This is a genomic window from Actinomadura chibensis NBRC 106107, assembly GCF_001552135.1.
Lineage (GTDB): Bacteria > Actinomycetota > Actinomycetes > Streptosporangiales > Streptosporangiaceae > Spirillospora > Spirillospora chibensis.
The window spans coordinates 1-55,126 of record NZ_BCQP01000025.1; the positions used below are offsets into that span (position 1 = coordinate 1).

The 55,126-nt window shown below is 72.9% G+C and carries 56 protein-coding genes (1 of these 56 cut by a window edge); 29 read left to right on the plus strand and 27 right to left on the minus strand.

Annotated features, from left to right (window positions below):
• The 4 genes from ACH01S_RS14595 to ACH01S_RS14610 all read right to left on the minus strand — a co-directional run.
• The coding region (locus ACH01S_RS14595) for an SAV_2336 N-terminal domain-related protein (protein WP_303621468.1) at nucleotides 1–1,472 on the minus strand (1,472 nt) is incomplete at its 3' end.
• On the minus strand, nucleotides 1,462–2,436 hold the full coding sequence (locus tag ACH01S_RS14600; protein ID WP_067890938.1) for an AAA family ATPase: 975 nt from the start codon (nucleotides 2,434–2,436) through the stop codon (nucleotides 1,462–1,464). The genes ACH01S_RS14600 and ACH01S_RS14595, both read right to left, overlap by 11 nt.
• Complete coding sequence (locus ACH01S_RS14605) at nucleotides 2,437–4,101, minus strand: VMAP-C domain-containing protein (RefSeq protein WP_067890941.1); 1,665 nt, start codon at nucleotides 4,099–4,101, stop codon at nucleotides 2,437–2,439.
• A gap of 7 nt (nucleotides 4,102–4,108) precedes the next feature.
• The gene (locus ACH01S_RS14610; protein ID WP_067890944.1) at nucleotides 4,109–4,459 is read right to left on the minus strand and encodes a CU044_2847 family protein; all 351 of its coding nucleotides are present in this window, start codon (nucleotides 4,457–4,459) and stop codon (nucleotides 4,109–4,111) included.
• Between the two features lie 165 nt (nucleotides 4,460–4,624).
• Between ACH01S_RS14610 and ACH01S_RS14615 the strand changes: the two genes are divergently transcribed.
• Nucleotides 4,625–4,969: an MmcQ/YjbR family DNA-binding protein gene (locus tag ACH01S_RS14615; RefSeq protein ID WP_246236628.1), complete on the plus strand. Its 345-nt coding sequence runs from the start codon at nucleotides 4,625–4,627 to the stop codon at nucleotides 4,967–4,969.
• A 61-nt stretch (nucleotides 4,970–5,030) separates the two neighbouring features.
• Here the strand turns inward: ACH01S_RS14615 and ACH01S_RS14620 are convergent, their stop codons facing one another.
• The 3 genes from ACH01S_RS14620 to ACH01S_RS14630 all read right to left on the minus strand — a co-directional run bounded on the left by ACH01S_RS14620 (nucleotide 5,031) and on the right by ACH01S_RS14630 (nucleotide 8,028).
• Complete coding sequence (locus tag ACH01S_RS14620; RefSeq protein WP_067890947.1) at nucleotides 5,031–6,509, minus strand: hypothetical protein; 1,479 nt, start codon at nucleotides 6,507–6,509, stop codon at nucleotides 5,031–5,033.
• Between the two features lie 131 nt (nucleotides 6,510–6,640).
• Entirely contained in the window at nucleotides 6,641–7,408 is a 768-nt protein-coding gene (locus ACH01S_RS14625; protein ID WP_148344321.1) for a hypothetical protein, read from the minus strand.
• Between the two features lie 23 nt (nucleotides 7,409–7,431).
• On the minus strand, nucleotides 7,432–8,028 hold the full coding sequence (locus tag ACH01S_RS14630) for a hypothetical protein (RefSeq protein WP_148344322.1): 597 nt from the start codon (nucleotides 8,026–8,028) through the stop codon (nucleotides 7,432–7,434).
• Nucleotides 8,029–8,185: 157 nt separating this feature from the next.
• Between ACH01S_RS14630 and ACH01S_RS14635 the strand changes: the two genes are divergently transcribed.
• Nucleotides 8,186–9,142 carry a zinc-binding dehydrogenase gene (locus tag ACH01S_RS14635; RefSeq protein ID WP_067890956.1) on the plus strand — a complete coding sequence of 319 codons (957 nt, stop codon included), beginning with the start codon at nucleotides 8,186–8,188 and terminating at the stop codon, nucleotides 9,140–9,142.
• Here ACH01S_RS14635 and ACH01S_RS45960 read toward each other — a convergent pair.
• A complete protein-coding gene (locus ACH01S_RS45960) occupies nucleotides 9,126–10,313 on the minus strand; it encodes an alpha/beta hydrolase family protein (RefSeq protein WP_083980691.1) in 1,188 nt (395 codons plus the stop codon). The two genes, ACH01S_RS14635 and ACH01S_RS45960, sit on opposite strands and share 17 nt — an antisense overlap.
• A 137-nt stretch (nucleotides 10,314–10,450) precedes the next feature.
• On the opposite strand from ACH01S_RS45960, the gene ACH01S_RS14645 reads away from it, so the two are divergent.
• Nucleotides 10,451–12,394 (plus strand): TNT domain-containing protein, encoded by a 1,944-nt coding sequence (locus ACH01S_RS14645; RefSeq protein WP_246236629.1) that lies wholly within the window; start codon nucleotides 10,451–10,453, stop codon nucleotides 12,392–12,394.
• On the opposite strand, the gene ACH01S_RS14650 is transcribed toward ACH01S_RS14645, so the two are convergent.
• A complete protein-coding gene (locus ACH01S_RS14650) occupies nucleotides 12,395–13,069 on the minus strand; it encodes a hypothetical protein (protein WP_067890959.1) in 675 nt (224 codons plus the stop codon).
• Nucleotides 13,070–13,099: 30 nt separating this feature from the next.
• Nucleotides 13,100–13,909 (minus strand): class I SAM-dependent methyltransferase, encoded by an 810-nt coding sequence (locus tag ACH01S_RS14655; protein ID WP_067890962.1) that lies wholly within the window; start codon nucleotides 13,907–13,909, stop codon nucleotides 13,100–13,102.
• A gap of 99 nt (nucleotides 13,910–14,008) precedes the next feature.
• Between ACH01S_RS14655 and ACH01S_RS14660 the strand changes: the two genes are divergently transcribed.
• The 3 genes from ACH01S_RS14660 (at nucleotide 14,009) to ACH01S_RS14670 (ending at nucleotide 17,000) form a co-directional block, all read left to right on the plus strand.
• Nucleotides 14,009–14,884, plus strand: coding sequence for a crotonase/enoyl-CoA hydratase family protein (locus ACH01S_RS14660; RefSeq protein ID WP_067890965.1), 876 nt, complete (start codon nucleotides 14,009–14,011; stop codon nucleotides 14,882–14,884).
• Nucleotides 14,885–14,951: 67 nt separating this feature from the next.
• A complete protein-coding gene (locus tag ACH01S_RS14665) occupies nucleotides 14,952–15,770 on the plus strand; it encodes a polysaccharide deacetylase family protein (protein WP_067890968.1) in 819 nt (272 codons plus the stop codon).
• Between the two features lie 111 nt (nucleotides 15,771–15,881).
• Nucleotides 15,882–17,000 (plus strand): hypothetical protein, encoded by a 1,119-nt coding sequence (locus tag ACH01S_RS14670; protein ID WP_067890971.1) that lies wholly within the window; start codon nucleotides 15,882–15,884, stop codon nucleotides 16,998–17,000.
• A gap of 23 nt (nucleotides 17,001–17,023) precedes the next feature.
• Here ACH01S_RS14670 and ACH01S_RS14675 read toward each other — a convergent pair whose 3' ends face one another.
• Nucleotides 17,024–17,281, minus strand: coding sequence for a putative acetyltransferase (locus ACH01S_RS14675; protein WP_174564877.1), 258 nt, complete (start codon nucleotides 17,279–17,281; stop codon nucleotides 17,024–17,026).
• A 109-nt stretch (nucleotides 17,282–17,390) separates the two neighbouring features.
• Here ACH01S_RS14675 and fdxA point away from each other — a divergent pair, with 109 nt between their 5' ends.
• From fdxA to ACH01S_RS14710, 7 genes are all read left to right on the plus strand, one after another.
• A complete protein-coding gene (gene fdxA, locus ACH01S_RS14680) occupies nucleotides 17,391–17,717 on the plus strand; it encodes a ferredoxin (protein WP_067890974.1) in 327 nt (108 codons plus the stop codon).
• A gap of 143 nt (nucleotides 17,718–17,860) precedes the next feature.
• Nucleotides 17,861–18,946: a succinyldiaminopimelate transaminase gene (gene dapC / locus ACH01S_RS14685; RefSeq protein WP_067890976.1), complete on the plus strand. Its 1,086-nt coding sequence runs from the start codon at nucleotides 17,861–17,863 to the stop codon at nucleotides 18,944–18,946.
• Between the two features lie 148 nt (nucleotides 18,947–19,094).
• Complete coding sequence (locus ACH01S_RS14690; RefSeq protein ID WP_067890979.1) at nucleotides 19,095–19,721, plus strand: DUF4178 domain-containing protein; 627 nt, start codon at nucleotides 19,095–19,097, stop codon at nucleotides 19,719–19,721.
• Between the two features lie 2 nt (nucleotides 19,722–19,723).
• The gene (locus ACH01S_RS14695; RefSeq protein WP_067890982.1) at nucleotides 19,724–20,290 is read left to right on the plus strand and encodes a DUF2617 family protein; all 567 of its coding nucleotides are present in this window, start codon (nucleotides 19,724–19,726) and stop codon (nucleotides 20,288–20,290) included.
• Entirely contained in the window at nucleotides 20,280–20,714 is a 435-nt protein-coding gene (locus ACH01S_RS14700; protein WP_148344324.1) for a DUF4247 domain-containing protein, read from the plus strand. The genes ACH01S_RS14695 and ACH01S_RS14700 overlap by 11 nt, the downstream gene beginning before the upstream one ends.
• A 10-nt stretch (nucleotides 20,715–20,724) precedes the next feature.
• Entirely contained in the window at nucleotides 20,725–21,162 is a 438-nt protein-coding gene (locus ACH01S_RS14705) for a DUF350 domain-containing protein (RefSeq protein WP_067890989.1), read from the plus strand.
• Between the two features lie 128 nt (nucleotides 21,163–21,290).
• Nucleotides 21,291–22,793, plus strand: a complete 1,503-nt coding sequence (locus ACH01S_RS14710; RefSeq protein WP_370671570.1) for a polyamine aminopropyltransferase — start codon at nucleotides 21,291–21,293, stop codon at nucleotides 22,791–22,793.
• 14 nt (nucleotides 22,794–22,807) lie between these two features.
• On the opposite strand, the gene ACH01S_RS14715 is transcribed toward ACH01S_RS14710, so the two are convergent.
• Entirely contained in the window at nucleotides 22,808–23,509 is a 702-nt protein-coding gene (locus ACH01S_RS14715) for a MerR family transcriptional regulator (RefSeq protein ID WP_067890995.1), read from the minus strand.
• A gap of 77 nt (nucleotides 23,510–23,586) precedes the next feature.
• On the opposite strand from ACH01S_RS14715, the gene ACH01S_RS14720 reads away from it, so the two are divergent.
• Nucleotides 23,587–24,729 carry an acyl-CoA dehydrogenase family protein gene (locus ACH01S_RS14720; protein WP_067890998.1) on the plus strand — a complete coding sequence of 381 codons (1,143 nt, stop codon included), beginning with the start codon at nucleotides 23,587–23,589 and terminating at the stop codon, nucleotides 24,727–24,729.
• A gap of 22 nt (nucleotides 24,730–24,751) precedes the next feature.
• Here ACH01S_RS14720 and ACH01S_RS14725 read toward each other — a convergent pair whose 3' ends face one another.
• The 4 genes from ACH01S_RS14725 to ACH01S_RS14740 form a co-directional block, all read right to left on the minus strand.
• On the minus strand, nucleotides 24,752–25,249 hold the full coding sequence (locus ACH01S_RS14725) for a hypothetical protein (protein ID WP_067891001.1): 498 nt from the start codon (nucleotides 25,247–25,249) through the stop codon (nucleotides 24,752–24,754).
• Nucleotides 25,246–25,704, minus strand: coding sequence for a hypothetical protein (locus ACH01S_RS14730; RefSeq protein WP_067891003.1), 459 nt, complete (start codon nucleotides 25,702–25,704; stop codon nucleotides 25,246–25,248). Before ACH01S_RS14730 ends, ACH01S_RS14725 begins: the two co-directional genes overlap by 4 nt.
• Nucleotides 25,685–26,737, minus strand: coding sequence for a hypothetical protein (locus ACH01S_RS43520; protein ID WP_148344325.1), 1,053 nt, complete (start codon nucleotides 26,735–26,737; stop codon nucleotides 25,685–25,687). Before ACH01S_RS43520 ends, ACH01S_RS14730 begins: the two co-directional genes overlap by 20 nt.
• Before the next feature lie 333 nt (nucleotides 26,738–27,070).
• Entirely contained in the window at nucleotides 27,071–28,018 is a 948-nt protein-coding gene (locus tag ACH01S_RS14740) for a helix-turn-helix transcriptional regulator (protein ID WP_067891352.1), read from the minus strand.
• 85 nt (nucleotides 28,019–28,103) lie between these two features.
• Here ACH01S_RS14740 and ACH01S_RS14745 point away from each other — a divergent pair, with 85 nt between their 5' ends.
• The 4 genes from ACH01S_RS14745 to ACH01S_RS14760 all read left to right on the plus strand — a co-directional run bounded on the left by ACH01S_RS14745 (nucleotide 28,104) and on the right by ACH01S_RS14760 (nucleotide 32,979).
• Nucleotides 28,104–28,802, plus strand: a complete 699-nt coding sequence (locus ACH01S_RS14745; protein ID WP_067891010.1) for an alpha/beta fold hydrolase — start codon at nucleotides 28,104–28,106, stop codon at nucleotides 28,800–28,802.
• Nucleotides 28,799–29,866 carry an epoxide hydrolase family protein gene (locus ACH01S_RS14750; RefSeq protein WP_067891012.1) on the plus strand — a complete coding sequence of 356 codons (1,068 nt, stop codon included), beginning with the start codon at nucleotides 28,799–28,801 and terminating at the stop codon, nucleotides 29,864–29,866. Before ACH01S_RS14745 ends, ACH01S_RS14750 begins: the two co-directional genes overlap by 4 nt.
• 66 nt (nucleotides 29,867–29,932) lie before the next feature.
• Complete coding sequence (locus ACH01S_RS14755) at nucleotides 29,933–30,649, plus strand: ABC transporter ATP-binding protein (protein ID WP_067891015.1); 717 nt, start codon at nucleotides 29,933–29,935, stop codon at nucleotides 30,647–30,649.
• Nucleotides 30,646–32,979, plus strand: a complete 2,334-nt coding sequence (locus ACH01S_RS14760) for an ABC transporter permease (RefSeq protein WP_148344327.1) — start codon at nucleotides 30,646–30,648, stop codon at nucleotides 32,977–32,979. The genes ACH01S_RS14755 and ACH01S_RS14760 overlap by 4 nt, the downstream gene beginning before the upstream one ends.
• Nucleotides 32,980–33,022: 43 nt before the next feature.
• Here the strand turns inward: ACH01S_RS14760 and ACH01S_RS14765 are convergent, their stop codons facing one another.
• Genes ACH01S_RS14765 through ACH01S_RS14775 form a run of 3 tightly spaced genes read right to left on the minus strand, consistent with a single transcriptional unit; the run spans nucleotide 33,023 to nucleotide 35,351 of the window.
• Nucleotides 33,023–34,288 carry a sensor histidine kinase gene (locus ACH01S_RS14765; protein ID WP_246236630.1) on the minus strand — a complete coding sequence of 422 codons (1,266 nt, stop codon included), beginning with the start codon at nucleotides 34,286–34,288 and terminating at the stop codon, nucleotides 33,023–33,025.
• On the minus strand, nucleotides 34,285–34,938 hold the full coding sequence (locus ACH01S_RS14770) for a response regulator transcription factor (protein WP_067891021.1): 654 nt from the start codon (nucleotides 34,936–34,938) through the stop codon (nucleotides 34,285–34,287). Before ACH01S_RS14770 ends, ACH01S_RS14765 begins: the two co-directional genes overlap by 4 nt.
• 47 nt (nucleotides 34,939–34,985) lie before the next feature.
• Nucleotides 34,986–35,351 carry a glyoxalase superfamily protein gene (locus ACH01S_RS14775; RefSeq protein WP_067891023.1) on the minus strand — a complete coding sequence of 122 codons (366 nt, stop codon included), beginning with the start codon at nucleotides 35,349–35,351 and terminating at the stop codon, nucleotides 34,986–34,988.
• 375 nt (nucleotides 35,352–35,726) lie between these two features.
• Here ACH01S_RS14775 and ACH01S_RS14780 point away from each other — a divergent pair, with 375 nt between their 5' ends.
• Genes ACH01S_RS14780 through ACH01S_RS14790 form a run of 3 tightly spaced genes read left to right on the plus strand, consistent with a single transcriptional unit; the run spans nucleotide 35,727 to nucleotide 37,381 of the window.
• On the plus strand, nucleotides 35,727–35,921 hold the full coding sequence (locus ACH01S_RS14780; protein ID WP_067891358.1) for a hypothetical protein: 195 nt from the start codon (nucleotides 35,727–35,729) through the stop codon (nucleotides 35,919–35,921).
• 54 nt (nucleotides 35,922–35,975) lie between these two features.
• Nucleotides 35,976–36,575 carry a DUF6879 family protein gene (locus tag ACH01S_RS44420; RefSeq protein WP_067891026.1) on the plus strand — a complete coding sequence of 200 codons (600 nt, stop codon included), beginning with the start codon at nucleotides 35,976–35,978 and terminating at the stop codon, nucleotides 36,573–36,575.
• Nucleotides 36,545–37,381, plus strand: coding sequence for a phytanoyl-CoA dioxygenase family protein (locus ACH01S_RS14790; protein ID WP_067891029.1), 837 nt, complete (start codon nucleotides 36,545–36,547; stop codon nucleotides 37,379–37,381). The genes ACH01S_RS44420 and ACH01S_RS14790 overlap by 31 nt, the downstream gene beginning before the upstream one ends.
• 34 nt (nucleotides 37,382–37,415) lie before the next feature.
• Here ACH01S_RS14790 and ACH01S_RS14795 read toward each other — a convergent pair whose 3' ends face one another.
• Complete coding sequence (locus ACH01S_RS14795; protein WP_218010263.1) at nucleotides 37,416–39,653, minus strand: ATP-binding protein; 2,238 nt, start codon at nucleotides 39,651–39,653, stop codon at nucleotides 37,416–37,418.
• 508 nt (nucleotides 39,654–40,161) lie between these two features.
• Here ACH01S_RS14795 and ACH01S_RS14800 point away from each other — a divergent pair.
• Nucleotides 40,162–40,656: a hypothetical protein gene (locus ACH01S_RS14800; RefSeq protein WP_067891035.1), complete on the plus strand. Its 495-nt coding sequence runs from the start codon at nucleotides 40,162–40,164 to the stop codon at nucleotides 40,654–40,656.
• 302 nt (nucleotides 40,657–40,958) lie between these two features.
• Here the strand turns inward: ACH01S_RS14800 and ACH01S_RS14805 are convergent, their stop codons facing one another.
• The 3 genes from ACH01S_RS14805 to ACH01S_RS14815 form a co-directional block, all read right to left on the minus strand.
• Nucleotides 40,959–42,248, minus strand: a complete 1,290-nt coding sequence (locus ACH01S_RS14805) for an MFS transporter (protein ID WP_067891038.1) — start codon at nucleotides 42,246–42,248, stop codon at nucleotides 40,959–40,961.
• Nucleotides 42,227–43,408 carry a glycosyltransferase family 4 protein gene (locus tag ACH01S_RS14810; protein WP_218010264.1) on the minus strand — a complete coding sequence of 394 codons (1,182 nt, stop codon included), beginning with the start codon at nucleotides 43,406–43,408 and terminating at the stop codon, nucleotides 42,227–42,229. Before ACH01S_RS14810 ends, ACH01S_RS14805 begins: the two co-directional genes overlap by 22 nt.
• Nucleotides 43,409–43,509: 101 nt before the next feature.
• On the minus strand, nucleotides 43,510–45,123 hold the full coding sequence (locus tag ACH01S_RS14815; RefSeq protein ID WP_067891040.1) for a GMC oxidoreductase: 1,614 nt from the start codon (nucleotides 45,121–45,123) through the stop codon (nucleotides 43,510–43,512).
• Between the two features lie 149 nt (nucleotides 45,124–45,272).
• Here ACH01S_RS14815 and ACH01S_RS14820 point away from each other — a divergent pair, with 149 nt between their 5' ends.
• Both ACH01S_RS14820 and ACH01S_RS14825 read left to right on the plus strand, forming a co-directional pair.
• On the plus strand, nucleotides 45,273–46,352 hold the full coding sequence (locus ACH01S_RS14820) for an NAD(P)H-dependent amine dehydrogenase family protein (protein WP_067891043.1): 1,080 nt from the start codon (nucleotides 45,273–45,275) through the stop codon (nucleotides 46,350–46,352).
• On the plus strand, nucleotides 46,349–46,831 hold the full coding sequence (locus ACH01S_RS14825) for a carboxymuconolactone decarboxylase family protein (protein ID WP_067891046.1): 483 nt from the start codon (nucleotides 46,349–46,351) through the stop codon (nucleotides 46,829–46,831). The genes ACH01S_RS14820 and ACH01S_RS14825 overlap by 4 nt, the downstream gene beginning before the upstream one ends.
• Nucleotides 46,832–46,900: 69 nt before the next feature.
• On the opposite strand, the gene ACH01S_RS14830 is transcribed toward ACH01S_RS14825, so the two are convergent.
• Entirely contained in the window at nucleotides 46,901–47,803 is a 903-nt protein-coding gene (locus ACH01S_RS14830) for a TauD/TfdA dioxygenase family protein (RefSeq protein ID WP_067891049.1), read from the minus strand.
• A gap of 167 nt (nucleotides 47,804–47,970) precedes the next feature.
• Here ACH01S_RS14830 and ACH01S_RS14835 point away from each other — a divergent pair, with 167 nt between their 5' ends.
• Genes ACH01S_RS14835 through ACH01S_RS14845 form a run of 3 tightly spaced genes read left to right on the plus strand, consistent with a single transcriptional unit; the run spans nucleotide 47,971 to nucleotide 50,659 of the window.
• Nucleotides 47,971–49,014 carry an ABC transporter substrate-binding protein gene (locus tag ACH01S_RS14835; protein WP_067891052.1) on the plus strand — a complete coding sequence of 348 codons (1,044 nt, stop codon included), beginning with the start codon at nucleotides 47,971–47,973 and terminating at the stop codon, nucleotides 49,012–49,014.
• Nucleotides 49,011–49,820, plus strand: a complete 810-nt coding sequence (locus ACH01S_RS14840) for an ABC transporter ATP-binding protein (protein WP_067891055.1) — start codon at nucleotides 49,011–49,013, stop codon at nucleotides 49,818–49,820. The genes ACH01S_RS14835 and ACH01S_RS14840 overlap by 4 nt, the downstream gene beginning before the upstream one ends.
• Nucleotides 49,817–50,659, plus strand: coding sequence for an ABC transporter permease (locus ACH01S_RS14845; protein ID WP_083980695.1), 843 nt, complete (start codon nucleotides 49,817–49,819; stop codon nucleotides 50,657–50,659). The genes ACH01S_RS14840 and ACH01S_RS14845 overlap by 4 nt, the downstream gene beginning before the upstream one ends.
• A 6-nt stretch (nucleotides 50,660–50,665) precedes the next feature.
• Here the strand turns inward: ACH01S_RS14845 and sigJ are convergent, their stop codons facing one another.
• The gene (sigJ, locus tag ACH01S_RS14850; RefSeq protein ID WP_067891058.1) at nucleotides 50,666–51,574 is read right to left on the minus strand and encodes an RNA polymerase sigma factor SigJ; all 909 of its coding nucleotides are present in this window, start codon (nucleotides 51,572–51,574) and stop codon (nucleotides 50,666–50,668) included.
• Nucleotides 51,575–51,743: 169 nt separating this feature from the next.
• Here sigJ and ACH01S_RS14855 point away from each other — a divergent pair, with 169 nt between their 5' ends.
• Nucleotides 51,744–53,210 carry a DHA2 family efflux MFS transporter permease subunit gene (locus ACH01S_RS14855; RefSeq protein WP_067891062.1) on the plus strand — a complete coding sequence of 489 codons (1,467 nt, stop codon included), beginning with the start codon at nucleotides 51,744–51,746 and terminating at the stop codon, nucleotides 53,208–53,210.
• Nucleotides 53,211–53,255: 45 nt separating this feature from the next.
• Here the strand turns inward: ACH01S_RS14855 and ACH01S_RS14860 are convergent, their stop codons facing one another.
• Together ACH01S_RS14860 and ACH01S_RS14865 are read right to left on the minus strand one after the other, a co-directional pair.
• Nucleotides 53,256–53,618 carry a hypothetical protein gene (locus tag ACH01S_RS14860; protein WP_067891065.1) on the minus strand — a complete coding sequence of 121 codons (363 nt, stop codon included), beginning with the start codon at nucleotides 53,616–53,618 and terminating at the stop codon, nucleotides 53,256–53,258.
• Between the two features lie 147 nt (nucleotides 53,619–53,765).
• Entirely contained in the window at nucleotides 53,766–54,683 is a 918-nt protein-coding gene (locus ACH01S_RS14865; protein ID WP_246236631.1) for a hypothetical protein, read from the minus strand.
• A gap of 44 nt (nucleotides 54,684–54,727) precedes the next feature.
• On the opposite strand from ACH01S_RS14865, the gene ACH01S_RS14870 reads away from it, so the two are divergent.
• Nucleotides 54,728–55,126, plus strand: partial view of a 2,3,4,5-tetrahydropyridine-2,6-dicarboxylate N-succinyltransferase gene (locus ACH01S_RS14870; RefSeq protein ID WP_067891068.1) — the beginning only. 438 nt of this gene lie beyond the right edge of the window; 399 of the gene's 837 nt are visible here — the first part of the coding sequence; its start codon is at nucleotides 54,728–54,730; its stop codon lies beyond the right edge, outside the window.

Sequence of the window (55,126 nt, forward strand, 5' to 3'; positions counted from 1 at the left end):
TCGGGGGTGAGGAGGGCGAAGTGGTCGGTGTCGGCCGTGAGCTTCACCGGGCCGCCGTCGGTGGGGAGGAGGGCGCGGAAGCGTTCGCCGGACGTTCCGGCGCGGCGTTCGATCTCGGCGGAGACCGCCTCCAGGACGTGCCGCGTGTGCAGCCCCTCCGGGCGCGGGAGCGTGTCGAGCAGCGCCTCCCGGGCGCCCGGCACGAACTCGTAGCGCACCCCGCCGACCGGGCGCAGCAGCCCGCTCAGCAGCACCTCGGCGAGCTGCCCCGGGCCTGAGCCGCCGAGGATCCGGTGCTGGATCAGCCGCATCACCGGCAGGGACGGGACGGAGACCGCGACGTGCGCGGCGAGTTCGGCCGCGTCCGCGGACGCCGTGGCGAGGAACCGGCGGACGCGCTCGCCGACCGGCAGTTCGCGTTCGCGCCGCACGGGCGCCGCGGCGGCGGGCGGCCGGGCGGGCAGCGTCGCGACGGCGGCGGGCTGCGGGTCGGAGCCGGAGACGAGCCGGGCCCACGCGCCGAACCAGCGCGGCGCCACCTCCAGGACGGGCACGGGCACGCCCGCCTTCGCGTCCCCGTCGTACGGGACGAACCGCAGGTCCGTGTTCGGCGCGCCCGGACGGGGCAGGACCGCGACCCCCGGCACGGCCGGGGCGGCGGTGCGCCGCCAGAGGCGCTCGGCGAGCGGCTGGAGGAGCGCGGTCGGCCCGGCCCGCGCCCAGCGCCGGACGGCCCGCGCGGCGCGTCCGTCCCACCAGTGCGGGCCCGAGCAGTCCGACAGGACGAGCACGGCGCGGCGGCCGGACGCGTCGAGCAGCGTGCCGGGGTCCTGGCACGGCGCGCCGGGGGTGGCGGCGACGCCTCCGGTGGTGTCGAGGTAGGCGACGTGGACGTCCCGGAACGCGCCCTGGCGCAGCAGCGTCTCGGTCAGCTCGCGGGCGAGCGGCCGCCACAGCCGCATCGTCGGACCGGTGTCGACGACGAAGGTGAGCGACAGCCAGCGCTCGGGTTCGGGGACGAGCACCGGCGTCCACACCCCGGTGTCGGCGACGCGGGCGGCCGTCGCGTCCTCGTCCAGCCCGAACCGGTGCCGCGACGGGACGCGCCGCTTCAGCGGGCGCAGCGCCCGCTGCACGCCGAGCGGGTCCGCGAGCATCGGCGCGGTCGGGACGAGCACCTCCGCCGCCTCCCCGCCCCGCTCGGGCACGGCCGCGGGCCCTTCGCGCGCCTCTGGCGCGGCGCGGGGATGGAGCGGGGACAGCGCCTCGGGCGCGGGACGCGGGCCGGGCGCGGCGTCCGGACGCGGAGGCGGCTCCTCGGCCACCCGTGGAACCGCCGGGAGCGGCTCCGGCGAGGGCTCGTCGTCGGGCGGGGTGATGTGGCAGGCGAGCCACAGGATCTCGCTCAGCTCAAGGGCGTCGGGCGGGGGGCCGGTGGCCGACAGCGCGTCCCGGAGCCGGTCAATCGTCATCGACGGGCCCCGCGAGGTTCGGCATGACGCGGTCGGCGAGGGCCCGGCGGTCCTCGGCGTCGGCGTGGCGGCACAGGTAGACGGCGTTGAGGAGCTGGTCGGTCGCCAGCGTCCCGGACGCGGCCCGTTCGAGGAACCGCCGGACGAGGTCGTCGCTGCGGTCGGCGAGCGGCCCGAGGTGCTCGCGGACGATCGCCGCCAGCTCCGCCTCCCCGGACGGCTGCCGCAGCTCGACCGTGACGCACCGGCGCAGGAACGCGGGCGGGAACTCGCGCTCGCCGTTGCTGGTCAGCACGACCAGCGGGAACGCGCGGCAGCGGACGGTCCCGGCGGTGACGGTGACGCGGGCGCCCGGCCCGTCGGCCGTCATCACCTCGGCGGACGGGTCGGCGCGGCGGGACAGCTCCGGCAGCTCGTACTCGCCCTTCTCGAAGGTCGTGAGGAGGTCGTTGGGCAGGTCGATGTCGCTCTTGTCGATCTCGTCCACGAGCAGGACGCGGGGCCGCCGGTAGGGCAGCAGCGCCGTGCCGAGGGGGCCGAGGCGGATGAAGCGGCCGATGTCCTCGTCGGCCGCCGGGGACGTGTCGCGTCCGGCCGCGTACAGGCGGGTGAGGGGGTCGTACTGGTAGAGGCCGTCGCGCAGCGTCGTCCGGCTGGTGATGGGCCAGTGCAGGACGGGCCCGAGCCCCAGTTCGTGGGCCACCGCGTATGCGAGCGTCGACTTCCCCGTACCGGGCGGACCCGTCACCAACAGCGGACGGCGCAGATACAAGGCGGCGTTGACCTGCTGTACGGCGTCGTCCGACGGGCGGTACGTCGTCGCCTGGTGCGTGTTGCCCGAACCGCCCTCCGGGTGCGGCAGCACCGGCCCGCCGTCGAACGCGCGCCAGGGCGGCGGCGGAGGCAGCCGGTCGATCCCGTCGTGCGGGCGACGGCTCCCGGTGTAGAGCAGCCAGTCGGGCACCTATACCTCCATGGCGAGGGGCGGGTCGGGGAGGCGGGACGGGTCGTCCCAGAGCAGGGTGAGGGCGCGTCCGCAGTGCGGCTCGCCGTCCGGCGCGACGAGCGCCTCCTTGCGCAGCGCGAGCGCGATGCGCGGCAGTTCGGCGGGCGCCTTGCCGCCGACCGCTGCGGTCAGCTCGTCCAGGACGCGGTGCCCCCGGCAGTCGTCGTGGGTGGGCGCGCCGCACTGCTCGCGCGTCCACAGCATGACGGGGATGCCGTTGTTCAGCGCCGCCTTCAGCCACGTCTTCATCGGACGCGACCCGTAGACGAGCACGGAGAAGTCGACGTGCGCCTCAAGCCAGCGCTCGAAGTCGCCGCCCCGGCGCGGCGCGTCGCAGGCGACCCGGTGCGGCTCGCTGCGGCCCCGCTCGGTCAGCAGCCGCCAGCGGTGGTGGGCCTGGTCGCGGCGGATCGAGCCGGGGCGCAGGCGCTCCACGTCCCGCACCACCACCGGGTACCGGCGCATCGGGATCCGGTTGCGCGCGTCGACGTACCACTGCTCGAACGGCCTGCCGAGCCAGCTCTCCGGCACCGCGAACTCGATCATCCAGTCGCGGCCGATCAGCGCGGGCGCGACCGCCGCGACGCCCTCCTCGACGACCGCCCGCACCCTGCGCTCCGGCACCCGCTCGACCGGGCGCGACGGGCCCTCCGCCCCGTCGATCCACGTCTGCACGGCGACGTCGAAGGCGTTGTCGAACGTCACCCGCTCCAGCCGGACGATCACCGACGCGGGATCGGCGCGCTCCGGCGCGGGCGCGGCGCCCGGCAGGTGCCGGGCGGACCAGGCGGTGAGCCGCTGCCGCCGCGCCTCCGGCAGGTGCCGTCCGAGCGCCGCCAGGTACCGGACGAGCCGCTCCTCCGCCAGCCCCTCCGCCACGTACCGCACCGACGCCCACGCGGACCGGAAGCCGCCGACCGCGGGGCGGCCGACCGTCCCCGCGAGGGCGGCGGCGAGCGGGTCGGTGAAGCGGACGCCGTCCAGCAGCTCGCGCAGCTCGCGGCGCGCCTCCGGGGACGCCCAGCGCAGCGGGAGCAGGTCGTCGAGCGGCTCCCAGTGCGCGCGGAGGCTGGCGAGCGGCAGCATCCAGCCGAGGTCGGCGCGGTCGCCGCCGTGCCGCAGCTCCGCGTTCGTCACCATCCCGATGACCTCGCCCGTCTCCGTGTCGTACACGGCGGACCCGCTGTAGCCCTCCTCCAGCCAGTCGCCCGGACCGGTCTTCAGCTCCCACCACTCCTGCCGCATGCCGCGGTGCGGGGACGTCGTCACGGTCGCGTGCCGCTCGTTCCCGTCGTGCCGCCGGGGGAAGCCCCACACGCCGAACGTCCGCCCGGCGACGCGCGGGTCGTCGGGCGCGGCGAGCCGCGCGGGCGCGTACGGGACGGGCTCGCGCAGTTCGAGCACCGCGACGTCGCCGAGGTCGCCCGCGCGGCGCCAGCCGCCGACGTGCGTCACCCGGACGGGCAGGTCCTCGCGCAGGCCGGGGAAGCCGACCCGCGCCTCCGCCAGGCCGCGGACGGAGTGCGCGCAGGTCAGCAGCCGGTCCGCGGTGACGAGGAAGGCCGCGCCGACCTTGCCGCCGCCGGGCGGGCCGACCCAGGCGCGCCACTGCCAGTCGTCCACGATGCGGCTACGCCCCCTCCTCGCCGGTCCCGGCGGCCCCGGCGGGCGGGCGGCCCCAGGTCAGCTTGACCTTGAGCTGCCCCTCGACGGAGGTCTTGGCGATCACCGCCCCGGCCGCCGCGTTGAGCTTCACGCCGAACTCCAGCTCGACCCCGTCCGGGTCGGCGGCGCCGCCGCGCAGCGCCGCGAGCGCGGAGTCGGCCGCGTCCCTGATGCTCTGGAACGCCTCCTCGAAGGAGGCCGCCGCGTCGTGGATCATGTCGCCCGCGCGGGACACCGACTGGAACCCCGGCTCCCGGTCGTCGGTCTCCACGACGACCGCCCCGCGCTCCGTCCGCCACCGCACCAGTTCGTCCACCGAGCCCTGCCTTCCTGGGGGGCGACCCCCAGACCCCCGGAGGGGTCGTCATGATCCTCGCTCCGCTCCGGTCATAACGCCTCCCCGACCCCGAAATCTATCAAGATCATGCGATTCGGGATGGTTGGCTGGAGACACCCGGCGGGGGCACGGCCACAGGAGGACATGATGATCACAGTGGAGCAGGTGCGGGCGCTCGCGCTGACGCTGCCGCGCACGTCCGAGCACCTCATCAGGGACCGGGTGAAGTTCCGCGTCGGCGCGATCGTCTACGTCGCCTTCTCGCGGGACGAGACCGTCATGGGCTTCGCGTTCCCGAAGGAGGAGCGCGCCGCGCTGGTCGCGTCGGAACCGGCGAAGTTCCACCTCCCCGGCGAGTCGGACATGCGCTTCAACTGGGTGCACGCGTGGACGTCCGCCCTCGACGAGCCCGAGATGCGCGAACTGGTCGTGGAGGCGTGGCGGATGGTCGTCCCGAAGAAGGTGGCCGCCGCCCGCCTCGGCCTCTAGCGCGAGAGGCCCCAGGGCGGGGACGCGGCCGAACGTCCCGGACAGGGACGGCCTGACCGGCTCAGGGGGTGGCGGCGGGCTGGGGTTCCTTCTCGTCCGGGGTCTCCTTCGGCGGGGCCTTCGGCCGCCCGGACGGCACCCGCCGCCCCCACGCGGCCGCCGCCGCGAAACACGCGAACGGCAGGGCGGGCAGCAGGTAGCGGTAGTCGAAGTCCACCGTGGCGGGCGGGATCGCCAGGAGCATCACCGCCGACGTCCAGAACAGGGCCGTTCGTGCGCGCGCGCGCCGCCACACGATCCCCGCCGCGCCCGCGAGCAGGACGAGCCCGAGCACCGTCCCCGGAACGCTGACCCGTTCCTGGTAGTCGCGCATGAGGCCCGCGTAGGGCTCGACGATGTGGGTGCGTCCGGTGCCGTGCGAGTACTCGTACACGACCGTCCGCCTGGTGCCGCCGCCGTAGACCGGCAGTTCGGGCTTGCGCGCGGTCGGCTTCGTCGGGAAGTGGTAGCGCGCCTCGGTGCCCACGGTCGGGTACCGGCTGCGGTGCCACGCGAACGTCCGGACGAAGAAGTCGTACGAGGCGACCTTCACGTAGTCGAACGGCTGGTTCCGGATCGCCCAGAACGCGAACCGCTGCGCCCGCGCGTTGGTGCCCGGGTCGAACGCGCCCCCGTCGGTCCACCCGGTCGGCGAGCCCTCCTCCCAGATCTGGTGGGACGAGGCGGGCCGGTCGCCCTTCGGCCCGTGCGGGCACAGGCTCGCCAGGTCGGCGGGCGGGGTGTGGGCGTCGCAGTCGGCGAACGCCGCCGTCCGGCCCCAGAGGAAGATGCCGTCGACGCCGGTCATCCCGAACCGGCCGTGCTCCTGCTGGTACCACGTCGCGTACGCGCCGACCGGCAGCGCGAACGTCACCGCGAGCGCCGCGTACGCGGGCCAGCGCGTCCGCCTGACCGCCAGGTACACCAGCGCGATCAGGAACAGCGGGACCCCGACCGTGCGGGTGACGGCCGCGACGCCGAGGAGCGTCCCGACGAGCGCGGCCCGCCGCCACCCCGTCGCGCCCGGCTTCGCGAGCACCAGCGTGGCCCCGAGCGCGAGGACGGTGAACAGCGTGTCCGACAGCAGGAGGTGTTCGAGTTCGAGCTGGTAGGCGTCAAGGAGCAGCGGCGCGACGGCCACCGCCGCCCACGCCCGCCGCACGTCGAAGTCGCGGACGAGCATCCGGTACCCGGCCGCCGCCAGCCCGACGACCGCCGCGTGCTGCAGCGCCGTGACCAGCGCCAGGCTGTGGAACGGCTTGAGCGTCCAGAGGAAGATCCCGTAGCCGGACGGGCGCAGCGGATGCGGGAACGGGTCGTCGGCGATCCGGACGAAGTCGTAGCTGTCGTTGAACCACAGGACCCCGCGGAACCCGAGCATCGCGACGACGCGCAGCACCACGCCCGCGACCAGCACCGCGGTGAACAGCCGGTTCCCCTTGACGGCGGCCAGCACGGCCCGGGCCGTGGGACGGCGGACGGCCAGCGGGAAGAACGACACCGGGGACCCTAACTGTGGACGTGCGGGCGGACGGGATCCTGCGCCGACCTGGGATCGGCCGCGTCACGCCGGGGCGGGGAGCGGTCACTCCCACCGCCCACGCATCGGCCGCGATCCTACCAGCGCCCCGATCACTGTCCGGTGTTCGTCTGTATCTCGCTCACGACGAGCGGCGAGGGAGCCGAGGTCATCGTCTGGCCGTCGAGGGTGCCCCCGGCCGCGTCGCAGGCCGCGCCGTCGCACGTCCAGGCGACGGACCAGGTGATGGTCGCGGTGATCTGGTACTTGCCGTCCGGCTGCCCGGCCGACGACCGGGTGTAGGCGTAGTGGCAGGTCCTGCCGTCCTCGGTGCCGCCGTCCTCGCACTTGATCTGCTTCTCGCCCAGGTCCCAGACCACTCCCTGGACCGTCCCCTTCAACTGGACGGTCTGCCCGCCCTCCGAGATCGGCTCGGTCTCCACGTCGTGGTAGCCGTCCACCCACAGGGACGTCTTCAGGGCGACGTAGGTCTTGTCCTTGGGGGCGGTGTGCACGACGGGCACGGGGAACTCGGTCGCCGCGCGGGCGCGGAGGACGAGGTCGGCCGTGGTGGTGGGCGCCGCCTGGAGCGGCGCGGGACCGCCGGGCGCGGGCACGAAGCCCTGGGCCTCGTCGGGGGTCAGGCCCTCCGGCGGAGGGGGCAGCACGGGGCCGCCGCCGCCCGAGCCGCCACCGGTCCCGCCGCCACCGCCGCCGTGCGAGCCGGGCACGCGGACGACCACGTTGCAGGTTCCGCCGGTGCCCGTCTTGTGGCAGGGCGCGGCCTGCGCGGGAACGGCGGTCGACAAGGGGATGGCCAGCGCGGTCGCCGTGATGGTGGCGGCGGCCGCGCGGCGCCGGGTGCGGGGGTGCGGAGGCATCGCGTGTCCTTCCCTGCCGGTCGTCAGCATGGACGGTCCTTGACGTTCGCGGCGACCTTCCAGACGCCGGAGTCGTACTGGACGGTGGCCCGGTAGGCGTAGGTGCCGCCCGGGAGCTCGCCCGTCCGTTTGCCGGTCGTCGCGGAGAAGCGGTAGGCGGCGAGGGTGCGGACGCAGTCGATGACGTAGACCTTCGTGTTGTCCGTGGCGCGCGCGTACACGCGCGGGTTGAGCGTGTTGGTGAAGCGCCAGATCTCGCCCTTGGCCTTCGTGGCCTCGACGTCCCGGGTGACCTCGCTGAGGAGGGGGTCCATGGCGACGGCGGAGAGGGCGGTGGGGTCGTTGGTCTCGTAGGCCTTCTTGTAGGCGGCCTGGAACTCGCGGTAGCGCTTCAGGGCGGTCTTGAAGAGGCGCTCCGTCGGGATCGCGGACGGCGCCGCGGCGGCCTGGGACGGCGCCGCGCCCGTGTCGAAGGAGCCGTTCGGGGCGAGTTCGCCGCCGGACCCCGAGTGCGACGAGCCACAGCCCGCGACCGCGAGGGCGCAGAGGGCGAGGACGGCGGGCAGCCGGTCGGCGCGGTGGGATCCCAGTCGAGGGGGGAGAACCAACCGGGCGCGCATCGCCATCCCTGAGCGGCAGCCGACAACGGGGCGGAATACGCGCGAAAGCTTACAGAGGTGCGTGTGACGAGAAAAGGGATTCGTTGGGAACGGCTTGACCTCGACCGGGCTTGAGGTAACACGCTGCCCTTGGAAAGCGTGATCGAAGGGGTTGCTGATGCGGGCTGTGTGGTTGCGGGAGTTCGGCGGGCCGGAGGTGCTGGAGGCGGGCGACGCGCCCGATCCGGAGCCTGGGGAGGGGCAGGTGCTGGTGGCGGTCGAGTTCGCCAACATCACGTTTGTGGAGACGCAGGTGCGGTCGGGGACGAGCCCGATACCGATCCGGTGGGAGCCGCCCGTCGTCCCGGGCAACGGGGTCGGCGGCGTCGTCACGGCGGTCGGGCCGGGCGTGGCCGAGGGGCTTGTCGGACGCCGGGTCGTGACGTCCACCGGCGGCACGGGCGGGTACGCGGAGCTGGCCGCCGTCGACGCGGCCGAGGTGTTCGACGTGCCGGACGGCCTGCCCCTCGACGACGCGGTGGCGCTGCTCGCGGACGGCCGGACGGCGACGATGATGCTGCGCGCCGCCCGGCCGAAGGCCGGGGAGCGGGTGCTGGTGGAGGCCGCCGCGGGCGGGGTCGGGTCGCTGCTCGTCCAGTTGGCGAAGGCGGCGGGCGCGACGGTCGTCGCGGCGGCCGGTGGTCCGGGCAAGGCGGAGGCGGCGGCGCGGCTGGGCGCCGACGAGACCGTCGACTACCGCGAGCCGGGCTGGGCCGGGAAGGCTGGCCCGGTGGACGTGGTGTTCGACGGCGTCGGCGGGGACGTGGCGCGCGAGGCGTTCACGCTGCTCCGGCGCGGCGGCCGGATGGTCAGCTTCGGGTTGGCGAGCGGCGAGTGGGCGGACGTCAAGGACGAGGACGCGGCGGAGCGCGGGGTGACGCTGGTCCGTCCGGCGGCCACGCCCGAGGAGTTGCGGGAGTTCACGCGGAGCGCGCTCGCCGAGGCCGCCGCCGGACGGCTCAGGCCGGTGATCGGGCAGCGCTTCCCGCTGGAGGACGCGGCCGCCGCGCACGCCGCCATCGAGGCGCGGACGACCGTCGGCAAGACGCTGCTGGAGGTCACCCGGCCGTCGTGACGGCCGTCCTGAGGAAGGCCGTGAGGGCGCGTTCGTAGGCGGCGGGGTCGACGTTCCACGCCTCGGTGTGGCCGCCGTCCGCCTTGACGTGGGTGACCGTGCCGGGCGGCGCCGTCCTGGCGAAGGCGAAGGCGGGGCCGTTGGCGACGGTCCCGTCGTCCTTCGCGGTGTAGAGCAGGACGGGCGTCCGCAGCCTCGGCGCGTAACGGCGCTGGTCGTAGTCCGACAGGTCGATCCCGATCCGCCATTGCAGGACCTGTTTTGCTACGTCCGTGATGAACGGCGGCAGGCTGCGCGCGGAGCCCTGCTTGTCGAGGGTGGCGCTCCAGTCCATGACGGGGGAGTCCAGGACGACGCCGCGCACGAACGACGGGTCGTCGCGCAGGGCCGTCATGACCATCGCGCCGCCCATCGACCACCCGTACAGGACGACACCGGTCGCGCCGTGTGCGCGCGCGTAGGCCATCGCGGAGACGACCTCGTTCCATTCCGTGTCGCCGAGATGGTTCTTGCGGTCGGGGGACGGCGGCGCGCCCACGTCGTTCCGGTACGCGATGGACAGCATGGGGAGCCCGAGCGCGTGCACGGCGCGCATGGCACGCATCGTCTCGATCTTGTCCGCGTTCCGTCCGTGGACGCCGATGACCCACGTGCTCTCCGGCGACCGGCCCGGCACCAGCCACGCGGGCATCGGGCCGACCTTCGACGGATAGGCGACGTCCTGGAAATCGAGGCCGAGCGACTTCTTGGGGTCGTCGCCGTACACCCAGTGGTCGATGGTCGCGCGCGTCCCCTTGGCCAAGGTCCCCTGGACCACCGAGTCGACCTTGCGGACGACATGGTCGCCGTCCCGCCGGATGACGGGGCCGAGGAGGGCGCGGCCGCCCTTCCAGGCGAGCGCCCACGTCCCCGGGCGTTCGGTCGACGCCTCGCGCGGCAGCGTGACGGTGCCGTTCGCGACGTCCGCCACGGTGAGCGGATACTCCTCGGAATGGTCCACCTGGGTCGCGACGCCCGCGAAGTACCAGCCGATCCCCCCGACGGCCGCGCACAGCAGCACCGCGACCGCGGCGGCGGCCGCGACCAGCGTGCGCGCGCGGCGGCGGCGCCGCGCCGGGGACGGCGGTTCGGGGGTCGCGGGGGCGGGTGACTCTGAGACTGCGGTCGGCACGACACGACGTTAACCTCCGCTGAACGTTGTCAACGCCCCGGTCCCTCCGCCAAGTGTGGATTCGTGCGGCTAATCTGCCCGGCAGGCGCCATCGGACGGGACGAACGGGGGACGCACGGCGTGACGGGGCACAGCGCGTGACGGGCCAGAGCGAGCGGATCGCTGACGCGGAGGGCCGGGTCGTCGAGTTCGCGCGGCGGACCGCGCCGCCCGGCTGGCGGCGGATCGACCTGCACTGCATCGCGACCGTCGCCGTCAACGACGTCGCCCTGACCGTGCTCACCGGGGAGGGCGAGACGGTGACGGCGGAGACCGTCCCGCAGGAACTGACCGCCCTGCTGATGGACCTCCGCCGGGCGCACTACCTGTCCGAGCAGGGGACGTGGTTCTCGATGGTGGCCATCATCGAGCCCGACTCAGCGTGCGCTCTCTACAACTACGACTTCGACCCGATGTGGGACCCGCCCATCCCGGCGGACTGCTGGCGGCGCGACCAGATCGTCCTGCCTCGGGACGGCGCGAACATGCCGCCCTGGCTCCGCGACCGGCTGGACGGGCGCGCGCCCACGGAACGTCCCGCGCCCGACCCGGGGCCGATGAACCCGGTAGAGCAGATGGAGCTGCTGTCCAACCAGGTCACGCTCGTGGTCGCCGACCATGCGCCGCCGCTGTGGCGGAAGGTGTTCGGCTACTACCAGGCGGTCGGCGGGCACGTGGAGTTCCCCGCGATGATGTGCAGCCGGGCGGACGGCACCATGACGACCTGGACGCCCCCCGCCGCCGCCGGGACCCTCCTCGACCGGCTCCGCGCGGGCACCCACGCCTTCCAGGGGGCCACCTGGTTCCGCATCGACTTCGAGGTCGTGTACGAGGACGGGGCCGTCAGGTGCAGGGCGAGTTTCACCAACGACGACGAGCCGCGCTGGAACTCGGAGCCGACGCCGGACGACGTCCGCCGGGAGCTCGACCGGTTCCCGCGCGCCGACGTCCCGGAATGGATGACGCGGCGGCTCGGCGGCCCGCCGCCGCACACCATCGCCGACCGGCCGCCGCCGCCCGCCGCGACCGCGCGGCCGCGCACCGACCCCGGCACCGGCCTTCGGCGCGCGCGGATCTTCGACCACACGGCCCCGGACGGCGGACGTCCCGCCGTGTCGCGCCCGCCCGTCCCGCCGGACGAGGTCGAGCGCGTCACCGAGTACCTGCGCCGGGCTCCGGTCGTCATGGCGGCGCGGTCGAAGGCGCCCGACAGGCTGGATCCGGCCAGGGGCGACGCCGTCCCGCTGACCTTCCACACGGACGGGACGTGGGTCTGGTCAGGCGCGGTCGCCTATTACCTGAAGGAACACGACATCCCGCCAGAGGCCGAATTGGTGGCGCACATACGCGCCAACGGGTTCGAGGTGCCCGCCGTCGACGACGACACCATGGACACCGCGAACGCCGCCGTGACGGGACGGTCCGTCCCAGAGCGCGTCCGGACGGAGGTAGAGCCCGACTGGACGCACACCCTTCAGCACCGTCTCGACCAGCTCCGCGTGGACCGCGCCACGTACCGCATCAAGGAGACGGCAGAAGGAGTGTGGTGCCTCGTCCCAGACGGCGGACGGTGGGCGGTGTTCCAGATGCGCGACGGCGAACGCCGCAAGGAGGTCGCGTTCGACGACACCGAGCAGGCCGCCGCCCATCTCCTGGGACGCCTCCTCCTCGACCCGCGCCACACCGTGGAGGACGGTCCGTTCGAGCCGCTCCAGGGCGAACCCCCGCTCTCCCTCCTGCGCGACCGCCACGTCGTGGAACTCCCCGCGGGGACGGAGGTCGACCGCTACGGGGGATCGGACGGCAACGTCACCTACGCGGCCCGCACCCCGTACCCGCACCGGTCGCTGCCGGCCGAATGGCAGGACCGTCCGTACCGCGTCTACCGGCTGCTGCGCCCGATGGAGACGCTGACCGGGACGGCCGTCCCGTGGTTCGGCCAGCCCGGCGGCGGGACGGCCCACGTGTTCCGCCGTCCGATCACCGACCTGCTCGCCGAGGGCGCCCTCGCCGACGTCACCGGCAACCAGACCGGCGCCTGATCAGGCGCTTCCGATCGCGGACACGAGGCCCAGCGCGAGCAGCAGGTCGACGTGGATGAACGTCTCCAGCTTCGCGCCCGGCGGCACCTCCGGGTCGGCGGCGAGCCGGTCGAGGACGGCGAGTGCGCCCGGCGCGTCCAGGTCGTCCGCCAGCGCGGCCTCCGCCTCGGTCGCGTACGCGCGGTTCATCGGACGTCCCGGCGACGTCGCCCACTCGGCGACCTGCCCGCGCCACCGGTCCAGCCGCTCGGCGGCCCGCGCCGCCCGCGCCCCGGTCAGCTCCAGCGGCTCCCGGTAGGGGACCTCCAGGATCGCCAGCCGCACCGCCAGCGCGTCATCGGAAGGCACGCCGCCAGCCGTCTCCGGTGGCACGTCAAGCCACAGCCCCGCACCCTCGGGGCCGCCAGAGCCGCCCACGTAGACGTCGGCGTCCGGGAGCGGCGCGTCCGCCACTTCGAACGGCGCGATGCCGTGGTCGGCCCACGCGTCCGAGGCGGGCGACGGGACGCTCACCACCCGGACGCCGCGGCGCCCGCCCCGTTCCGCCACCCGGCGCAGCAGGTCGGCCACCACCGGGGCGCGGAGCCCGCCGCCGTCCAGCACCTGGACGCGCAGCCCGGGGCCGCCGGGCGGCGGCCCGGCCAGCCCGGTGCGCGCGTCATGCAGCCGCAGCATGCCTCAAACCCTAGGCGGCGTCCGCGGCGGTCAGAGCGGCGGGTGGTCGGACGGCAGCGCGCCGATCGGCAGCACCGCCGGCCCGTCCGGCTTGCGGACGGCCGCGAACCGCAGCCGCACGTAGTCGGCGACCCAGCCGGACTCGCGGCGCAGCGCCGGGGCGGCCAGGTCGTTCACCCGGGCGAGCAGCGGGTCGACGAGCTCCGGCGGGACGTCCGCGAGCGCCCGCGCCGCGTACGCGCGGACCCAGTCGGCGGCGCCGTTCGGCCCCTCGGTCATCCGGGTCGGACGGTCCGCGTGCTCAAGCAGGCGCAGCGTGAACCCGGCGTCCTCCAGCTTCGTCGCGTACTCGGCCGGGCTCGGGAAGTACCAGGGCAGCTCGGGCTCGCCGAGGCCGAACACGCGCCAGGCGGTCTGCATCGCGACGACCAGCTCCGCGCAGTTGCCCGCGCCGCCGAGCTCGCCGACGAACCGCCCGCCGGGGCGCAGCGCGGCGTGCACGCGTCCGATCACCGCGTCGGGGTCGCGGGTCATCCAGTGCAGGGCCGCGTTCGAGGCGACCGCGTCGAACGAGTCACCGACGATGAAGTCGTGGGCGTCCCCGACGACGAACGACAGCCCGGGGTGCAGCGCGGTCGCCTGCGCCACCATCTCGGCGCTGCCGTCGATGCCCAGTACCTCGGCGCCCCGCTCGGCTATCTCCGCGCTGAACGCCCCGGTGCCGCACCCGAGGTCGATCACCCGTTCGCCGGGCTGCGGATCGAGCAGGTCGACCAGGGGGGCGCCGTGCGCGGAGACGTACCCGAAGGCGGAGTCGTACGTCGTCACGGCCCAGTTCACTGTCACAATTTATCGGACATCTCCCTAACCCCGGCGGGCTTCCCCCGTCACTCCGCGTTCTAGAATCAAATTCCGTCCCGGTGCGAGGAGGGCCCGCGAGTGCCGTACGCAGAGATCGAGTACCAGGTCCGGGACGGGATCGCGACCGTCACCCTGAACCGTCCGCGCAAGCTGAACGCCTACACCTACGCCATGCGGGACGAGCTGCTCGACGCGTTCGGCCGGGTCGACGCCGACGACGAGGTGCGCGCGGTCGTCGTCACCGGCGCCGGACGCGCGTTCTGCGCGGGCGCCGACCTCGGGCGCGGCGGCGACACCTTCGACAAGGGCAAGTCCAAGGACATGTTCGCGGGCGACAACGTCCTCGCGGACGGCACGCCGCGCGACGGCGGCGGCACGGTCGCGCTGCGCGTCGCCCGCTGCCTGAAGCCCGTCATCGGCGCGATCAACGGCCCGGCCGTCGGCGTCGGCGTGACGATGACGCTGCCGATGGACGTCCGGCTCGCGAGCGCGGACGCCCGGTTCGGCTTCGTCTTCGCCCGCCGCGGGATCGTCGCCGAGGCCGCGTCGAGCTGGTTCCTGCCGCGCATCGTCGGGATCTCCCAGGCCATGGAATGGACCGTGACAGGACGCGTCTTCGACGCGGCCGAGGCGCTCGCCGGACGCCTCGTCTCGCGCGTCCACCCGCCCGCCGACCTGCTCCCCGCCGCCTACGCCCTCGCCCGCGAGATCGCCGACAACACCTCGGCGGTGTCGGTCGCCGCGATCCGCCGCCTGATGTGGTCGGGCCTGTCGGCGCCCTCGCCCTGGGACGCCCACGTCGCCGACTCCCGCCTGATGTCCGTCCTCGGCGCCGCGCCCGACGCCCGCGAGGGCGTGTCGTCGTTCCTGGAGAAGCGCGACGCCGCCTTCCCGATGCGGGTGAGCGAGGACCTTCCCCCCGAGGTGCCCGACTGGCCGCCAACCGGACCATGACGACGTGTGTCACCACTGTTACGCAGGGTAGGAAGCCGCCCGAGGCAACACGTTTCGGGGGTGCGTGGTGCGAAACAGGAAATTCATCATCATCGGTGCGGGACTCCTCCTCATCGCGGGTTGCGGCCACGCGGACAAGAAGCAGGCGCGGACGGCGGGCCAGCAAGCGGAGCTGAAACACCGGAGACCGGCGGCGCCGGCCCCGCCGCCGCCCCGCAAGATCGACTGCCTGCGGACCAGGTGCGTCTCGCTGACGTTCGACGACGGCCCGGGCCCGTACACGGCGCGGCTGCTCGACACGCTGAAGGGACGCGGCGTCCGCGCGACGTTCTTCATGCTGGGCGAGAACGTGGGCGCCCACCCGGACGTGGTACGGCGGATGTCGCTGGAGGGCCACGAGCTGGCGAACCACAGCTGGTCCCATCCCGACCTGACCTCGGTGCCGGCCGGGGAGCTGCGGACGCAGATCCAGCGGACGCAGGCGGCGATCAAGGGCGCGTCCGGGGTGACGCCGACGCTGATGCGGCCCCCGTACGGGGCGACGAACAAGAAGGTCGGACGCGCCATCGGCATGCCGCTGATCCTCTGGAGCGTGGACACGCTCGACTGGCGGTACCGCAGCGTCGCCCGCGACACCAGGGTCGGGATCAAGGAGCCCGCGAGCGGCGGCATCGTCCTCTTCCACGACATCCACAAGCCGAGCGTCGACTCCATCCCGAAGGTCGTGGACGGCCTGAAGAAGCGCGGCTTCACGTTCGTCACCGTGTCCGAGATGTTCCAGGGGCAGCCGCTCCAGCCCGGCCAGACCTACACCCAGCGGACCCAGCCCGCCAAGGCCGTGACGGCGTCGCCGCCGGCCTCGCCCGCCGCTTCGGCGAGCCCGTGACGTGACGGGCCGGATCCGACCGCCGTACGCCTGAACCGCGCTTTCCGGTGGAGCGTCCCAGGGGCTTTGCGCGAACCTGGCTCCCTGGCTCCCGACCCCCTGGAGACGCATATGGCAGTCCCGCCCGCCGACCGCAGTACGACCGAGGACGAGACCGGCGACGAGACGGGCGGGGCGGCGCGCCGGCCGCTGGCGCTGCGGCCGTCGCGCCGCCCGCTGGTGTGGGCCGTCCCGCTGCTGGTCCCCGCCGCCTACATCGAGGTGCGGGTGTTCGGCGAGTTCCGCCTGTTCTTCCTCAACAACGCCCTGATCGTGGGGCTCGTCTTCCTGGTGGCGATGGTGCTCAAGCTGCTGCGCGGCCGCACGGACGCCGACGCGGTCGGCGTCCGGAACCGGCTCGTGGGGAGGACGAAGCGCATGGCGTGGTCGGAGATCAGCGAGCTGACCGTGACGCCGACCCTGTTCGGACGCGTCGTGACGGTGCGCGGCCAAGCCGTGAGGCGGACCATGCTGGCCGCGCCGCGCGAGGGTCTCCTCGGCCGCGACCCGGACTTCGACGAGACGCTGCGCGCCATGCGCGCCCTCGCCGGGGCCCGCGGCCCGCGGGTGACCGACAACGTGCACCGCTCCGCCCGCATCACGTACTGGGCGATGATCGCGGTGTTCCTCGGCGCGGGCGTGTTCCTGTGGCGGCCCTGGCTGGAGACGTGGTGGCCGGGCGTCGACGAGGCGACCGAGCTCCCGCGCGCCTGCGCCGTCGCCGACCCCGCGACCGCGGCGCGGCTGCTGCCCGCGCCCGGGCGGCCCGCCGCCCGCGAGCGCGACATGAGGTACTCCGAATCGTCCGACTGCCGCTACCGGGACGCCGACGACCGCGTCCTCGCGCTTCAGCTCGACCTGGACCAGCGCACCAACTCCTCCGGCGGGGCGGCGCAGATCCGCGACGACTACGCCACGGCGCTGCGGATCGAGGCCGACGCCGCCCGGTCGCGCGCCGCGCACCCCGACGAGTGGACGGTCACCACCGGCGGCGTCCCCGGACTCGGCGACGAGGCGTGGCGGAGCGTCTCGGTCGGACGGAGCGACGGCGAGGCCGAGGTGCGCCTCGTGGCGCGCCGCGCCAACGTGGTGGTCCAGGTCAGGTACGACGCGAAACGCCCGGCGGACCAGGCCGCGTCCGAGGCCGCCGCGCTCGCCCGCAGGGCGCTCGACCGGATCGAGTTCCGGTGAGGATCCGGGGCCCGCGCGCCCGGTCAGCCGTCGTCGCGCGGGCGGCGGCGCGGCGGCGGCCGGGGCGGCACGACCTTCGCCGCGACCATGATCGTCTCCGGGACGTCGACGACCTCGCCGTCCCGCCGCCGGACGCGCAGCGTCCCGCCGGACCACGATTCGAGGACGCCGACGACGTCGCTGTACTCTCCCGTTGGCAGCCGGCGGCGCAGCGAGATCCGCTGACCCACGTCCGCGACGCTGATCGACACGACCAGTCGTGCGGCGAAGCGCCCGGACAAGTGACCCCCATGTCGAATCGACGACGCCGTGGCCGCCATACTATTCACAGCGAGCTTGCGGTGAGCCGTGACGTGCGGCGGGGCCGGAAATCCGAGAGGAGTCACCGACGTGACCTACGTCATCGCGCAGCCCTGCGTGGACCTGCTCGACAAGGCATGCATCGAGGAGTGCCCGGTCGACTGCATCTACGAGGGCAAGCGCATGCTCTACATCCACCCGGACGAGTGCGTCGACTGCGGTGCGTGCGAGCCGGTCTGCCCCGTGGAGGCGATCTACTACGAGGACGACACGCCTGACCAGTGGAAGGACTTCTACAAGGCCAACGTGGAGTTCTTCGACGACCTGGGCTCGCCGGGCGGCGCCTCCAAGGTCGGCAAGATCGACAAGGACCACCCGATCGTCGCCGCGCTCCCGCCGCAGAGCCAGGACGACTGACCGGCGGGCCTCCGGGCCTGGAGCGTCCCACGGGGCGCGTCCGTAGGGCGAAGTGCGTCGAATCCGGGCCGTGGTCTCCGCGTGGAGCCACGGCCCGGCGGGTTTCTCCGGAAGCCCGGTTCCTGGACGAAAAGGTGAGGTCTTTGTTTACGCTGCCGGACTTTCCGTGGGATCGGCTCGCCCCGTACAAGGAGCGGGCGCTCGCGCACCCGGACGGCATCGTCGACCTCTCGGTCGGGACGCCCGTCGACCCGACGCCCGAGCCGATCCGCGCGGCCCTCGCCGGGGCCGCCGACGCGCCCGGCTACCCGCAGACCTACGGGACGCCCGCGCTGCGGGAGTCGGTCGCGGGCTGGCTGCGCCGCCGCGCCGGGGTGACCGGCGCCGACCCGGACGCGGTGCTCCCCGTCATCGGCACGAAGGAACTGGTCGCCCTGCTGCCGACGCTGCTCGGCGCGGGCCCCGGCGACACCGTCGTGTTCCCCGAGCTGGCCTACCCGACGTACGACGTGGGCGCCCGGCTGTCCGGCGCCACGCCCGTCGCGACCGACGGCCTGCTCTCCCTCGGCCCCGTCTCGCCCAAGATCGTGTGGGTGAACTCGCCGTCCAACCCGACGGGCAAGGTGCTGCCCGCCGAGCACCTGCGCAAGGTCGTCGCGTGGGCGCGCGGGCGCGGCGCGCTCGTCGTCAGCGACGAGTGCTACCTGGAGTTCGGCTGGGACGACGAGCGCCCGCCCGTCTCGATCCTGCACCCGGACGTCTGCGAGGGCTCCCACGAGGGCCTGCTCGCGGTGAACTCGCTGTCCAAGCGGTCGAACATGGCGGGCTACCGCGCCGGGTTCGTCACCGGCGACCTCGCGCTCGTCAAGCGGCTGCTTGAGGTCCGCAAGCACGCCGGGATGATCGTCCCGGCCCCGGTGCAGGCGGCGATGGCGGTGGCGTTCGCCGACGACGCGCACGTCGACGAGCAGCGCGCCCGGTACGCGCGGCGGCGCGCCGTCCTGCGCGAGGCGTTCGAGCGGCACGGGTTCCGCGTCGACCACTCCGAGGCGTCCCTGTACCTGTGGGCCACCCGGGACGAGCCGTGCTGGGACACCGTCGCCCACCTCGCGTCCCTCGGCGTGCTCGTCGGGCCCGGCGAGTTCTACGGACCGGCCGGGGCGCGGCACGTCCGGATCGCCTTCACCGCCACGGACGAGCGCGTCGACGCCGCGTCCGCGCGGCTCTGACCCGTCCCGGCCGGGCGTCGGTCCGATTTCGGTTCCGTCGTTTTCGCGTGAAACCGGTGTGCCTTTTGGTACGTCTGAACGCGGTATGGGCTTAAGAGACCACAGTCGGTAGGATCCGCAGGTCTGTGCCCGTGTCATGGACGATTCGATGGAGGTGCCCGTGGGCGGAACCGCGATCGTGATCCTGCTCGCGCTGATCCTGGTCGCCCTGGTCGTGCTGATCGTCGTCCTGCTGCGGCGCCGTTCGGGACCGGCGCCGGCCCCGCCCGCTCCGCCCCGCGACCCGTTCGCGGCCGAGGACCAGGCGGCGGGCGACCCGCGGACGCTCAAGGCGGGCGACATGGTCGAGTACCTCGGCACCCGCTACTTCGTGCGCGGCTCGCTGCGGCTCCGCGAGGGCGGCTTCACCTGGAGCGAGCACCTCCTCGACGCCGACACCACCGAGGGCACGAAGGTGTGGGTCTCCGTCGAGGAGGACCCCGACCTCGAAGTCGTCTGGTGGACGGAGTACGACATCGGCGACCTCACCCCCGGCGAGCGGACGATCGTCGTCGAGGGCGTCGAGTACCGCCGCGACGAGCACGGCACCGCCGACTACACGAGCGAGGGGACGACCGGCGTCGGCGTCCAGGGCCGCGTCGAGTACGTCGACTACGAGGGCCCGCGCGGGAAGTACCTGTCGTTCGAGCAGTACGGCGGCGGGCAGTGGGAGGCGGGGCTCGGCGAGCGCGTCCCCGCCGGGTCGATGACGATCTACCCCGGCAGCGGTGGCTGACGTTGCGCGCGACGCTCGACGCCCCCTACGCCGACGCCCGCGCCGACGCGCTGTCGTTCGCGCTCGGCCTGCCGCCGCTGGACGCCCTCGCCGTGCTGCCGGTCGAGCACGCCGGGCTGACCGTGGAGCTGCGCCTGCTCGGCGCGTCCCACCAGGTCATCGCCGGTCCGCTGAGCGAGACGGTGGCGTGCCTGCCGGGCGCCGCCGACCCGCTGCCCGGCCGCGCGAGCACCGACCTGCCCGGCTGGGCCTACGACTTCGCCGCGACGACCGCCGCGCACAGCGACGCGACGGCGTTCGGCCGCGCGGTGGAGGCGGTGTGCGCGCGGCTCGACGGCCGCGGCGACGCGCTGACCGGGGACTTCCCCGGCTCCCGGCACGCCGTGACGGCGCTCGCGCTGGAGCACCCGCCGGTACGGAGCGCGGGCGCCGCGAAACCCGCGCGCGACCCCGCACGGGACCCCGCGGTGGAGGAGGCCGGGATCGGCTGGCGGACATGGCACGCCTACCCGCAGACCCGGGAGATCGTGATGACGCGGAGCCGGCTGGTGAGACAACGTGAACAGTAGACACCGGATGATCGGCGGCGCGGCGGCCGCCGCGCTGACCGTCCTGGCGCTCGGCGGCTGCGGCCAATCGCAGTCGTCCTGGATCGCCGACAAGTACACCAGGGCCGGGGTGGACACCTACCGGTCCCCGAAGTCCCCGCCGATCGTCGCCGGGGAGATCAACCGGAAGTTCAAGTCGATCGACCGGGTGGACGACCTGGCGCTGCGCGGGTCCGCGGGCGGCATCTTCCTGCGCTACCCGAAGCTCGTCGTCGGTGTCCTGCCGGACGGGACGGGCAGCCGCATCACGGTCGACCGTCCGCGCGGCGGCTACAACCGCTACTACTCCCACGTCAGCGGACGCTGGGCCAGCCCCGGCACCAACGGCTGGACCAGCGGAGGCGTCGCGTCCTTCCGCGGCGGCGGGCCAGGGTCGGGCAAATAAGGAGCAACGGATGGACGGCCTCTTGGACGAGATCGGCGGCACCCTCGCCTACGGCGCGGTCGGCATCGCGCTGATGGCGCTCGGCTACCTGGTGGTGGAGGTGACGACCCCCGGCCGCCTCGGCAAGCAGATCTGGACGGACGGCAACCGCGGCGCGGCGCTGCTCCTGTCGGTGAAGCTCCTCGGCATCGGCGCGATCGTCACGACGGCGATCGTCACGAGCGACAGCGACCTCGGCGACGGCCTGGTCGACACGGCGGTGTTCGGCGGCATCGGCGTCCTGCTGATGGTCGTCGCGTTCTTCCTGCTGGACGTGATCACGCCGGGCAGGCTCGGCGCGACGCTGGTCGACGCGGAGGGGAGCGGGACGCGCATCCACCCGGCGGGCTGGGTGGTCGCCGCCGCCGACCTCGGCGTCGCCGCGATCGTGGCCGGGGCGGTCTCCTGACGGCCCGCCCCGCCCCGCCGGAGACGCCGGAGGCGTCGGACGTCGCCGAGCCGCCGTCCGGCGCCGCGGAGGGGCACCCGAAGCCGCCCGTCCCGGCGCGGGTCGCGCGGGCGCTGGTCCTCGCGGCCGTGTTCGCCTGCGCCGCCTGCGGACTCGTGTACGAGCTGGCGCTGGTCGCGCTCGGCAGCTACCTCGTCGGCAACTCCGTCACGCAGGCGTCGATCGTCCTGTCGGTGATGGTGTTCGCGATGGGCGTCGGGTCGCTCGCGGCGAAGCCGCTGCAGGGCCGTCCGGTCGTGGCGTTCGCCGTCGTGGAGGGCGCGCTCGCGCTGACCGGCGGCCTGTCGGTGCTGGCGCTGTACGCGGCGTTCGCGTGGCTCGACCTGTACGTCCCGGCGCTGGTCGTGGTGTCGTTCGCGGTCGGCGCGCTGATCGGCGCGGAGATCCCGCTGCTGATGACGCTCTTGCAGCGGATCCGCAAGCAGGACGCGGGCAGCGCCGTCGCCGACCTGTTCGCCGCCGACTACGTCGGGGCGCTGATCGGCGGGCTGGCGTTCCCGTTCCTGCTGCTGCCCGCCTTCGGCCACATCAAGGGCGCGCTGCTGGTCGGCGTCGTGAACGCGGTCGCCGGGATCGCCGTCGTGTTGTGGCTGTTCCGCCGCCAGATCGGACGGTTCGCGCGGGTCGGGCTCGCCCTCGGAATGGTGGCCGTCCTCGCCGTCCTCGCCGGGACGTACGCGCTCGCGGACGGTTTCGAGGTGTCGGCGCGCCAGGCCCTCTACGCCGACCCGATCGCCTTCTCCAAGCGCACTAAATACCAGGAGATCGTCATTACGAAAAGGGTCGCGCTGTCGGGCGGCTCGTCCGACGTGCGGCTCTTCCTGAACGGCGACCTTCAGTTCTCGTCGGCGGATGAATACCGCTATCACGAGTCGCTCGTCCATCCGCTGATGGCGGGGCCGCACCGCAGGGTCCTGATCCTCGGCGGCGGGGACGGACTGGCCCTGCGCGAAGTGCTGCGCTACAAGGACGTCGAGAGCGCGACGCTCGTCGAACTCGATCCGGAGATGCTGCACCTCGCCCGGACGTACGCGCCGATCTCGTCCCTCAACCGCCATTCCCTGGACGACCCGCGCGCGCACGTGAAGGCCGCCGACGCGTTCTCCTGGCTGCGCGGTCTCAACGAGCGGTTCGACGCGGTCATCGTGGACATGCCCGACCCGGACGACGTCTCCACCGCGAAGCTGTACTCGGTCGAGTTCTACGGAATGGTGAAGCGGATCCTCGCGCCGGACGGCCGGATGGTCGTCCAGTCGGGGTCGCCGTATTTCGCGCCGAAGTCGTTCTGGAGCATCGAGAAGTCGATCGCCGCCGCCGGTTTCGCCGGGACCCCGTACCACGTCGACGTCCCGAGCTTCGGCGACTGGGGGTACGTCCTCGCGTCGCCGGGCGGAAAGGCGCCGGATCTGCGACTGGCGCGCGACGTCCCGGATCTCCGCTTCCTGGACGAGTCGCTCCTCCGCGCGTCCACCGTCTTCCCGAAGGACCGCCGCGAACGCGACGTCGAGGTCAACACGCTCGTCCACCCGCGCCTGGTCGAATACGAGGGCGAAGAATGGCGCGACTCGTAACCGGTCGGGCGTGGTCAGTCGGGCACGGACTGCCTGATCGCCTTGTCGACGGCCCGCTGGAACGACGTCACCACCGACTGGATCATCAGCGGTTTGAGCTTCCCCGCCATTTCCAGCAGCCGCTCCCGCTCCTCGGGTGAGCGTCCGCCCTCCCGGTAGGGCCGGACGACGGTGTCCTGGAAGGCGCCCTGGAGTTCGGCGGCCAGCGCGGTCGTGTGCCGCTCGACGGCCTCGTGCGAGGCGACGAGCGTGTCCAGGGGGAGCGGCAGCGCGGCCATCTCGGCGCTGACGCCGAGCAGCGCCGGGCTGACGACCCGCACCTTCCCTCCGCCGAGATGTTCCACGACGCCGAGGGCCTCCAGGCGTTTGAGCAGGTCGTCGTCCAGATGGCGGCCCGCGCGCCGGTCCAGTTCGTGCCGGTCGAGGTCCTCGGGACGCTCCGGCGCCCACGGCGACAGCAGCGCCCGCTGCAGCGCCAGGTCCTCGGCGGGCGCGTCGAGCGGGATCCGCCGCAGGTGCTTCTCGATCGCGGCCAGCGTGAGCCCGAGCGACTGGAGCTCCCGGACGAGCTCCAGCCGCGCCAGGTGGTCCGCGCCGTAGAGGCCCGTCCGGCCGCGCAGCCGCGGCGGCGGGAGCAGCCCGCGCCCGGCGTAGAACCGGACGGTCCGCACGGTGACCCCGGCGCGCGACGCCAGCTCGTCGACGGTGAGCTCCATCCCGCCTCCCTCTATATGACAGTCCTAGTGTTACATTAATCCTGTATCAGGAGGCGCTTACCGAGGGAGACCACCGGATGGGACGGGACATCTACACCGACGAGCACGAGGCGTTCCGCGACATGGTGCGCTCCTTCATCGAGAAGGAGGCCGCGCCCTTCCACGAGCAGTGGGAGAAGGACGGGATCGTCTCGCGCGAGGTGTGGCTGGCCGCGGGCCGCGCGGGCCTGCTCGGCATCGACGTCCCCGAGGAGTACGGGGGCGGCGGCAACGACGACTACCGCTACTACGTGATCTTCAACGAGGAGCTGGCGAAGGCCGGGATCCACGGGCCGGGGTTCGCCGTCCACAACGACATCAACGGCGGCTACCTGCGCCAGCTCTGCACCGACGAGCAGAAGTCGCGCTGGTTCCCCGGCTACTGCTCCGGCGAGCTGATCACCGCCATCGCGATGACCGAGCCCGCCGCCGGGTCCGACCTCCAGGGCATCAAGACCACCGCGGTCAAGGACGGCGACCACTACGTCCTGAACGGCTCCAAGACTTTCATCTCCAACGGCATCCTCGCCGACCTCGTCATCGTCGTCGCGAAGACCGACCCGTCCGCGGGCTCGAAGGGCGTGAGCCTCCTCGCCGTCGAGCGCGGAATGGACGGCTTCGAACGCGGCCGCAACCTCGACAAGGTCGGCCTGCACGCCCAGGACACCGCCGAGCTCTTCTTCGACAACGTCCGCGTCCCCGCCTCGAACCTCCTCGGCGAGGAGGGCATGGGCTTCATCTACCTGATGCAGAACCTGGCCCGCGAACGCCTCTCCATCGGCGCGACCGCGCAGGCCGCCGCCGAGGCCGCGTTCGAGCAGACCCTCGACTACTGCAAGACGCGCGAGGCGTTCGGCCGTCCGATCGGCAAGTTCCAGCACAACCGCTTCACGCTCGCCGAAATGAAGACCGAGCTGACCGTAGCCCGCGCCTTCACCGACGACTGCATCGTCAAGGAGAGCGAAGGAACCCTCACCGCCGACGAGGCGGCGATGCTCAAGTGGTGGAACACCGAACTGCTCAAGCGCGTCGTCGACCGCTGCGTCCAGCTCCACGGCGGCTACGGCTACATGACCGAGTACCCGATCGCCAAGGCCTACCAGGACGTCCGCATCCAGACCATCTTCGGCGGCACCACCGAAATCATGAAGGAGATCATCGGCCGCTCCCTGGGCGTCTGACCCCGACCAACGACGGCCGTGCTCAGCCCACCGTTTGCCGGGCCTGCTGGGCCGCTAGCAACCACCTGGCGTAGTCGGCCGACTCCTGAAGGAATTCCTCCAGGGCGGGCCCATCGAGGTCCGCATTGTGGAAGAAGTCCAGCAGCACGAGGAACCCGGCCCTGGCGACGGCCTCGTCGTCGGCCCCGAACGGCGCGGCGTCCTTGAGGGTCTTGTCTTGAAGGACTTCGCGGATCATGCCCTCCGCGACCCGGGGGTTGATATGCAGCGACTCCTCGTCGACGACGACCTTCCGCAACTCCGCGACGTACTTGATGATCTCAGGGACCGAGTAGGTGGGGGAGAACTTCCGCAGCACGGCCACCGCGAACGCCGAATAGGACAACAGGTTATGAGCGACGACGTCATTATCTGTGATCGACTCGCCGTAGCCGACAGGCTCCTCAGTATCACCGCAGAGGAACTCGCGGAGAAGGGCGATGTGCTCGTCTCCTATTTTCACGCCTGACAGCTCGGTCATGATCGCAGTTCGTCCGCGAAGAACCGTGCCTTCCTGAGGAAGTCGTCGAGCTCGTCCGAGGTCAGTTGCGCGTCCCCGACCAGCCCGGCCACCAGCAGGATCTGGCTTCTGTAGCCGACGTCGCCGCTGATGTCCTTCCGGGCCTCGACGGGTAGCTTGCCGAGCGCGACCTTGATCATTATTTCGGCCACGTTCGGGTCGAGCCTGTCCTCCTCCTCTTCGAGTCTCAGCCGCACAGAGCTGACGAAGTCGATGATTTCGGCGTCGTCAGCCGGTTTTCCGTCCTTGAGGAAGCGGCGCCGCACGGCTTCGAAGAAAGCCCCGGTGACCAGCGCCGTGTAGCCGATATTGGCCGCCTCCGGATCGAGTCGGTTCAGCAGGCGACGATGCTCGTCGCCCTGGCCGGCGAGTTGAGCGCGTAGCGCGGCCACCTGATCATCGGTGACTACCGTCATCACTCCTCCTTATGATCCTGCCGCCGACCGTGCGAAATGCGTGCACCAATCTGTTTAAGACGATAGCAGCGGCAAGGACCCCGGTCGCGACAGTTGGGATATTGGCTGAATGGTCTACATCTCTGACTTGAGAACTATTGTCCCTTGTGCTGGTATTGAGTTCTGTGGGCGGCCGGTGCCTGGTGAGTTTGAGCGTGGTATCGCTCAAAGCGTCACCGGTCTTGATCGCGTCCTCGGTATCAGTGCCGACGTTGCGCAGCAGCCTCTTCCAATCCGAATCTCTCTCCGGATCGGGTTCTCGCAGGTCCTGGTTCTCGTTGACGGGACCGAGAGGTTCGCCGCGTTCGCGGGTGAGTTCGCCGGCGCCGGCGGGGTCGAGGTCGGCCCGGGTCGGGAGTCCGGCGAACTTGTCGGTCCCGTTCTCCTCGGGAGCCGCGACCGACCCGGGGCTGTCACGGTCGGCGGGTTGCTGACCGGAGTCGGTGGGCTCCGTATTCGTCTCGCCGGTGTCGGACTGCGCATCGGTGCGGGCGGTTCCCGCCTGCGGTTCCTGGCCGGGCGCGTCCGAGCCGCCGGTTTGTGCGTCCTGCTCATCCGGCGGCTCGGGAGCCTCTGCCTCCGTGCTCTGCGCCTCCCGCGTTTGCGCCCGTGACTCGGCCCGCGGGCCGCGCGGTGTGTCCTGGCCGTCGCCGCGGACGGGTTCGTCCTCCGGCTGCGGGGGTTCCGCCGTTTGCGGAGCATCGTCCTTCTCTGCGTCGGGCTTGCCGGCGCCTAAGTCCTGCGGTTGCTCTGGCGCGCCCTCGGCCGGGTCCTGTTTCTCCGGCTCGGGTTTCCCAGTGGTGTGCTCTTCGTCGCGTTCTCCGGCGGCGCTTTCGGTTTCGGCTGGGGCGCGGGCGGCGGCGCGGCTTTCGGCGCGGGACGGTTGGCCCGGTGAACCCGGACGGTCCGGCGGCGGCTGGTAGGCGGCGGTCGCGCGCGGCTGGTCGGTGGTCTCGGTCTTGGTGTCGGTCCCGCTGGTGTGGTCGACGCCCACCCTGAGCCCTTCCGCTGGACGGTTCCGTACCGGTTCCTCGTCGACCGGTCCGGCAACGGTCGGACGCCATCCGGAACGCGCGGGGCCGATGCCCGGAAACGCCGCCCGTCAATGAGACCGCGCGCGTCAGGAGATCGCACCCGTCCCGATCCATGCGCCGAAATGAATCAGGCGAATCCGCGACCTTTCCCCGGCGGGACCCCGATCATCGGTGTGCCTTCACCGGATGCGCCGACGAATAAATGCATTGAGCGGCGAATATCCCTCCGAATTTGTAGCTGTCCGGAACATGCCGACGTGAGCTGTCCCACCTGTCCGGAAAGGGCACGCGGGCTATGGGGCGGGGCGGGAGCGGGAGACGGCCTCGGTGAGGGCGGCGACGTGGTCGGCGAGAGCCGTGACCAGTTCGGGCGGGCTGCGGACGGTGAAGGGCCAGGGCAGGCCGCTGAGGACGCGCGCCATGCCGGGCAGGTTCTCCGCGCCGCTCACCAGGAGCACGCCGCCGCCGGGGCAGGCGCGCAGGTCGCCGAAGGTGGCCGGCAGGTGGTCGCGGGCGGTCCGCAGGTCGGTGTCGAGCCACACCTCGGTGCGGTGGGTCCAGGCGTCGAGGGTCAACGCGCGCAGGACGTGGGCGACCGGGTCGAAGTCCTCGGGCGGGGTGAACCGGCCGGGCAGTTCGGCGGCGGCGCCGATCCTGTCCAGGCGGTACATGCGGACGGCGGCGCGGAGATGGTCGTGGCCGACCAGGTACCAGCGGCCTGCGTGCACGACGAGCCCGTACGGGTCCACCTCGCGCGCGCCGCGGGTGTGCTCGATCCGGACGGTGCGCCGTGCGTGGACGGCCGCGGCCAGCGTCAGCGCCAGGTGCGGTTCGGGGCTCGGCGGGCCCGCCGTCGCCGCCGTGGCGGCGGTCAGCGCGGTGACGCGGCGGCGCAGCGGCGCGGGCAGGACGCGGTTGAGCTTGACCAGCGCCCGGTCGGCCGGGTCGGGTTCGCCCGGCTGCTCGCGCCGCCCGCCGGTGGCCAGCGCGACCGCGACGGCGACCGCCTCGTCGTCGCCGAGCATCAGGGGAGGGAGGCGCACGCCGCGGGCCAGCCGGTAGCCGCCGTAGCGTCCGCGGACGGACTCGACGGGGACGTCCATCTCGCGCAGGGCGGTGACGTAGCGGCGGACGGCGCGGGCGTCGACGTCCAGGCGCCGGGCCAGTTCGTCGGCGGGCACCAGGTCGCGGTCTTGCAGGATCTCCAGCAGCGCGAGGACGCGGGCCGCGGGACGGGACACGGCCCCCATCCTAATGAGGACGGAAAACGTCCACAATGCCCCCTAGCCTCGGCGTCGGGAAGATCGATCGAAAGGAGACGACCCGATGTCGACCATCGTTCTCGTCGGCGGCTCGTTCCTCGGCGCGTGGGCCTGGGAGCGGGTCACGCCGATGCTCACCGCGTACGGCCACCGGGTGCATCCGCTGACGCTCACGGGCTTCGGCGACCGGGCGCACCTGGGCTCGGCGGACACGACGCTCGCCACGCACGCCCGGGACATCACCGCCGCCATCGAGTACGCCGACCTGCGCGAGGTGGTGCTCGTGGCGCACTCCTACGCGGGAGCCCCGGCCACGATCGCCGCCGACGCGATCTCCGAGCGGATCGCCCGGCTGGTGTATCTCGCCGCGCTGCTGCCCGAGCCGGGCAGGAGCCTGTTCGACGCGACGCCCGCGCCCGTCGTCGACGCGATCATGGCGACCGTCCGGGACGGGCGGATCCCGGTGATGAGCGACGAGGTCCTCGACGCGGGCTTCGGCGCGCACGGCCTCACCCCCGAGGACCGGGCCTGGCTGCGGGCGCGCGGCGCCGGCCAGCCGATCGGCACCTACCGGGATCCGGCGCCGGCCGACCTCGGCGCGGTCAACGGGCTGCCCCGCACCTACATCGCCTGCGCGGGCGACCCGGGCGAACCGCCGCGTCCGCCGGGCGCCGACATGGTGACGCTGGACGCCGGGCACTGGCCGATGATCACCGAACCGGAGTCGCTGGCCCGGATGCTGGACGAGGTGGCCCGGTCATGATCCGCCCCTACCGGGTGGCGATCCCGCAGGAGAGCCTCGACGACCTGGCGGCCCGGCTCGCCGCGACCCGCTTCACCCGCCCGCTGCCCGGTGCCGGGCTCGGCGTGCCCGCGGACCGCGTCCGGCGCCTGGTCGAGTACTGGCGCGACGGCTACGACTGGCGCGCCTGGGAGCGGCGGATCAACGCCCACCCGCAGTTCGTGACGGAGATCGACGGGCTCGACGTGCACTTCCTGCACGTCCGGTCGCCCCGGCCGGACGCCCTGCCGCTCGTCCTCACCCACGGCTGGCCGATGTCGGTGGTGGAGTTCCTGCCGCTGATCGACCGGCTGGGCGACGCCTTCCACCTCGTCGTCCCCTCGGTGCCCGGCTTCGGGTTCTCCGGCGCGCCGCGCGAGCCGGGCTGGGACCGCCGCCGCGTCGCCGCGGCGTGGGCGGAGCTGATGCGCCGGCTCGGCTACGAGCGGTACGGCGCGCACGGCAACGACGTCGGCTCGCTGATCTCCATCGAGCTCGGCCGCCTGGACCCGCGCCGCGTCGTCGCGGTGCACGTCACCCAGGTCTTCTCGCTGCCGTCCGGCGACCCGGCCGAGCGCGACCGGCTGGGGCCGGACGACCGGGCGAGACTGGCCGCCCTGGAACGCTTCATGGCGGACCGGGGCGCCTACCTCGGCCTCCAGTCCACCCAGCCGCAGACCCTGGCGCACGCGCTCGCCGACTCCCCGGCCGGGCAGCTCGCCTGGAACCTGCAACTGTTCGGCGGCTCGGTGAGCGACGACTACATCCTCACCAACGCCGCCGTCTACTGGCTGACCGACACCGCGGGCAGTTCGGCCCTCGTCGGCTACCACGGCGGTGGTCCGCCCGCCGGACCGTCGTCGGCGCCGCTGGGCCTGGCCTGTTTCGCCGACGACTTCTTCCCCTCCATCCGTCCGCTCGCCGAACGCGACCACAGCGCCATCGTGCAGTGGAACACCTACGACAAGGGCGGACACCATGCCGCGCAAGAGGAACCCGACCTCCTCGCCGACGACCTCCGCGCGTTCTTCACCGCCCACCGCTGACACCCTCGCGAGCGCCCCGATCGGTGGTCACCGGGGCGAAACCTCTCCGGTGCCAGGTTTGGCGGCGTGCAGAGACAAGATGCGGAAACGGTCGTGCGGCTTGAGGCCGTGCGGAAGGTGTACGGCGGGGTCGCGGCGCTGGACGGGGTGTCGCTGGACGTGCGGGCCGGGGAGGCCGTCGCCGTCATGGGCCCGTCGGGCAGCGGGAAGTCGACGCTGCTCAACATGGTCGCCGGGCTGGACAGGCCGAGTTCCGGGAAGGTCGTGGTTGGGGGCGACGACGTTTCCGGGATGGGGGAGGCGGCGCTGGCGCGGTTCCGGCGGCGCCGGATCGGGATGGTGTTCCAGTTCTTCAACCTGCTCGACGACCTGCCCGCGCTCGACAACGTGGCGCTCGCCGGGCGGCTCGTCGGAGTCCCGGCGCGCAGGGCGCGGGCGCGGGCGGCGGAGCTGCTGGACGAGCTCGGCCTCGCCGACCGGGGGGACGCCTACCCGGCCGTGCTGAGCGGCGGGGAGCGGCAGCGGGTCGGGGTGGCGCGGGCGCTGATGAACCGTCCGGCGCTGCTGCTCGCGGACGAGCCGACCGGCGCGCTCGACAGCGCGACCGGCGAGCAGGTCGCCGAGCTCCTGCTCGACCTCAACCGCGGGGGGCAGACACTGCTGCTCGTCACCCACGACGAGGCGCTCGCCACGCGGTGCGCGACCCGGGTCGTCGAGTTCGTGGACGGGCGGATCGTCCGCGAGGCGGAGCTGGAGCGGGGCGGCTCATGGGGCGTCCGGTGAGCGGCGCGGTGTGGGCGGCGTCGCGGGCGGGCGTGCGGCGGCGCGCGACGCAGACGGGCAGCATCGGGGTGGCGGTCGCGCTGGCCACGGCGACGCTGGTGTTCGGGCTCGGCCTGCTGTCGGCGTCGCGCTCGATGTTCGACGACGCCTTCGCCGCGGCGCGCGGCGCGCACGCGGCGGCGGACTTCGACGCGGCGAAGACGACGGAGGCGCGGGTCGCGGCGACGGCGCACGCGCCGGGCGTGACCGCGGCGGCCGGCCCGTTCCGGACGGCGACGCTCGCCCGCTCGGACGGCCCGTCCACGCTCCCGATGCGGCCCGAGGGCCTCACCGTCGCCGGACGCGCCGACCCCGGCGGCCCGGTGGACCGGCTCACCCTCGTGTCCGGACGCTGGGTCCGCGGGCCCGGCGAGATCGTCCTGCGCGGCAAGCCCAAAGGGCCGTTCGGGCTCGGCGGCAAGGTGGCGTCGCGGGGGAACCCGGAGCTGACCGTCGTGGGCTTCGCCGTCGCGGCGACGGACGGCCCGGGCGGCTGGGTCACGCCCGCCCAGGTCGCCGCGCTGCGTCCGGACGCGTTCCGGATGGAGTACCGGTTCGCGCGGGCCGGGAGCGCCGCCGAGGTGCGGCGGAGCCTCGCCGCGGCGACGGCCGGGCTGCCGGTGCGCGGCCAGGACTCCTACGTGACCGCCAAGCGGCGGTTCGAGGGCAGGTTCAACCAGCTCATCCCGTTCATCACGGTGTTCGGGATCCTCGCGCTGACCGTGTCGGCGTTCATCATCGGCAACGTCGTCAGCGGCGCCGTGGTGTCGGGGTTCCGGCACATCGGCGTGATGAAGGCGCTCGGCTTCACGCCCGGGCAGGTGACGTCGGTGTACGTCGTGATGGTCGCCGTCCCGGCGGTGCTCGGCTGCGCGGCGGGGCTCGTCGCCGGGCACCTGCTCGCCGGGATGATGGCGGCGAACCTGTCCGCTGACTTCGAGTTGCCGTCCGCCGGGGGAGTGTCGCTGCCGCTGGAGGCGGCGGCGGGCGGCGGGGTGCTCGCGCTGGCGGGCCTCGCCGCGCTGGTCCCGGCGCTGCGGGCCGGACGGCTCCCGGCCGTCCAGGCGATCAGCGCGGGGACGGTGTCGCGCCGCGGCCGGGGACGGCGGGTGCAGCGGTGGCTCGTCCGGACGCGGCTGCCCCTCCCGGTCGGGCTCGGCCTCGGCCTGCCGGTCGCGCGCCCGGCCAGGGCGGCGGTCACGCTCGCCGGGCTCTGCCTCGGCGTGACGGCGGTGACCATGGGGTTCGGGCTGCACACGACGGTCACGAAGATCATGTCGTCGGACACCGAGAGCCGCACGTCCGTCATGGTCGGCGCCGATCCGCGGGGCGGCCCGGGGCGGCCGCCCGGCCCGTCGGCGGGCGGGCCGTCCCTGTCCGCCGAGCAGTTGGTCGCGGCGGTGCGGGCGCGGCCGGGCACGGCGCACGTGACGGCGGCCGGGCAGCGGCCCGTGCGGGTCGCGGGGCTCGCCTCGGAGGTGGCCGCCGAGACCTACGCGGGGGACTACCGGCCGTTCCTCGGGGACGGCATCGTCCGCGGGCGCTGGTTCGCCCGTCCCGGCGAGGTGGTGCCGTCCGAGGCGTTCATGCGGCTCCAGGACCTGCGCGTCGGCGACGTGCTCTCCGTCCAGGCGGACGGGAGGCCGGTCACGCTCCGGATCGTCGGCGCGTTCGCGCACCCGGACACCGACCGGCTGATGCTCGACGCCGCGTCCCTGCCCGCCGCCGCGCGCGGCGCGGCCGACCCGCCGCGCGTGCTGGTGATCGTCAAGCCCGGGACCGACCCGGCCGCGTACGCCAAGCGGATCAACGAGGCCGGGGCGTCCACCGGGATGTTCGCCGAGACCGCCGGTCCCGAGCTCGCGGACCGCGCCGTGTTCAGCGGCCTCTTCCTGCTGTTCTCGCTGGTCATCTGTCTCGCGGCGGCGCTCGGCGTGCTGAACGGCGTGCTGCTCGGCGCGCGCGAGCGGGCCCGCGACCTCGGCGTGCTGAAGGCCGTCGGGATGCCGCCGCGCCGGGTCGTGCTGATGATGGTGACGTCCATGGCGGCGCTCGGCGTCGCGGCCGGGGTGCTCGGCGTCCCACTCGGGGTCCTCGCCCACCACGGCGTGATCACGCTCACCGGCGAGATGCTCGGCAGCGGGATGGCCGCGCCGTGGATCCACGTCTACGGCTGGACGCTGCTGCTCCCGCCCGCGTGCGTGGGGCTGGCGGTCGCCGTCCTCGGCGCGTGGCCGCCCGCCGCCCGCGCCGCCGCCGTCCGCACGGTGACCGCCCTGCGCAGCGAGTGACCGCCCTGCGCAGCGAGTGACGGCCCCGCGCAGCGAGTGACGGCTACGGCGCGGCCGCGGTCGCGCCGACCGGGAGGGCCACGGCGACGGTGAGGCCGCCGTCCGCACCCGCCGTGGCCCGCACCGTCCCGCCGTGCGCGTGGACGATCGCCGCGACGATCGACAGCCCCAGCCCGGCGCCGTCCGCCGACCCGGTCCGGTCGGCGTGCAGGCGGCGGAACGGCTCGAACAGCTCGCCCACCCGCTCGGGCGGGACGCGCGGCCCGGTGTTGCTGACTTCGAGCCCGCCGTCGTCGGAAACCGCCACCTCGACCCGCCCGCCGGGATGGTTGTGCCGGATCGCGTTCTGCACCAGGTTCGCGGCCATCCGGGTGAGCAGGACCTCGTCGCCCGCGACCGTCACCGGCCGGACGTCCGCGGACACCGCGACGCCGCCCCGCGCGGCGAGCGCCAGATGGTCGTCGACGACCTGCTCGGCCACCGCCGCGAGGTCCACCGGGGCCCGCGCGTCGAGGCCGCGCTCGCCCTGCGCGAGGACGAGCAGCCCCTCGATCAGCCGCTCCGACCGGCGCGTGTTGCGGAGCATCTCGTCCCGGACCTCGGCGAGCCGCGCCGGATCGGGGTCGGCGAGGCCGACCTCGATCGCCGTCCGCTGGATGGCGAGCGGCGTCCGCAGCTCGTGCGAGGCGTTGGCGACGAACCGGCGCTGGCTGTCGACCGCCTGCTCCAGCCGGTCGAGCATGGCGTCGAAGGTGTCCGCGAGCTCCTTCAGCTCGTCGTCGGGGCCGGTCAGCGCGATGCGCTCGTGCAGCGTCGACAGCGACAGGAGGCGGGCGGTCGCGGTGATCCGGGTCAGCGGGCGCAGCAGCCGCCCGGTGAGCCACCAGCTCACCGCGAACGCCAGCACGATGATCACCGCGATGGCGACCAGGGTGACCAGCCGCTGCGAGCCCGCCAGGCTGTCGTGGAACTCCTTCGGGCCGATGACGTCCCGCCCCGTCCCGTCCCGCGGGCCGAGCGCGTCCGGCGGGATCGGCGTGTCCGGCGGGACGGGCCTTTTGGGCATGTCGCGGCCCAGCGGATCGAAGGGGACCTCCGCGCACGACGGCCCCGCGCCCCGCTGGTCGCACGGGACGTCGCGGGCCGGGACGATGAAGGGCCCGTCCGACACCCGGTCGTCCAGGATCCGCTTCTGGATCCACAGGACGGCCCCGAGCACGCTCAGCGTGATCACGGTGAACAGCCCGCCGTAGAGCAGCGTCATCCGGGCCCGCACCGACCCGCGCACCGCCTGCCTGACCGACCTCACAGCCGGTACCCGTGCCCCGGGACGGTCACGATCACGGCCGGTTCGCCGAGCTTCGACCGGAGCTTGCTCATGGTCACCTTCACGACGGTGGTGAACGGGTCGGTGTGCTCGTCCCAGGCCCGCTCCAGCAGCGTCTCCGCGCTGACGACCGTGCCGCGCGCCTGCATGAGCACCTCCAGCACGGCGTACTCCTTGCGGGACAGCCGCAGGTCGTGCCCGTCCCGCCGGGCCTGCCGCCGCGCCGTGTCGAGCGTGATCCCGCCGTGCTCCAGCACCGGCGGCAGCGGCGGGACGTTCCGCCGCGCCAGCGCCCCGATCCGCGCGACCAGCTCGTCGAACGCGAACGGCTTGGCCAGGTAGTCGTCCGCGCCGAGGTTCAGCCCCGAGACCCGGTCGTGCACCGCGCCCGACGCGGTCAGCATCAGGATGCGCACGTTCTCCCCGCGCTGCGCCAGCTCCCGGCAGATCTCGTCGCCGTGCACCCGCGGCAGGTCGCGGTCGAGCACGAGCACGTCGTACTCGTTGACGGCGAGCCGCTCCAGCGCCCCCGCCCCGTCGTAGGCGACGTCCACGGCCATCGCCCGCTTGCGCAGCCCCTCGGCCACCAGGTCGGCGAGGAACCGCTCGTCCTCGGCCACGAGTATCCGCATCGTCCCATTGCCGCAGACCCGGGATAAGGCGGCGGTTAACGCCGGAGCTACACGATCTGCTGGACGTTCCACTTGTTGCCGTCCGGGTCCGTGAAGTACACGAACCGCCCCCACGGATACTCGTGGACGTCGCTCACCTCGACCCCGCGCCCGGCCAGCTCCGCCCGCGCCGCGTCCGCGTCCGCGACGACGAGCTGCAGCCCCTTCAGGGAACCCGGCGCCATGTCGGGCTCGATCCCCGTCCCGATGGCGATCGAGCACGCCGACCCGGGCGGCGTCAACTGCACGAACCGGATCTCCTCGTTCACCTGATGGTCGTGATCCGCGTTGAACCCGGCCTTGTCGACATAGAACGCCTTGGCCCGATCCACATCCGAGACCGGCACCGCCACAAGCTCCAACCTGAAATCCATACCGCATCCTCCCAGTCCGCTCCGCGAGGCGGTCGAGCCGGGATCATGCCCGGCGTTCCGCGGGCCACTCCTCCCGCACACCCCTCCCGCACCCCCCGGACGCGCGCCTCGGCGGCCGCCGCATTTCGATGGGTCTCGTGACGCTGATCCTTTTCCTGAGTAGAGATTGTCGAGCGCAGATATCAAGTATGGTGATTATTGACCACTGTGCCAGCTGAGATTGGACATGGCGGGTTATGGCCGCATGAAATCCGAGATCAGGTCAGTGGCCGCTGAGAATCTCCGATACTTCAATTCCGCTATCGCTTGACTCGTTCCTGGAATCCGTTATATAACTGCGAACAAACAAAAAACGGCAAGGTGAAGGTCCACGTCATGGCGCTCAGGCTGATCGGGGGATCCGGCTGCGGTAACGGGCCGTGCCCCGCGGTGTACGAGACGGACAACGGCACGATCGTGGTGCAGGGGTTCGTCGTCGACCCGGAGAGGGCGGAGCTCGCGCTTCCGCCCGGAGAGGGGGCGGTGGAGATCCCGCGCTACATCCTGGAGCGCGCGCTCGCCGCCGAATGACGGTGCCCGACGGCGGATCCGCCCTAGTTCGGGAGATCTATCATCATTCTCAACATGGATCAGTTCGGCCGTTTATTCACCGAATTCCGGGAGTCCGCGAGCCGTATCGAGACACTCCCCGTCTACCAGGTGGACGACGAGCGCGAGAACTTCGAACGCTACCTGGCCGGGGAGCCGCTCCCGCAGGGGCGGAACGAGGAATGGGCGCGGAACATCCGTGAATGCGTCGCCGCCGGGAAATACATGGGCCGGGTCCACATCATCGACCGCGTCCTCACGCCGTACCTCCAGTTCGAGATCGACTGGTACTACGCGGTCAACGGCGCCGCCGGCGAGGACATCCGGTTCATACTCCGCGACGACGTCCCCGACGTCCCGTTCACCGACACCTGGGTCTTCGACGACGAGATCGTCGTCGATCTGAGCTACGACGACGACGGCCGCCTGCTGTACGTCAACCGGAACGACGACCCGGCGCGGCTGGAGCAGGCACGGACCGCCTGGCGGGAGTTCCACCGCCGGTCCTTCCCGCTCGCCGAGCTCCTCGCGGCGATCCGCGGCGCCGACCTGCCGCTGCCGCGCCGGACGTCCCGCCACGGCCCCGTCCCCGCGGAGGTGGACGCATGCGCCGGTCCGGCGCCGCGCGGCACCTGAACACCGAGTTCGTGATCAACGACCAGGCGGCCGGGTATCCCCGCCGGACGGTCGAGACCACCGCGACCCCGGAGGAACTGGACGAGCTCGTCGGCTCCGGCTACCTGCTCCTCCGGGGCGTGCTCGACCGCGAGACCGCCGGTGTCCTCGCGGAGGCCGTGCTGCGGCTCGCCGAGGCCGAGGCCGACCGGCCCGAGGCCGAGAGCCTGCCGGGCGACAGCATCTACATCCGGTCGCTGCTCGACAAGGACCCGGTGTTCCACCCGCTGCTCCGCTTCGAGCCCCCGCTCTCCATCGCGCGGACCCTGCTCGGCCCGCAGGTCTGGATCGACCTGGAGGCCCGGCTGAACCACGCGGGCCGTCCGGGCGTCTCGGTGCCCTGGCACGCGCACCTGCCGGTGATCCCCGATCCCGTGCCCGCCCTCTTCAGCTACCCGCACCAGATCCACTGCCTCCTCTACCTGGACCGCATCACCGAGCGGGAAGGGGCGCTCTGCCTCATCCCCGGGTCGCACAGCAGGGGCGACCTGCGAATACCCCTCGGTGACCAGAGCGACCGGCCCGGACAGGTCGAGATCTACTTCGAGCCGGGGGACGCGGTGCTCATCCACGCCAACCTGTGGCACCGGACCGTCCCGTCCAGGGCGGACGCCGGATATCGGCGGCTGCTGCTGCTCGGGTTCGTCCCGTCGTGGGTGAGGTCGGACGTCGGGCGCGGGGTGGCGGCCGAGCGCCCGCTGACGGCGGAGCTGGCGCGCGGCGGGGACGCCGAGACCCGCGAGCTCCTCGGCGAGTTCCAGTGGTGACGGCCGACACGGCCCGCTGATCTACTCGCCTGATCTACTCGCCGTCCGTCGGCTGCCCCAGCGCCGTGCGGAGGGCGTGCCGGAGCGCCGCCGACCTCGCGTCGTCGTAGTCGGCCAGGATCGTCAGGGCATCCCGCCGGTACCGCGTCGGCTCCTCCGCATCGGCGCCGTCGTCGGACGCCGCCAGGGCGTCCGCGAGGTGGGCGAGGCTCTTCGCGCGCTTCCACCGGTCCCCGACCTGCTGGTGGACGGCGGCCGCCCGCCGGTGGAAGTCGACCGCGTCGGACGGCCTGCCCAGCGCGAGGTAGGCGCGGCCCGTGCCGTCCAGCGCCATCGCCTCGCGGCTCGGATCGCCCTCCCCGCGGAAGATCACGGCGGCGCGCTGGGTGGAGCCGAGCGCGTCCTCGGGCCGTCCGGCGGCGAGCTGCGCCTTGCCCAGGTAGAGCAGGGCCGTGCCTTCCCACAGCGGGTTGCCCATCTCCCGGGCGATCGCCACCGCGTCGGCCGCCGTGGACAGGGCCTCGTCGGGCTCGTTCCGTCTCCGTCGCAGCAGGCTGAACCCGGTGAGGACCATCGACTCGTACAGGCGGTCGTCCAGCGCGCGGAAGGAGTCCAGCGCCGCGGCGAGGAGGTCCCGCGCCTCGCCGGGCCGGTCCAGTTGGAGGAGGGCGTAGCCCAGGCTGTAGCGGACGGTCGCGGACCATCTCGGATCGTCCAGGTCCCGGACGATCGACAGCGCCTCCTCCAGCTCCGCGCGGGCCCGCTCCGGACGGTGCGCGAACAGCTCCACCCACCCGAGCCCGTTGAGCGCCTTCACCGTGCTGAGCCGGTCGCCCAGCTCGCGGTGGATCGCGATCGCCGCCCGGTGGTGGCGGGCGGCCTCGTCCAGCCGCAGCGTCATCCGGCAGAGGCGGCCGAGGCTGTCGCGCAGGACCGCCTCGCCCTCCCGGTCGCCGAGCCGCTGCACCGCGTCCAGCCCCGCCAGGGAGGTGACCTGCCAGTCCTGGAAATGGTTGTAGGTCGCGTAGACGCGCTCCAGTACCGCCGTCAGCTTCCAGGCGAGTTCCAGCCGCTCGGTCTCGGACGCGGCCCGCACCGCGCCCACCAGGTTCAGCTTCTCCTCGGCATACCACCGGGCGGCCTGTTCCCGGTCGGTGAAGGGGAGCGGCGGGAAGTCCGGCGACGGCTCGACCGCGAACAGCAGCGTCGTGTCATGGGCGATCAAGAGGACGCACTGGTACGCGCAGTGCAGGTACCAGGCGCACACCCGCTCGACCGCCTCCAGTTGCTCCGGCTGCGGGATCTCGGCTCCGGCCCGGTCCACCGCGTAGGCGCGCAGCAGGTCGTGGAACTGGTAGCGGCCCGTCCCCCGGCTCTCCAGCAGGTAGGCCCCGGTGAGGACGTCGAGGGACGCGCGTACCCGGTCGTCCCCCGGGCCCGCCAGCACCATCGCCGCCGTCACGCCGAAGTCGCCGCCGGGGTGCAGGCCGAGGAGGCAGAACAGCCGGGCCGCGTCCGCCGGGAGCGCGCGGTAGGACCAGGCGAAGACGGTCCGGACCGCGTCGGCCTCGCCCTCGTCGCCCGTGGACAGCGCGTCCCAGAGCGACGACTCGTCCCGCAGGTCCGCGATGAGCTCGCCGAGCGGCATGCCGGGACGGCTCGCCGCGCGTTCCGCCGCGATGCGCAGCGCCAGGGGGAGGTGGGCGCAGAGCCGGGCCAGCTCGGCGATGTCCGCCGGATCGTCGCCGGTCCGGTAGCCCGCCGTGGTCTCGGTGAGCAGGGCGACCGACTCCCGCTCGGTGAGGGTGCCGAGGATCGTGCGCTGCGCGCCGTCCCGGATGAGGAGCCCCGACAGCCTGCTGCGGCTCGTCACGATCGCCAGGCTGGGCCCGGCGCCCGGGATCAGCGGCCTGACCTGCGCGGTCGTTCCGGCATTGTCGAGAATGACGAGCATTCGCCGGTCGGCGAGGATCGACCGGTACAGGCTGGACTTGGCCTCCACGTCGTTCGGGACGGCCGACGCGGGAACGCCGAGCGCGATCAGAAAGCGCTCCAGCGCCTGGCCGGGCATTACAGGAAGGCCCGGATCATATCCGCGGAGATCGATATAAAGTTGCCCGTCCGGGAATTCTTCGCGGACGCCGTGCGCCCAATGCAGGGCCAACGAGGTCTTGCCCACTCCCGCCGTTCCGGCGATCACGTAGACGACCGTTCCGGTGCCGGTCTTCAGCCCGGTCCGCCGCGCGGCGACCAGTTCGTCGAGCCGTTCCATGTCGTCGACGCGGTTGACGAAGACCCTGACGCCGCGGGGGAGCTGCCACGGCGCGGAATGCGTTCCCCGGCCATAGTGGAAATGTATGTCGCCACGGATATCTCGGGCTTGTACGACGTCACCGGCGCGTCCCGACATGGTGGAGCGGTGGCCTTGGGCGGCGTCATCACGCTGGTTCTCCGACATGCGATCACCCGTCGTCAACGACGACTCCACCCTACGCTTTCCGCCCACCCCGCAAAACGCGTCCCCAGGGCCAGGTAGGGCCAGCTCAGAAGGCCAAAGACCCAGGCTCCGCCGCTACGTCGGACCATCGGACCGGACGGTACGACCTCGCGTGCGGCGACCCTCACCGCGATCGCCGCCGACGGCTCGCGAGATATCCGTATGGTGGGAGAACTCGTTCAACGACTCCTTCACATGGGCTGGCGCCGACGTTGTGGAAAATTTGCTGGGACTTCTTCGGCGGGCCGGGAAACGGCGGTACCGTCTGACGGCCTCGGCCGCCATGGTCGGGACGTTGGCCCTGGCGGCGTGCTCCCAGCACGAGAGCGCGCCCGCGCCGCCGAAGGACGTCACCTTCACCGGCATGGACGACGCCGCTCTCCGTGCCCGTGTCGGCGAGGTCATCGCCGAGATCCGGAAGCGGGACGCCGCCGGTCTGGCCCACCTCGACATCGACGACACGGGGCGGCGCGGCGGCCCGGACGCCGACAAGGGCGCGGCATGGCTGGTCCGGTACTTCGCCGAGCCGCTCAAGGGAGTCGTCCAAGCGGAGATCGACAGGGAGCAGAACGGCCCGCTGGTGCAGGTCTGCCTCAACTACGGCAAGCCGCGGCATCAGTTGATGCTCGACTTCAACGACTATGGGAAGAAGGGAGAGTCCGTCGACGGTGGTAACGGTTTGTGGCCGTTCTCCGCGCGGAGATTCGCGGAAGTCGCCGACCAGCCGCCCAAGACGAAGACGATCCCCGGTACGTTCTGCGAATCCGGCCACATCTGAGTGAAGCCGCTCTCAACGAGCCACCGACATCGAGTTCGGAGCCGTATGCCGCCGGAAGCGGTGCGCGGCCGGACGTCCCGCAGAGCGTTGAGGCCCTGCCGCGGACGATGCTCGCGTAACCGCTGCTCAGGTTGATGTTCGTGTAGTGGCCGAGTCGGCTGCCTAAGCCCTTGCCGTCGGAGGCGGGCGGGGAACACGCGGCCGGGGCGGGGGAGGAGCGGCGGCGTAGGCGGGGAAACGGCGGGTGAGGTAGACGCGGCGACCGTTATGGGCAATTTTCGCAAGTGGCCTGAAGGGGGTGGTCAGGCGTTTGGGGGGGTGGTGTCGCGGGGCGGTCCGGGGGTGTTCTCGGCGCGGATCAGGAACGTTCCGGCTATGACCACCAGGCCGGACAGGGCCAGGACCAGGCGGGGCGGGGCCACGCCCAAAGGGCTCACGTTCCACTCTTCGAGGGCGTCGGACGCGGCGCCCGACACGAGGGCGGCGAGGGCCAGGCCGAAGCGGAGGGTGGCGTGGAAGGCCGTCAGAGCCAGGTTGCGGCGGTAGCCGTCCAGGCTCTCCTGCATGTAGGTGATGCCGCCGACGAGGGCGGCGGTGGCGGCGCCGCCGAACAGGACGGCGCCGACGAACGACCAGGTCAGCGATGCGATCGCGCCCATCATGGCGATCGTCGCGCCCTGCAGCGCGGTGGCCGTGCGGATCTGCGTCATCAGGTGCCAGCCGCCCTTGCGGACGATCACCAGCCCGCTCACCGCCCCGACCCCGAACAGGGCGACGAGGACGCCGAAGCCGATCGGGCCCGCGTGCACGACGTTCCGCACGAACACCACGCCGAGCGAGAACAGCGCGCCCAGCCCGAGCGCGACGACCGCGACGCCGGGGAGGACGCCGCGCACCACGGGCAGGCGGAGCGCGTCCAGGAACCCGCCCTGTCTCGGCTCGTCCTGCCCGGTCGACCAGCGTTCGCCGCGCCGCGGGCCGAGGTCGGGAATGGAGCGGATCGCGAAATAGGAGACGAGGTAGGTCAGCGCGTCCAGCCAGAACACGACGACGTAGCGCCAGTGGCCCTCCCAACCGGCGTGGTTGGAGACCCAGAGCATGAGGCCGAACGCGCCCGCGCCGACCGGGATCATGCCGTAGGACGTGGCCATCGTGATGCCGTTGGCGACCTCCAGCGTGCCGGTGTCGTGCTCGTCCTGGTCGGGGCCCTCGATGAGCCAGGGGATCGCGGCGTCGCGGGCGGGCAGGAAGCACAGGCCGACGACCTCGATCGCGAACGCCCAGAAGTAGACCCACCAGAGGTGGGGCAGGACGGGCAGCGCCACCGCCATCCCGACGCGGATCAGGTCGGACGTCATCATCACGCTGCGCCGCCGCCACCGCGTGACGACCCGCGCGGCGAGCGGCGCGCCGAGCGCGGACGGCAGCAGCCGCAGCACGAGGACGCCGCCGACCGCCGTGGTGGAGCCGCTCAGCTCCAGCACGAAGTACATGAGGGCGAGCGTCCCCATCCAGTCGCCGAGGGAGGAGACGGTCTGGCCCACCATGAGCCGCCGGAAGTCGCGGCGGTTCAGCCGGTCCTTGAGTCCCATGCGGGCTCGACCCCCCGTGCCGCGTCCGAGGGCCGTGGCGGCTCGACGGGTGGCGCGCCGCGCAGCAGGGCGGCGAGGCGGGCGGCGGCGCGGTCCCAGCTCCACTGCTCGCACACCCAGCGCCGCCCGTTCGCGCCGAGGGCGCGGGCGCGGTCCGGGTCGGCGAGCAGCTCGTGCAGGACGCCGGAGAGCGCGTCCGGCCGCGCCGCGTCGAGCAGGACGCCGGTCCGCCCGTCCTGGACGGATTCGGGGCTGCCCCCGGAGCGTCCGACGACGACCGGGAGCCCGGCCGCCGACGCCTCCAGCACCGACAGCCCGAGCCCTTCGACCTGGAGGCCGCCGCGCTCGTCCCGGCACGGCAGGACGAACACGTCGGCGGCGGCGTAGTAGCGCGGCAGGTCGGCGGGGGACACCGGGCCGGTGACCGTCACCGTGCCGGGGGCGGCGCGGGCCGCCCGCTCGGTGAGGCGGGCGCGGGTCGGGCCGTCGCCGACGATGACGAGCCGGGCGTCCGGGTGCCGCCGGACGACGCCCGGCCAGGCGTCCAGCAGCCGGTCGTGGCCCTTGCGCCGGACGAGCCGCGACACGCTCAGCACGACCGGGCCGTCCCCGAGCCCGTGCCGCCGCCGGACCGAGGCGCCGTCCAGGCCGGGCCGGAACCGGACCGGGTCGACGGCCCCGGCGAGCTGCACGAGCCGCGTCCGGTCGCCGAGGACGCGGGCGATCTCCGCGCGCGTCCCGGCGCTGAGGAAGGTGACCGCGTCGAACGCGGGCGCCACGGCGCGCAGCGCGGCGCGGGTCGGCGCGGCGCGGAACCAGCCGATCTCCTGCCCGTGCGTGGAGCCGATCAGACGGGGGACCCCCGCGAGCTTCACGAACGGCGCGTACATGCCGAACGGCGCGGCGGCGGTGATCCAGGCGGCGTCGGCGCGGTGCCGGGCGGTGAGCCGCCGCAGCCCGCGGAACAGCAGGTAGGCGTGCCGCCGGACGACCGGGAAGTCGAGCCGGGCGTCGAACCGGGCGGCCCCCGGCCGGGCAGGCGCGATCACGAGCAGCCGGTCGGCGGGCAGCCTGCGCACGAGTTCCCAGGTGAACGTCTGCACCCCGCCGGGCTCCGGTGGGAAGTGCCCGGTGATCACGATCGTCCGGGGTATGTCCATGGGAAGCCGTTTCCCCGGCAGGCGGGAGCCATTCGCCGGGCGCCGGCCGCCCGCGTCCCGCGGCCGGCGCCCGGCCCGCCCCTGCCCCGCGCCCGCCGCCGTCACAGGTCGGTCGCGATGATCTCCTCGATGTTCCGTTCGGCGAGTGCCGTGATGGTGACGAACGGGTTGACGCTGGTGTTACCCGGGATGAGCGATCCGTCGATGGCGTAGAGGCCGGGATGCCCGCGCAGGCGGCCGTAGTTGTCGGTGGCCTTGTTCAGGACCGCCCCGCCGAGCGGATGGTAGGTGAGGTGGTCGCCCCAGACCTTGTACGCGCCGAAGAGGTCGGTGCGGTAGATCGTGCCCTCCTTCTGGTTGATCTTGTCGAAGATCGTCTTGGCCCGGTCGATGCTCGCCTGCTTCCAGGCGGTCTGCCAGTTCAGGTCGACGCGCCCGGCCGCCGCGTTCCAGGTGAACTCGGCGCGGTGCGGCGTGTTCGTGATCGACAGGTAGAACGAGGCGTAGGTCTCGATTCCGGTGGGGATCGGCGCGACCTCGGCGAACGCGCCGCCCGCGTCCCAGTTGTCGATCCCGCCGGTCGGCATGGCCGACTGGACCTTGCCGGTCGGGTCCCAGAGGTGGTTGGCCCGGCCGCACATGACGTTCCCGTTGTCGCCCCAGCCCTTGCCGATCTCGCCGTTCAGGTTGGGCAGCCGCCCGGTCGCCTTCATCTGGACGAGGAGTTTGCTGGTGCCGACGCTGCCCGCCGCGAAGAACACCCTGTCCGCGGTGACGGACTTGGTGGCGGTGACGGTCCCGGACGTGTCGAGCTGGTCGATCACGACCGTGTACCCGCCGCTGGACGCGGGGGACACCGACGTCACCTTGTGCAGCGGCGAGATCGCGACCCGTCCGGTGGCCTTCGCCTGGGCCAGGTAAGTCTTCTGCAAGGACTTCTTGCCGTAGTTGTTGCCGTACAGGATCTCGGCCGCGAGCGCCGACTGCGGGACGGTCCCCGCCGCCTCCCGCTTCATGTAGTCGAAGTCGTACACGTTCGGGACGAAGACGAACTCGAACCCCGAGCGCTGGGCGTGCTTCCGTCCGACGCGGGCGTACTGGTAGCAGTCGGTGGTGTCGAACCAGGCGGGGTCGATCTCGTTGACGCCGAGCCCGGCGTTGGCGCGCGGGTAGTAGACGCCGTACATCTCGTCCGCGTCGACGGACGGCAGGACGGCCCCGAACCGCGACCGCTTCGGCGTCACGGCCATCCCGCCGTTGACGAGCGAGCCGCCGCCGACGCCGCGTCCCTGGTAGACGAGGATGCCGCCGAAGTCCTCGGCGTCGAGGATGCCGGTGTAGCGCGGGACGTCCTTGTCGAGCGGGAAGCCCAGGAAGTCGCTGATCGGCTGCTTGGTGCGGGTGCGGAGCCAGTAGGAGCGGTAGTCGGGCGCGCGGGTGTTGGGGAAGAGCCTGCCGTCCGGGCCGGGGGTGTCCCAGGCCATGCCCATCTCGACCATGTGCACGTCGACGCCCGCCTGGGCGAGCCGGAGCGCGGCGACCGAGCCGCCGTAGCCGGTGCCGATGATCAGTGCCGGGACGCGGGCGCCGTCGCCGATCGGGCCCGCGGCCGCCGCGGCGCGTCCCGGCAGGCCCAGCATGCCGAGCCCGACGATGGAACCGGTTCCAGCGAGGAACCGCCGCCGCGACAACCCGCCACTGGTGGAGTCAGCCATGTGACCTCCCTCATTCGGGATGAGATTGAAACGTGTTCTATCTCTCCGGGTGAGGGTGCGTCACGGGGTTACGTGAAAGTAGCTCATGTCCACAATCGGCTACCAAGCATTTGCTTGGCTAGCCGGCGAAACTCTGTTACGTTCCGGCCATGATCTCCGCGATCGTCTGGGGCACCGGCAATGTCGGACGGGCCGCGATCCGCGCCGTGGCGGCGCATCCGGCGCTGCGGCTCGCGGGGGTGCTCGTCCATGATCCCGGCAAGGTCGGACGCGACGCGGGCGACCTCGCGGGCCTCGGCCGCGACCTCGGCGTCGCGGCGACCGACGACGCCCCGGCGGTGCTGGCGGGGCGTCCGCAGGCCGTGGTCTACGCGGCGTCCGGCGACATCCGGCCCGACGACGCGCTCGCCGACGTCGTCTCCGCGATCCGGGCCGGGGCGGTGGTCGTGACGCCCGCCCTGTACGCGCTCTACGACCAGCGCGGCGCTCCGCCCGAGACGCGGCGGGCGGTGCTGGACGCGGTCGCCGAGGGCGGCGGCTCGCTGTTCGTGTCGGGCATCGACCCGGGCTGGAGCAACGACGTCCTGCCGCTGCTGGTGAGCGGGCTCGGCGGCGTCGTGGACGCGATCCGCTGCCAGGAGATCTTCGACTACTCGGCCTACGACCAGCCGGACGCCGTCCGGTATCTGGTCGGCATGGGGCAGCCGATGGACTACGAGCCGCCGATGGTCGCGCCGACCGTCCCGGCGATGGTGTGGGGCGGGCAGATCCGGCTGATGGCGCGGGCGCTCGCCGCCGAGGTGGACGAGATCCGCGAGACCGTCGAACGCCGTCCGCTGGACGCCGCCGTGACCACCGCGTCCATGGGCGAGTTCGAAAAGGGGACGCAGGGCGCGCTCCGGTTCGAGGTGCAGGGGATCGTCGGCGGCGAGCCGCGCATCGTGATCGAGCACGTCACGCGGATCGACCCGTACTGCGCACCCGACTGGCCGTCCCCGCCGGACGGGGACGGCGCGCACCGCGTGATCATCGAGGGCGCGCCGCGCATCGAGGTCACGGTCGAGGCGACCGACGAGGGCGGCAACCGCGCGGCGGGCGGCAACGCGACGGCGGCCGGCCGGCTCGTCGGCGCGATCGACTGGCTGGTGGACGCCGAACCGGGGCTCTACGACGCGCTCGACGTCCCGCTGCGTCCCGCCGCCGGAAGGCTCGGGAGGGCGGCCGGATGAACATCGACATCCCGGACGGCAAGGACCCCATCGCCTACGTGTGGGGCGAGATGGTGCCCGGCATCGGCCCGGCGGCGGCGGACCTGTCGCTCGCCGTGTACGAGCACACGACGCTCGGGCTGCGCGAGTTCGAGGCGGCCCGGCTGCGCGTCGCGCAGCTCAACGGGTGCCTGTTCTGCCTCGACTGGCGCACCGAGCGCGACGGGCGCAAGGTCGAGGAGGGCTTTGCGGACGCGGTGGCCGAGTGGCGTACCACCGGTGCGTTCGATGAGCGAACCCGCCTCGCCGCCGAGTACGCCGAGCGGTACGCCCTCGACCACCACGCGCTGGACGAGGAGTTCTGGGAGCGGATGACCGCGCACTACGACCAGCGCGAGATCGTGGAGCTGACGATGTGCGTCGGCTCCTGGCTCGCGTTCGGCCGGCTGAACCATGTGCTGGGTCTGGACTCCAGGTGCGTCCTTCCCCGCTCCCGGTGATCCGCGTCCTGTTCCGGGTGAAGCCGTTCCGGGCCCGGTGCCAGCCCTACACCGGGCCCGGATGTCTCGTCAGGCGGCTGACGCCGCCGGGGTGTAGTGGGACGCGTCGTCGCCTTCGACGATGTAGGAGCGCCGCCCGTCCACGGCCTTCGGGACGTCGCCCGCGACGGTGACGCGGTGCAGCAGGCGCGGGAGGTCGCCGTAGTCGTCGGGCGCGTAGTGCTGGGTGATGCGGTTGTCGAACACGACGAGGTCGCCCGGCGCCCACACCCACCGCAGGACGTTCTCCGGCCGCGTCACGTACGCCTGGAGGAGGTCGAGGATCGCGCGTCCCTCGCGCGAGGACGTCAGCCCGACGACGCTCTGCGCGAACCCGCCGATGTACAGGTTCCGCTCACCCGACTCGGGGTGCACCCGCACCACCGGGTGCGCGGTCTTCCACGTCTGGGACAGGAACGCGCGGCGGTGCTCGGTGGCCTTCGCGGGATCGACCCCGCCCGGCCTCACGTAGTCGTAGTCGTTGGTGTGGACGGCCCACAGCCGGTCGGCCAGCTCGCGCAGCTCGGCGGGCAGGTCGCGGTAGGCGGCGCCGGTGTTGGCGATCAGGGTGTTGCCGCCGTAGGGCGGGATCACGAGGCCGCGCAGGGTGCTGATCTTGGGTGGCGTCTGGATGAACGTGACGTCGGTATGCCACTGGTTCGCCCGTCCCGACTCGCTGTCGACCGGGAGGACCTCCGGGTTCCCGTCCAGGGCGGGGATGGTCGGATGCGCGCCGGTGAGCGGGCCGAACCGGGACGCGAACGAGATCTGGTCGTCATCGGTCAGCTCCTGCCCGCGAAACCCCAGGACCTTGAACTCCAGCAGCGCGTCGTGCAGCTCGTCGAACAGTTTGTCGGAAAGGTCGCGGACGTCGAGGCCGACGACCTCGGCGCCGACCCGGCCGCCGATCCGGCGGATGTCGAACCCGGTCATGTGATCTACCCCTTCTCTGGTGGCTCGGCTCAGGCGGGACGGGGGGTGGAACGCGGGCGGAACAGCACCGCTGCGCCTCAGCGAATCACGACGTCCACCCATAGTCAACTATTCCTACTGTTAAAGTAGGAAATTCCCCGAAACCCCGGCCGCCGAAGGAGACCACGGTGAGCACACCCGCCCCCAGGGGCCTGACCCGACGACGACTCATCTCCGCGCTCACGATCGCGGCGGCCGCCGGTCCCGCCGCGGCGGCCTGCGGGACCGCGGCGGGCGGCGCGCGGCGCACCGCCACCCTGCGCTACCAGGGCTGGACCGGGCAGGTCATCCTGCCGGAGCTCGCCGCCGACCTCGGCCACCTCGGCGACGTGCGGCTGAAGTGGGTCGGCAACACGATCAGCGGGCCGCAGGACGTCCAGTCCGCCGCGACCGGGCAGGTCGACTTCGGCGGCGCGTTCAACGGCGCGATCGTCAAGCTCCAGGAGGCGGGCGCGCCGATCACGTCCGTCATCGGCTACTACGGCACGGACGACAGGTACTACAACGGGTTCTTCGTCCTGGACGACAGCCCGATCAAGAGCCCGCGCGACCTCATCGGCAAGAAGATCGGGATGAACACGCTGGGCGGGCACTCGCAAGCCGTCCTCGACCTCTACCTGCGGCGCAACGGGCTCAGCTCGGCGGACATCGCGAAGGTCGAGCCGCTCGCCGTCCCGCCCGTCACCACCGAGGAGTCGCTGCGCCGGGGGCAGATCGACGTCGCCGCGCTCAGCGGGATCTTCCAGGACAAGGCGGTCGCCGCGGGCGGCATCCGCCCGCTGTTTAAAGACCACGACTTCCTCGGCTCGTTCACCGCCGGGTCCTACGTCTTCCGCGACGACTTCATCAAGCGGAACCCCGACACCGTCCGGGCGTTCACCGCAGGCGTCGCCAGGACCATCGAGTGGTCGCGGGGCCGGCCGCGCGCCGAGGTCGTGGCCCGGCTGACGAAGATCCTCCAGGCGCGCGGGCGGAACGAGAACGCCGACGCGCTGAAGTACTGGAAGTCCTGGGGCGTCGCGGAGAAGGGCGGCGTGCTGACCGACCGGGAGTTCGACACCTGGCGGACCTGGCTGGAGGACGTCGGCCAGATCCCGAAGGGCCGCGTCAAGACCGCCGACCTCTACACCAACAGGTTCAACCCGTACCGGCAGGGAGGAAGCGGACGATGACGGCGAAGATCAGCGTCTCCGGGCTCGGGAAGACGTTCCCCGTCCGGGGCGGCGAGGAGGTCACGGCGCTGCACGACGTCTCCCTGGACGTCGCGGAGGGCGAGTTCCTGGTGGTGGTCGGGCCGTCCGGCTGCGGGAAGTCCACGCTGCTCGACCTGATCGGCGGGCTGGCGGCGCCGACGGCCGGGCGCGTCCTGATCGACGGCGCGGAGGTGACCGGGCCGGCGCTCGACCGCGGCATCGTGTTCCAGCAGTACGCCCTGCTGCCCTGGCGGACGGCGCTGCGCAACGTCGAGTTCGGCCTGGAGGCCAAGGGCCTCGGCCGCCGCGAGCGGGTCGAGACGGCCCGGCACCACCTGGACCTCGTCGGCCTGTCCGGGTTCGCGGACCGCTACCCGCACGAGCTGTCCGGCGGCATGAAGCAGCGGGTCGCGATCGCCCGCAGCCTCGCCTACGACCCGGACGTCCTGCTCATGGACGAGCCGTTCGCCGCCCTCGACGCGCAGACCCGCGACTCGCTCCAGGAGGAGCTGCTGCGCATCTGGGCGAAGACCGGCAAGACCGTCGTGTTCATCACCCACGGCATCGACGAGGCCGTCTACCTGGGCGGGCGCGTCGCCGTCATGACCGCGCGGCCCGGCACGGTGAAGGAGGTCGTGGACATCGGCCTCGGCCCCCGCGACGCCGACCGCGACCTCCGCTCCACCCCCGAGTTCGCCGCGCACCGGCACCGGGTCTGGTCCCTGCTGCGCGACGAGGTGCGCGCCGTGCGCGCCGCCGCCGTCCAGAAGGGCGGGAAGTCATGACGAGCACCGCTGAAGTCCCGGTCGTCGCCCAGGTCAAGCGGGTGGCGCCGCCGTCCGCGAAGCCGTCCCGGCGGTGGGCGGCGAAGGCGGGCGCGCTGCTGCGCCGGACCGTCGCGCTCGCCGCGTTCCTCGCCGTCTGGGAGCTCGCCCCGCGCGCGGGCCTGGTCGACCGGATCTTCCTGCCGCCGGTGTCGGAGATCGTCCCGGCGCTGGGGGACCTGGCCGCAAGCGGGCGGCTGTGGCAGGACGCGGAGGCGAGCCTCGTCCGCTCGCTGTCCGGATTCGGCCTGGCGATCGTCGTCGCGGTGCCGCTCGGCCTGCTGATCGGCTGGTACCGGCCGGTCGCCGAGCTGCTGAACCCGCTGCTCGAACTGTTCCGCAACACCGCCGCGATCGCGTTGCTGCCGGTGTTCGTGCTGATCCTCGGCATCGGCGAGACGTCGAAGGTCGCGATCGTCCTGTACGCCTGCACGTGGCCGATCCTGCTCAACACGATCAGCGCGGTCGGCGCCGTGGACCCGACGCTGGTCAAGTCGGCGCGGTCGCTCGGGCTGTCCGCGCCGCGGATCTTCCAGAAGGTGATCCTGCCCGCGGCGGTCCCGGCGGTCTTCACCGGGATCCGGCTGGCCGGGGCCACCGCCGTGCTGGTCGTGATCGTCGCGGAGATGGTCGGGGCCAAGGAGGGGCTCGGGTTCCTGATCAACTCGTCTCAGCAGAACTTCGCGATCGACGACATGTACGCGGGCATCATCGCGATCTCCGCGCTCGGGCTGCTGTTCAACCACCTGCTCGTGCTGGCCGAGCGGAGGTTCACGCGGTGGCGCGCCCCGGTGCGGTGACGCGGGTCAGTCGTCCTCGACGCGGGAGAGCTTGTCCGGGTTCGTGACGGTGTAGACGCCGCGGACGAGGTCGCCCTCCGGCGCCAGGTCGAGGACCATCACGGCGAACGGGGCGTCCGCGTCGAACAGCACCGCCGACGGGTCGCCGTTGACCGTCCGGTACCTGATGTCCAGGTTCGCGGGCGCGCGGCGGCCCGTCGCGGACACGATCGTCCGCGCCACCTTGTCGCGGCCGTGGACGGGACGCAGCGCCGCCGACACCTTGCCGCCGCCGTCGCCCCAGAGCGTCACGTCCGGGGCGAGGAGGTCGAGCAGGGCGGCGAGGTCGCCGCCGAGGGCCGCCTTCAGGAACCGCTCGGTGACCTGCCGCTGCACCTTCGGGTCGGCCTGGTAGCGGGGGCGCCGCGCGTGGACGTGCTCGCGGGCCCGGTGCGCGAGCTGCCGCACCGCGGCCGGGTTCCGGTCCAGGATCGGCGCGATCTCGGTGTGCGCGTACCCGAACACCTCGTGCAGGACGAACACCGCCCGCTCCAGCGGCGTGAGCGTCTCCAGCACGACGAGCAGCGCCATCGAGACCGCCTCGGTCCGCTCGGCGGGGTCGCCCGCGTCGCCCGCGTCGGGCGGGCCGACGAGCGGCTCCGGCAGCCACGACCCGACGTAGGTCTCGCGGCGGCGGCTCAGCTCGGCCTGCCGGGCCAGGGCCGTGTTCACCGCGACCCGGACGAGGTAGGCGCGCGGGTTCTCGATGCCGTCCGCGTCCGGCGCGGCGTGCCGGGCCGTCCATGCCAGCCAGGCGTCCTGGAGGACGTCCTCGGTGTCGGCGACGCTGCCGAGCAGGTTGTAGACCACCGAGAACAGCAGTTCCCGGTGCTCGGCGAACACCCGTGTCGCCTCGTCGTCCGCGGTCTCGGGCATGGCTCGACCTCCTCGCACGCTCCCCCCTCAGAGGGGCGCGGGACCCCCGAATGTGACATCCCGGCCGCGATTGTGATGTGGGCCTCAACCGGCGGCGCGGCTGTCACACACCGCCCCGCCGATCCGCTCATGGGACGCGACAGTTTCGGAATTCGGAGGTCATCGCCCCATGACGGACACTCGGCCGTCCTTCCTCGCGACCGGACGCGGCAGGCTCACCCTCACGCTGCTGTGCGCGATCGCGTTCCTGGACTTCATCGACGCCTCGATCGTCAACGTCGCGCTGCCCGCGATCCGCGCGGACCTGGGCTTCTCCGTCCAGGATCTCCAGTGGGTGCCGAGCGGCTACCTGCTCACCTACGGCGGGCTGATGCTGCTCGGCGGCCGGCTCGCCGACCTGCTCGGCCGCCGCCGCGTGGTGGTGGCGGGGACGGTGCTGTTCTCGTTGTCGTCCCTCGCCGGGGGCCTCGCGGTGAACTCGGGCATGCTCGTCGGGGCGCGGCTCGCGCAGGGCGTGGGCGCCGCGATCATGCTGCCCGGCACCCTGTCCATCCTGACCACGACCTTCAAGGAGGGCGGCGACCGGGCCAAGGCGCTCGGTGTGTGGGGCGGCGTCGCGGGCGGCGCGAGCGCCGCCGGGGTCCTGCTCGGCGGGCTGCTGACCGACAGCCTCGGCTGGCGCTGGGTGATGCTGGTCAACGCGCCGGTCTGCGTCCTCGTGATCGTCGGCCTGTTCCTGCTCGTGGACGGCGACCGCCGCGCGGCCCGGCTCGCGAGCTTCGACGTCGGCGGGACCGTCCTCGTCACCGGCGGGATGCTCCTGCTCGTGTTCACGCTGGTCAAGGCCCCGGAGGTGGGCTGGGACGCGGCCCGCACCATCGCCGGGCTCGCCGGGACGGCCGTCCTGCTCGCCGCGTTCGCGGTGAACGAGCAGCGGCACCGCAGCCCGCTGCTGCCGCTGTCGATCTTCCGCGTCCGCGGGCTCGCCGTCACCGACGTCGCCTACCTCGTCGCGGTCGCCGGGGTCGCGTCGCTGTTCTTCTTCCTCAGCCTCTACATGGAGAACGTGCTGCACTACTCGCCGATGAAGACCGGGTCGGCGTACCTGCCGCTGTGCTTCGGCGTGGGCGTCGCCGCGTCCATGACCCCGAAGCTCGTGGCCCGCGTCGGGACGCGGCCGCTGATCGTCGCGAGCCTGCTCGTCACCGGGGCCGGGATCTTCTGGCTGTCGCGCATCCCGGTGGACGGCGCGTACCTGCCCGACCTCCTGCCGGGCCTGCTCGTCACCTCCCTCGGGCTCGGCGTGGCGTTCGTCTCCATCACGACCGCCGCGAACGCGAACGTCCCAGCGGACAAGGCGGGCCTCGCCGCCGCCCTGCTCAACGCCTCGCAGCAGATCGGCGGCGCGCTCGGCCTGGCGATCTTCTCGGCGGTGGCGACGTCCAGGACGTCCCACGCCCTGGCCGGCGGAGAGCCGGTGCCGGAGGCGCTGACCTCCGGCTTCGCTCGCGCCCTCCTGGTGTGCGCGATCTTCGTGGCGGCCGCCGCGCTCGTCGCCCTCCGCGCCGCCCACACCCGGGGCGAGGCGACCGACGCCCACGCGGAACCCGTCCCGGAGCCGATCCCGGCCAAATAGCGGACCGTCCCCCGGCCGCGTGCGCGGCCGGGGGACGGCACGTGATCAGACGGCGACGGCGACGCTCATCCCCGGCTTGGGCAGATAGGGCAGCTTTTGCTGAGCGGAGACCGAGCCGAGGAACTCACCGGTGCAGTCCGGCCCCGAGTAAACCGCCATGATGGCCAGAGACAGCTTTCCGACCGTGTTGGAGACCGAGCGGAGCGGGACCGGCGAGTTCTGGCAGGGGGTCCAGTCGAAGTCGGCCTCCACCCCTCTGTAGTCGTTTTCGCTCCATCCGCACAGCCAGCGATGGCTCGTCCGGCAGGTGTCCGGGGGACCGGCGGCCGCGGCAGCGGCGGCGGGCGCCACGGCCAGCGCCGCGACGACGGAAGCGGTGAGCGAGATGTGACTGAGCGTTCGCCACATGGGAGCACTCCTTTCCTGAGTGCCCACCATGGACCCACGAAGCGCATTAATGATCAACTAGCAGAAATTCAATTCCCGCGTCCGGGCGCTTCACCTCGGCGCGCGCCATTTCCGGACCGGCGCCGCGGGCAACGGGTGTTGTGGCCGTCACCGGATGATGACGGCGGTGGTGGGGGCCGGTTTGTCCTCGGTCCAGCCGTCGTGGCCCGCGGTGGCCTGCCAGTGGCGGCCCGCGTAGCGGACTTCGGTCAGGCCGTAAACCTGGGCGTGGGTGACGGCCCAGGCGGCGACCGCCCAGCCCGCGCGGGCGTTCGTGACCTTCACCGCGTTCCAGGCGCTGGGACGGGACGGGGCGTTGTAGGCGAGCGGGCTCGGGCCGGTGACCTGGAGGCGGCCGCCGAAGGCGCGGCGCATCTCGCGGACCGCCTCCGGGCGGCGCGACGCGGTCCGCTTGTCGGGCGGGTACCAGCAGCGCGCGGTGGCGGGCTCGCGGCCGGTGAAGGCGCGCGCGAGCAGGACGCCGTCGTCCTCGTGCTGGGCGTAGGCGCGGCCGTCCGCGCTGCGCTGCACCCGCTGGGCGGCGTCGTGCAGGTCGCGGTCGAGGTAGTCCTTCACCTTGACCAGGGCGTCGAAAAACTTGCTGGTGGCCTGGACGGGGTCGCGCAGCTTGTCCGGCGAGCCCCAGCCCTGCGACGGGCGCTGCTGGAACATCCCCACCGAGTCGCGGTCGCCGCCCGCCAGGTTGCGCATGTGCGACTCCTGGATCGCGGTCGCGTAGGCGATCACCACCGCCCGCTCCGGGAGCTGCTTGCGGAAAGCGACCGCCGCGATCGTCGCCGCGTTCGCGCCCTGCTCCAGGTCGAGCGGCATCTTGCCGGTGCTCGTGTTCACCTCGCAGCCCGAGCCGTGCAGGTAGGGACGGGCCTTCTGGAACAGCACGTAGGCGCCGACGCCGAGCAGCAGCACGACGACCGACACGCCCGCCGCCCAGTGCCGCCCCCGGCGGCTCCGCCCGCCGTCGCCCCCCGCCTCGGGGCGCGCCCGCAACCTCGCCCAAACAGCCACGCGAAGACGGTACCGGGAGACGGCCCCCACTAAGCTCAAGGACCATGACCGAAACGTTCACCAGCCCGATCTCCGGCGGCATCGACGAGCTGTGGGAGCGGCGCGCCGAGCTCACGCCGGACGACGCCGACGCCCGGGCCGCCATCGTCGCCGCCGTCGACCAGCTCGACACGGGCGAGGCCCGCGTCGCCCGCATCGACCCCGGCACCGACGAGGTGATCGTCGACGAGCGGGCGAAGCGGGCGATCCTGCTGAGCTTCAAGGTCCTCGGCATGGTGCGCTCGCAGGTCGGCGACTTCCGGTACCACGACCGGATCCCGCTGAAGAGCACGCTGGACGGCGTCCGCGTCGTCCCCGGCGCGATCGCCCGGTGGGGCTCCTACCTCGCGCCCGGCGTCGTGCTGATGCCGTCGTTCACCAACATCGGCGCCTACGTCGACTCG

Bases quoted from the DNA above. Each gene is read 5' to 3' on its own strand.
- ACH01S_RS14615 (WP_246236628.1), top strand. From the start codon at position 4,625: ATGATGATCACAGTGGAGCAGGTGCGGGCGCTCGCGCTGACGCTGCCG.
- ACH01S_RS14625 (WP_148344321.1), bottom strand. From the start codon at position 7,408: ATGCCTCCGCACCCCCGCACCCGGCGCCGCGCGGCCGCCGCCACCATC.
- ACH01S_RS14630 (WP_148344322.1), bottom strand. From the start codon at position 8,028: ATGCGCGCCCGGTTGGTTCTCCCCCCTCGACTGGGATCCCACCGCGCC.
- ACH01S_RS14635 (WP_067890956.1), top strand. From the start codon at position 8,186: ATGCGGGCTGTGTGGTTGCGGGAGTTCGGCGGGCCGGAGGTGCTGGAG.
- ACH01S_RS14650 (WP_067890959.1), bottom strand. From the start codon at position 13,069: ATGCTGCGGCTGCATGACGCGCGCACCGGGCTGGCCGGGCCGCCGCCC.
- ACH01S_RS14670 (WP_067890971.1), top strand. From the start codon at position 15,882: ATGGCAGTCCCGCCCGCCGACCGCAGTACGACCGAGGACGAGACCGGC.
- ACH01S_RS14690 (WP_067890979.1), top strand. From the start codon at position 19,095: ATGGAGGTGCCCGTGGGCGGAACCGCGATCGTGATCCTGCTCGCGCTG.
- ACH01S_RS14705 (WP_067890989.1), top strand. From the start codon at position 20,725: ATGGACGGCCTCTTGGACGAGATCGGCGGCACCCTCGCCTACGGCGCG.
- ACH01S_RS14715 (WP_067890995.1), bottom strand. From the start codon at position 23,509: ATGGAGCTCACCGTCGACGAGCTGGCGTCGCGCGCCGGGGTCACCGTG.
- ACH01S_RS14720 (WP_067890998.1), top strand. From the start codon at position 23,587: ATGGGACGGGACATCTACACCGACGAGCACGAGGCGTTCCGCGACATG.
- ACH01S_RS14725 (WP_067891001.1), bottom strand. From the start codon at position 25,249: ATGACCGAGCTGTCAGGCGTGAAAATAGGAGACGAGCACATCGCCCTT.
- ACH01S_RS14730 (WP_067891003.1), bottom strand. From the start codon at position 25,704: ATGACGGTAGTCACCGATGATCAGGTGGCCGCGCTACGCGCTCAACTC.
- ACH01S_RS14745 (WP_067891010.1), top strand. From the start codon at position 28,104: ATGTCGACCATCGTTCTCGTCGGCGGCTCGTTCCTCGGCGCGTGGGCC.
- ACH01S_RS14750 (WP_067891012.1), top strand. From the start codon at position 28,799: ATGATCCGCCCCTACCGGGTGGCGATCCCGCAGGAGAGCCTCGACGAC.
- ACH01S_RS14770 (WP_067891021.1), bottom strand. From the start codon at position 34,938: ATGCGGATACTCGTGGCCGAGGACGAGCGGTTCCTCGCCGACCTGGTG.
- ACH01S_RS14775 (WP_067891023.1), bottom strand. From the start codon at position 35,351: ATGGATTTCAGGTTGGAGCTTGTGGCGGTGCCGGTCTCGGATGTGGAT.
- ACH01S_RS14780 (WP_067891358.1), top strand. From the start codon at position 35,727: ATGGCGCTCAGGCTGATCGGGGGATCCGGCTGCGGTAACGGGCCGTGC.
- ACH01S_RS44420 (WP_067891026.1), top strand. From the start codon at position 35,976: ATGGATCAGTTCGGCCGTTTATTCACCGAATTCCGGGAGTCCGCGAGC.
- ACH01S_RS14790 (WP_067891029.1), top strand. From the start codon at position 36,545: ATGCGCCGGTCCGGCGCCGCGCGGCACCTGAACACCGAGTTCGTGATC.
- ACH01S_RS14795 (WP_218010263.1), bottom strand. From the start codon at position 39,653: ATGGAACGGCTCGACGAACTGGTCGCCGCGCGGCGGACCGGGCTGAAG.
- ACH01S_RS14800 (WP_067891035.1), top strand. From the start codon at position 40,162: ATGGTCGGGACGTTGGCCCTGGCGGCGTGCTCCCAGCACGAGAGCGCG.
- ACH01S_RS14805 (WP_067891038.1), bottom strand. From the start codon at position 42,248: ATGGGACTCAAGGACCGGCTGAACCGCCGCGACTTCCGGCGGCTCATG.
- ACH01S_RS14810 (WP_218010264.1), bottom strand. From the start codon at position 43,408: ATGGACATACCCCGGACGATCGTGATCACCGGGCACTTCCCACCGGAG.
- ACH01S_RS14815 (WP_067891040.1), bottom strand. From the start codon at position 45,123: ATGGCTGACTCCACCAGTGGCGGGTTGTCGCGGCGGCGGTTCCTCGCT.
- ACH01S_RS14820 (WP_067891043.1), top strand. From the start codon at position 45,273: ATGATCTCCGCGATCGTCTGGGGCACCGGCAATGTCGGACGGGCCGCG.
- ACH01S_RS14825 (WP_067891046.1), top strand. From the start codon at position 46,349: ATGAACATCGACATCCCGGACGGCAAGGACCCCATCGCCTACGTGTGG.
- ACH01S_RS14830 (WP_067891049.1), bottom strand. From the start codon at position 47,803: ATGACCGGGTTCGACATCCGCCGGATCGGCGGCCGGGTCGGCGCCGAG.
- ACH01S_RS14840 (WP_067891055.1), top strand. From the start codon at position 49,011: ATGACGGCGAAGATCAGCGTCTCCGGGCTCGGGAAGACGTTCCCCGTC.
- ACH01S_RS14845 (WP_083980695.1), top strand. From the start codon at position 49,817: ATGACGAGCACCGCTGAAGTCCCGGTCGTCGCCCAGGTCAAGCGGGTG.
- sigJ (WP_067891058.1), bottom strand. From the start codon at position 51,574: ATGCCCGAGACCGCGGACGACGAGGCGACACGGGTGTTCGCCGAGCAC.
- ACH01S_RS14855 (WP_067891062.1), top strand. From the start codon at position 51,744: ATGACGGACACTCGGCCGTCCTTCCTCGCGACCGGACGCGGCAGGCTC.
- ACH01S_RS14860 (WP_067891065.1), bottom strand. From the start codon at position 53,618: ATGTGGCGAACGCTCAGTCACATCTCGCTCACCGCTTCCGTCGTCGCG.